Raw genomic sequence first — 51823 nt, forward strand, 5'->3', positions numbered from 1 at the left:
GCACATGAGCCCAAAACGAAGAAGGAGAAAGCCAAGAACTTGACCGAACCCACAGACCCGTAACATACCTAAAAGGAGGGTCAATTCTCGGTGGAAATGCCGGGTTACTTCTCAATGGAAATCAACATACACGTTGTCCCGAGTCGCATAGGATGGCCAATTCAGGCCAATAAGTGGCGCAAGCGGCCCTGAAACAAAGAACCCGCCCATCGGAGACGATCGGGCGGGTTTTCTTTGTGTCTGTCATCAAGGTCTCCTTCAGCGGAACAAAAAAACGGGAAGGAAGGCGCAACACAAACGCCGGTGTTGCCCGGCCCTTGGACGGTGGCGAGGATTCCCGGCGGCATCAGCAAGCCCGTCTCAACGCGTTATTCTCCTTGCGGGTGCTGGGGAAGACTGCTTGCGCTCTGTCTCCTGGCTGACGGCAAACCGGGCGGATCCCGGGACCGTTTCTCCGCTAAAAGGATGCATTGAGGGAGCGATTGGGCGCACGGTATGATGGCATCATGGAAGCGATCCGTATTCTCCTGGCCGATGACCATCCCATTGTGCGCGAGGGCTATCTCCGTCTGCTGGAACGTCAGCCGGGGCTCTCTGTCATTGCCGAGGCTTGCGATGGCGAGGCGGCGGTGGAGGCGTTCGTTGCCCATGCGCCCGATATCGTCCTGATGGATCTCTCCATGCCGGGCGCTGGCGGTCTGGCTGCGGTGGAGGCCATTCTGGCCCGTGACCCGCGTGCACGGGTCATTGTCGTGTCGATGCATCAGGGGGCGGTCTTTGCGCAAAAGGCCATGGCGGCCGGCGCGCGCGGGTTTGTCTCCAAAAGCAGTCCGCCGGAAGAGCTGATCAGTGTCATCTCGAGGGTCATGTCCGGCCGCCGCGCCTTGTCTTCGGACATGGCGCAGGAGCTGGCCCAGACGTCCCTCGGACAAGGCGATATCGGCGCATTAACCCGGCGGGAGCTGGAGATCCTGCAGCTTCTGGCACGAGGCATGAGCGGCAGGGCCATCGCGAGAAACCTCGGCCTTTCTGCCAAGACCATTCAGAACAATCTCTCTCTTGTGCGGGCCAAGCTTGAGGCCTCTTGCGACGCCGACCTGGTGCTGAAGGCGCAGCGGGCCGGCCTGACGCAAGCCGGCTGATGCGGGGGCTTCTGCCCCAGCTTGTCATGCGGGTGCTCGCTGCCGGGCTGGTCTCGGTTGTTCTGGGGGCGGCCTGGGTGCTCTGGGTGACCGCAGATGCTGCCCGCGAGGACGCCCGCATCACTGCCGAGCGCGTCGCCGACGCGATTGCGGCAAGGCCCGATTTCATGGGGCTTGCCTTTGGCGGTGTCGCTCCGGTTCCCGCGTTCCGGGACTGGCAGGACTTTCCGAGGTGGACACTGATCGCTCCCGGCATTTGCGTCGAGTTCGGGGCTGATGAGCGTCCGGACCACCGCCGCTGCGGCTCCTATGTCGCGGCGGATACCGGGCCTCCACACTGGTTCGCGCTCATTGCTGACAGGATCGGGCTGGTTCCGGCGCCTGTCACCCGTCCGGTGCGCACACGCTACGCCACCAACGCCCATGTCACTGCCTTTGCCGATCCGAAAGTCATCGTTGCCGGTGCTTGGGACCGGACCTCAGACCTGATGCGGATGGCATTGGGGATGGCACTCGGCGGGGCGCTTCTGACCGGTCTTCTGATGGCGCGGCTTCTCTCCCCATTTCAGGCGATCCTGCGCGGGATCGGGCGCTTGCAAAGCGGTGACTTCTCGGCACGGCAGCCGCGCCAGAAGGTGGCAGAATTTGACCGGCTGAGCCTTGCGCTCAACGACACGGCAAAGGCCCTGCAGGAAGCGCAGGATGCAAGAACCGAGCTGACCCGCCGGCTCTTCACGGTTCAGGAAAGCGAGCGCCGGGCTCTGGCGCGCGAGCTGCATGATGAGTTCGGTCAATGCCTGACCGCGGCGCGGGCTCTGGCAACCGCTGTGGCGCAGTCGGGGGAAACCACGGCGCAGGATGGTGCGCGGATTGCCGAAATCTCGGGTCAGATGATGAAGAGTCTGCGCGGGGAACTTTCCCGGCTGCGTCCTCCCGATCTGGATGAGCTCGGGCTCGACGCGGCCCTGCAGCGCCTCGTGGCCGGCTGGCGGGGCCGGCTGCCAAAGGTGCGTTTCGGTCTGGAGCTCAGTGGCGATCTGGACGCCATCACGGACGATCTCGCGCTCAGCCTTTACCGGATCAGCCAGGAATGCCTGACGAACGCGATCCGGCATGGCTCACCGGAAAACGTGACCGTCAGACTGGAGGCCTTGGAGAGGATTGCCTTGACGGTGTCCGACGATGGCGGTGTCCGCGAGGATCTTTCTGAAAGTGATGGCCATGGTCTTCTCGGCATTCGCGAGCGGGTCAATGCCCTGGGAGGCAGTTTCACCCTCGCCCCTTTTCAGGATGGCATGCGGGCCAGCGTCCAGCTCCCGCGCTGATCCGGGATATCTTCCCGGTGCTGCCGGGAAAACGTCTCTGGCGCGGCTGAACGGCCTGCGCCATCCTCCAAGGCGGGGAGGAAACGCATGGACGATATGAGTCACCCAATCTCGCGGCTGAAGGCCGAGGTTTCCGCGGGCCTGATCGGGCATCAGGACATGGTCGAGCGGCTGCTGACCGCCTTGCTGGCCGGTGGCCATGTGCTGATCGAGGGGCCTCCCGGCGTCGCCAAGACGCGAACGGTCAAGCTTCTGGCTGCCCATCTGCCCGGAAGCCAGGGCCGCATTCAGTGCACGCCCGATCTTCTTCCCTCCGACCTGACCGGCACCCAGGTCTTCCAGCCGGAGACCGGCAACTTTGCGTTTTTGCCGGGACCGCTTTTTCACTCCCTGGTTCTGGTCGATGAGATCAACCGGGCGCCGCCCAAGGTGCAGTCGGCCCTGCTGGAGGCAATGGCAGAGCGGCAAGTGACAACGTCGGGCGTCACCCGCCCCCTGCCCGATCCCTTCATGGTCGTTGCCACGCAGAATCCCATCGAGCATGAGGGAACCTTTCCCTTGCCCGAGGCGCAGATGGACCGTTTCCTGCTGCATCTGTCGCTGGGCCTGCCGGAGGCCGAACAGGAGCGCAAGATCCTTGATCTGGTCGAGGCAGAGGATATCGCACGGGTGGTGACACCGGCTCTGCCGATGACGTCCGGGGAATTGCAGGCCGCGCAGGCGGAGGCCGCCCGGGTACATCTCTCCCCGGCGCTGAAGGATTTCATCGTGCGCCTGGTCATGGCAACCCGCCCGGGCGGAGCTGTCGCCGAATGGGTCGAGCATCCAGTGTCGCCGCGTGGCACTCTGGCGCTGGCGGCATCCGTACGCGCCAGAGCCTGGCTCCATGGCCGCGACTACGGTTTGCCGGAGGATGCGCAGGCGCTGGCTCCGGATGTTCTGGCCCACCGTCTCATCCCGAGCTGGGCCGCGGTCAGCGAGGGCCGCACCGGCCGCAGTCTGGTCGGCGATATCATGCGGCAGGTCGAGCCATGGTGAGTGCCGTTTTGGACCACCCCGGCATCCGGTTCAGCGCGGGCGATTTGCTGGCCCTGCGCCAGCCGGAAAATGCGCGGGAAAGGCACCGCCCGGCAACACGCCGCCCCGGCGCCGTTCCGGCCAAATTGCCGGGCTCGGGGATGGATCTGCGCGAGATACGGGCCTATTTTGAAGGCGATGACACCCGCCGGATCGACCCGGCGGCGACTGCCCGCACCGGGCGTCCGCATGTTCGGAGTTTCCATGAGGACAGAGACAATACGGCGCTTCTGATTGCCGATTTCAGGCCCGCAATGCTTTGGGGAACTTCCTCATCCCTGCGCTCCGTCCGGGCAGCACGGCTTCTGGCCCGCCGCGGCTGGGACGCTATCGATCAGGGCGCTTCTGTTGGCGTTCTGGCAATGACGTCCTCTGGCATATCCTCCCTTCCGGCCCGCGGCGGGGTACGGCAGATGAGCGCCATCGCGCAGTTGCTGGCACATGAACATGACAAGGCACTGGAAAGGCGCGAGGGATCCTGCCCCCTGTCCGCCGCGCTTGTCCATGCCGGAAAGCTGGCACCCGCGGGTGCCAGGGTTTGGCTCGCGACCGGCACGCAAGGCATTGCGGAGGAAGACGAAGCGGCGCTCAGGCGCCTATCCCGCCGCAGACAGGTGATCCTCTTGTGCCCGCTCGATCTGGCCGAGACAGCTCCCCCTTCGCGGGCTTTGCCGGTCCAATGCGGACCCTCGCGCCGGTTTGCCCGGCTGCGTCCGCTTGAAACCGCGCCGCTGGAGGCGCGGATGCGGGCCTTGAACGTGACATTGGAGGCTCTTGAAGATGACGCAGGCTGACTTGATCGCAGCCTTGCCTGAAGGGAGGCTGCCACCTGAACTGATGACGCTGCACGCCGCCGATCTGCTGGCTTTGTTCGGTCTGGGTCTGATCTTTTCCGCCGTCATGTCACTTCTCTTCATGCCCTTCCTGGCCCGGCGTCCGTCCAGAAAGTCGATGATCCGGCAGACCCGTGGCCTTCCTCCTGAAGAGCGCCTGCTGGCGATTGCCCGGATTCTCGGACATTTGCCGGAGGGACTCCGCCCAGCCGCCTATGGTCTTGAGCCCCTTCCGGGAGATGATGTCATTGAGCGTGAGGCCCTCAAAGCCACCAGCGTGTTCAAAGCAGCCAAGGTTTCCCGTGCTGCCAGGGTGCCGCGCCAAGCGGCCCGGGCGGCTGCCTCATGAGCTTCGCCTTTCCCGCCGCATTGCTGCTGTTGCCCCTGCCCTGGCTGGTCTGCAGGTTTTTGACGAGAACCGGCGTCCCCGGTGCTGCGCTGAACGTGCCGCAAAGCATTTTCACTCAGGCAGATCCCTCAGACGATCAAGGGGATCGCAGCGGCAGACTGCTGCTGATCCTGGCGTGGAGCTCTCTTGTCATCGCGCTGGCCGGGCCACGCATTTCCCAGAAGACGGATCTCCTGCCGTTCTCTGGACGGGAGATCATGCTGATCCTCGATCTCTCCGGCAGCATGGTCAAGGAAGACTTCGTGCTCGACGGCAAGCCGTTATCGCGGCTGGACGCCGTCAAGAAAGTTGCCTCCGGCTTCGTCGCAGCCCGCAGGGGGGACCGGATCGGTCTCGTGATCTTCGGGGAGCGCCCCTATGTCGCGCAGCCCGCGACCTTTGACGTTGCGTCAGTCGCCCGGTCCATCGAAACGGCGCAGATCGGGATCTCCGGCCGGGCCACAGCCATTGCGGATGGCCTGGGACTTGCCGTCAACAGGCTGAAGGACAGCACTGCAACCACCAAGGTTGCGGTGCTTCTGTCCGATGGGGTCGACACATCCGGCAAGGTGCGGGCCACTGATGTTGCGCGGCTGGCCGTGCAGCACGGCATCCGGGTTCACACCATTGCGCTCGGTCCGGAGGACCTTGAAACCCAGCCCCATTCCCGCGATGCCGTGGACGCTGCGGCACTCAGAGCCATGGCCGGGACCGGTGGCGGCACCAGTTTCCGCATCCGGACGATGGCTGACCTTCAGGACATGGCCGCCACGCTGGACACGCTGGAACCAAGTCCGATGAGCCGCCCGCCCCTGCACTATTGGCGGTCCTTGTGGATGTGGCCTGCGGGTGTTTCCTTCGTCCTGGTGGTTCTCTTCACCATGAGGAGGCCCGCATGACGGACATAGTCCTGCTGCGGCCTTGGTGGCTGGCCGCTCTGCCGCTTCTCCTCCTGCTGGGACTGTGGTCCTGGCGGCGCGGTCCCCATGCGGGAGCGTGGCGGCAGGTCATGCCGGCCCCGATGCTGGCGGCCATGCAGGAACTCGGACATCTGCAGGCCGGAAAAAGGCAAGCCGGATTGTCCTGTCTTCTGGCGGCAGCCACGCTGGCCGCTGGTCTTGCCGGGCCGGCCGTGCCCCGTGGCGATGCGCCCGTTCTGGCCGGAAGCGGCGCTGTTCTGATTGCCATGGACATGTCTCGCTCTGTCGCGGGAAGCCCGGCCCTGAACGATGCCCAGACTGCCGCGGCTCAGATTTTGACGACCGTCAATGGGCGTGCGGTTGGCCTTATCCTTTACAATGGAGAGGCCTATGACATTGCGGCGCCAACCTCCGACCCGTCCACGCTCGAAACCCAGATCGCGGTGCTTGGCCCGGAAACCATGCCGGGAGACGGCAGCCGCCCGGCGGCGGCACTCGCTCTTGCCCGGCAAATGCTTTCGCAAGTCCCGGATGGGGACCTGATCCTGATCACCGACGGCGGCGGGATCGGCGCCGCTGCGGTCACCGAAGCCGAGCGGCTCACCAGCAGCGGCATCCGCCTGTCGGTGCTGGCCCTTTCAGATGCAGCAGGCCCGGCCGTTCCCCCAGAGGTCTTTGACAAGCTTCCGAATATCTCCGCACTCGCGCCCGCCCGTAGCCCCGGACCAGTGCTGCGGCTAATATCAACCGCGGATTCCTGGCGTGGGGACCAGACAATCGCATCCCTGCGGTTCCTGGACCTCGGGCCCTTCGTCGCCATCCTCTCGCTGTTTCCCCTGCTCGGCCTGTTCCGGAGGACGATATGAAGCGCCTGGTGATTGGCTTTGTAATCGGCATCGCCTGCGTTGCCCTCTCCGGTCCCGCAGCCTGGGGACGTCTGACGTTCTGGTCCGGACTTCCAGATGCCAGCCTTCTTCTGGACACCAATGCGGCCAAGGGGCTGGCGCTCTACAGGGATGGTGAGTTTGAAGCCGCGGACCAGCTTCTGGCGGACGCCGGGCGCAGCCAGACATTCAACCGGGCACTGACACTGGCCGCAACGGATAACTATGCGCTGTCAAAAGCCTATTTCGACGCCGTCCTGTTTGCCAATCCAGCTGATGAGGAGGCCAGGCGCCTGCGGGATCTTGTCGGCGCGATGGCGCCGAAGACACGCGGGGACAGTGTTGCTCCGGGACGCCTGGCTGGGCGTGGAGGTCTTTCCTCTGGGCAAGAGCAGAAACCCCAATGGGGCTGGCCAGGAACACCGGACCCCGAGTGGCAGCGCAAGGTGACGGCGCGGGGCTTTGCCGCATCCGAGGAATGGCTCGACACTCTCCCGGACGATCCGGGCGAGTTCCTGCGTCTGCGCCTTGAAAAGGAATATGAACGCCGCGCGGGTCTCGGCCTGATACGGCCAGGTGAAGGAGACATATGGTGATCCGTCTCGCACTCCTGTTCTTCTTGATAATCGTCGGCTGTGCGCGGGCGGAAACCCTGCGTGTGCTCGTACCGGACAGCCATCCTGTCGCAGGGGAAATGGTCGGGGTGACCATTCGCGGCGAATACACGCAGAGGATTGCCCTGGAGACGCTGACATTTCCCGGTTCCGATGACTATGACTGGGTGCAGCTTGCCCGGGACAGCTGGCGTGACGAACGGGTCGACGGACGCACCATGAAGGTGTTCGAACGGCGTATCGCCCTGTTTCCGCGCAGCTCTGGCACCCTTACGGTCGGACCGCTCGTGCATCACCTGACGATCGCCGGGCGGAACGGTGGGCGTGAGGTTCTGGATGTGAGGGCCGAGCCGGTGACGATCCAGGTGGCGCCTTTTCCTGCCGCAAGCGCCCCACTGGCAGCCCGGATGCTGACCGTCGAGGATCAGCTCTCCGTACCGCCAGGCGAGCTCCGCGATGGCGAAACCCTGATCCGTCGCGTCACCCTGCGTGCTGCCGGTACATTGGCGCATTTCATGCCACCGCGCCCGGAGATCCGGCAGCCCTGGCTCGTCAGCTTCACCGCGCCGGAAGCGCGCGGGACGAAGCTGGCGCCAGAAGGCCCGGTGACGACCGTCATCTGGGAATGGCACCTGCACCCGAAAACAGGAGAGCCTGGCGTTCTGCCGCCGGTTGCCATTCCCTGGTTCGACACGGTGTCCCGGCAGATGAAAACAGCCGAAATCCCGGCGATCCCCTTTGGCTATGCCAGTTTCGCGGCAAACCGGACCGGCTCCGGCGAGTTCCCGGCATCTGAGGTTGCCACGGCAGCCGGTGTCTTCTCGGCAGGACTGGTGACAGGGCTTCTGGCCATCTTTTCCGCCGCGACCCTGCGCCGGGGCCGGGAACTGAAGCAGGTCCTGAAACGCTCATTGCTACTCGATCCGTCCCGGAAAGCCCTGAGAGCCGCCGCCAGACAAGATGACCTGATGGCCCTGCGGTCCGCAACTGAGGACTATCTTTTACGACGGCGGACACTGGGCCTGCCGGTCGCGGAAGGCGCAACAGCCGACCTCGACCGCGCGATCTACGCGGCCCATCCCGGATCGCAGCCCTTCGATCCCGGCTCGTTCGTGCGGGACCTTTTGCGGAGGAAGAGGAGAAGATCCAGTAAGCAGACGATCAGCTGACCTATTGCGGACATCAGAGGCCGCATTCGTTCATAAAGACATCAAGACCTTGCCTCCCCATTTTCCGGCTCACCCGGCAGGCCACGCCCCGGGCTTCGTCTCGTCCATCGCGGGCCGGATGCGGCGCAGACGCAAGGCATTGGTCAAAACGAAGACCGATGACAAGGCCATGGCTCCGGCGGCCAGGACCGGCGACAGCAGAATCCCGGAGAGTGGATAGAGCACGCCCGCGGCAACCGGGATCAGGGCAGCATTGTAGGCGAAGGCCCAGAACAGGTTCTCCTTGATGTTGCGCATGGTCCGGCGGGAGACCTCATAGGCGTTCACGACACCGCGCAGATCCCCCGACATCAGCACCACATCCGCAGATTCGATGGCCACATCCGTGCCGGTTCCGATCGCGATCCCCACGTCGGAATGAGCCAGCGCCGGGGCATCATTGATGCCGTCGCCAACAAAGGCGATCCGGCCGCTGCCCCTGAGCTCATTCAGAGCGGCCACCTTGCCATCCGGCAGGACGCCCGCGATCACCGTGTCGATGCCGGTTTCAGCGGCAATCACCTCAGCTGTTTCCCGCTTGTCCCCGGTGATCATCGCCACCTTGAGACCCTGCGCATGCAGAGCGGCGATCGCCGCCTTGCTGGACGCCTTGACCGGATCTGCAACGCCGATGACGGCTGCGATCTTGCCATCGATGGCGGCATAAAGCGCGGTCCGGCCACGCTTGGCCAGGGCTGTTTCCTCGCCGGACAAAGCCACCGTCGCAATGCCTTTCTGTTCCATGAGCCTGTCCGCGCCGACCAGAACTTCCTGTCCCTCGACGAGCGCCCGGACGCCATGCCCGGTGATCGAGGAAAAATCACGCGCCTCAAGCCCTGCCAGTCCCTCATTTCCGGCAGCCCTCACAATGGCCTCGGCCACCGGATGTTCAGAGCGGGCCTCAACCGCCGCGATGCGGGAGAGAACGAACGACCGTTCAAAGCCCTCGGCCAGCACCAGGTCGGTCAGTTCCGGCCGCCCCTCGGTGACCGTGCCGGTTTTGTCGAGCGCAACGATGCTGACTTCGGCAAGCTGCTGAAGCGCATCGCCTTTGCGGAACAGAACGCCCATTTCAGCCGCCCGGCCAGTGCCCACCATGATCGATGTCGGCGTTGCGAGACCCATCGCACAGGGACAGGCAATGATCAGGACCGAGACACCCGCCACAAGAGCCAGGGTGAGCGCAGGATCCGGCCCGAGGATCAGCCAGACAAGCACAGTGAGGGCAGCTACTGCCATCACAGCCGGGACAAACCACAGCGTGATATGGTCAACGAGGCCCTGTATCGGCAGCTTCGCCCCTTGCGCCTCTTCAACCATGCGGATGATCTGGGACAGGGTCGTGTCCGCACCGACACGTGTTGCCCTGAATTGCAATCCGCCCGCGCCATTGACCGTCCCGCCGGTCACCGGGCTTCCGGAGGATTTCGCGACCGGGACCGGCTCTCCGGTGATCATGCTCTCGTCAACGTGAGAGGATCCCTCGACCACTTCGCCATCCACCGCGATCCGCTCGCCGGGGCGCACCACAACGACATCCCCGAGGGCGAGAGCCTCTATCGGTACTTCGATCATCTGGTTATCCCGCAGAACCCTTGCGGTCTTGACCTGAAGGCCGAGCAGTTTCTGAATGGCGGCGCCAGTCCGCCCCTTAGCTCTCGCTTCCATAAAACGCCCGAGCAGGATCAGCACCACGATCACCGCCGCCGCCTCGAAATAGACCGCGCGGACTCCGGCAGGCACAAGACCCGGGAGGAAGGTGACGACAACCGAATAGAGATAGGCTGCCCCAGTCCCGACGGCCACAAGGCTGTTCATATCCGGCGCCCTCTTGATCAGGGCCGGGAACCCTTTGAGATAAAAGACACGGCCTGGACCGAAAAGGACCACGCTCGTCAGGACGAATTGCAGGATCCAGCTGTTCTGCTGTCCTATGGCCGCCGTGACCCAATGATGAAGAGACGGGATCAGGTGCCCGCCCATTTCGATCAGAAACACCGGAAGCGTGAAAACAGCGGCAAGAGCCATCTTGCGCGCCAGCTCGCGTGCTTCCTCCGCCTTGCGCTCGCTGCGGTCCTGCGTGGCACCGGCCTCGGCAACACTTGCCGGATAGCCAATATCCGTACTGGCCTTTATCAGATCCTGAAGCGTCGTGGCCCCTTCTGCGTAGACGACGGTTGCCGTCTCGGCAGCCAGATTGACGCTCACGCTCAGAACGCCCGGCACCTCTTCAAGCGCCCTATCGACACGGCCAACACAGGATGCGCAGGACATGGATTCGATATTGAGTGTCACCGTTTGCGTGCGCGCCGGGTACCCAAGATCGTCAAGCTTAGCGACGGCTCCGGCGATCCCTGCCGCGGTTGCCGTGAACTGTGCGGTTTCGCTCGCCAGATTGACACCGACGTCTTCGACACCACCGACGGTCATAAGGCCGCGTTCGACGCGCCCGACACAGGACGCACATGACATGCCCTGAACAGACAGGGTGACTTTCTGAGGGATAGACATAGACCCAACTCCGTCATGGACCGGTTGTTTCCCCACAGATGGTCCTTCCAGCTACGGGAAGGTCAAGGCCGGACCGTCAACTTTTTTGCGGCCAATTTTCCCCTTGACCTTCCCGTAGCCGGAAGGTGCAAAACAAGAAAACCCAACGATGGAGTCTATCATGAAGTTCAGCATTCCAGATATGAGCTGCGGCCACTGCAAGGCCGCCATCGGCGACGCAGTCAAAAAGACGGACGGATCAGCCCAGATCGAATTCGACATGGAGAACCGGGTCGTCACCATCAGCAGCGTCAAGACCCCGGGCGAGATTGCCCAGGCTGTCAAAGAGGCCGGATATGGGTCCGAACTGCTTCAGCAGGGCTGATCACCCGCGCGGGCCAGAGCTGCACGCATAGTCGTGAGCAAATACTTCCGTGAGAGCGACTGGCGGGCAGAAGAAACGCCAGCCCCTCTCATGGGGTCCCGGCCGTATCGCCGAACCACACCGTCAGTGAGGCGAATGACCGGCTGCAATGGCGAGATGATGCTCCTGATGATGAGCGCCCAGCGTCATCAAACCGATAAACCCGAGCCCGGTGAGCATCGTTTGTCCTTCCGGACTTGAGGCGTGAACCGTCAGTTGGGCTCCATCCGGTATTTCCTCCACTTCGTAGGTAAACCCGCGGGCACCTTGCATTACTCTGCCATGCGCGGTCAGCATGCGGCGGATGGAACCGCCCACACTCCCCTCTCCGGTGACGCGAAACCGCAAACCGTCCTCCACCGGAAGGGTTTCGGCCTGCGCGTAGAGCGTGACATTGTTCATGTCGATCAGATGCCTTTGAAGCGCGGGAATATCGACCTTGCTCCAGTCTGTTTCAGGATCGGCCACCAAAATCGCCACGATCTCCTGAATGGCGGCAAAGGCGCTTTGCCCTGCCTCTCGGGGTATTGCGCTTTGCAGGTCCGCTCCGGCCGCATGCATCTCATGATTCATGCCGGAATGGCCGTGCTGTTCGGTGCCTTGCGCCATCAGGGGCAAAAGAACTGCGGGAAAGGCCAAGGCAAGAACATACCGGATCATCCGTTTTTCCTCCGTCATTTCCTCTCGGCAGCACAGAACACTGCTTCCACGAAAGAGCAGCCTAACACGCCCAGCGCCCTCTCCGGGATTAGGATTCCGCAGGGTCTTGCGGAACAACCAGGCATTGTCTTTCCGTGAGGCAACCTGCTACCGTTCTGATCTCAGGTTCGCCGTGTTCCGCTCCAGACCAGGGCACGGCGCAGAACCGGCGGGCTTGAACCGGTCGTTCCGATCATCAAGGCCCATGCACCGATCAAGAGGTTTCCGTGTCGTCATTCAAATTCTCGCGCCGCCGGTTTCTGGCCTCTGCATCTTTGGCTTCAGCATCGCTGGCCGCTCTCCAGCTCCCCGTCCGCGCACAGGAACTCCCCCCGTCCCGGACACCGGGGGCAGAGGTGCCACCTGGCCAGATCGAGGAGGCTCTTGCCGCCCTCGACGGCATCGTTCAGGAGCTCAAGGAGCGGAGCGGTGTGCCCGGCCTTGCGGTGGGCGTTGTCCACAAGGGCGAGACGGTCTACGCGAAGGGCTTCGGAGCGCGTGGCGGAGAGGACAGCCAGACCGTCGATCCCGACACAGTCTTCCAGCTCGCCTCGCTGTCCAAGCCGGTTGGCGCCACTGTGGTCGCGAGGCAGGTCGCGCGCGGGGTTGTGACGTGGGACAGCAGAATGCGCGATCTCCTGCCGTGGTTCTCCCTCTCCGACCCGGCCATCACGGAGCTGCTGACCATTGGTGATCTCTACAGCCATCGTTCGGGTCTGCCGGACCACGCCGGTGATGATCTGGAAGACCTTGGCCTTGACAGGCAGTCTGTTCTGGAACGGTTGCGCCTGCTGCCGCTGAAGCCTTTCCGCACCAGCTATGCCTATACGAATTTCGGCCTGACCGCCGCCGCCGAGGCGGTCTCCAGAGCTTCGGGTGCCGAGTGGAGCGATCTGTCGGAAGAAGCCCTCTACAGCCCGCTTGGCATGTCGCGGTCCAGCTCCCGGTTCGACGATTACATGGCACGGGACAACCGGGTGGTTCCCCATGCCAAATCTGGAGACGGCTTCAAGGCTCTTTATCAGCGCCAGCCGGATGCCCAGTCACCAGCCGGCGGGGTCAGCTCGTCCGTCAACGACATGATCAAGTGGATGAAGATGGTTCTGGCTGATGGCGGAGGGCTTATCCCGCCGAGAGCCCTGCAGCCCGCTCTCAGCCCGCAAAGTGTTTCCAGCCGTCCGCAGACGGCGGATGAGCGCGCCGGGTTCTACGGCTATGGCTTCAATGTGGGGACGGACCCGTCAGGCCGCGTGGTGCTCAGCCATTCCGGCGCCTTCCTTCTGGGGGCAGCCACCTGTTTCTCGCTGATCCCCTCCCTCGACATAGGGATCGTCGTCCTGTCCAACGCAGCGCCCGTCGGGGCTGTGGAGGCAATTAGCGCCTCCTTCAACGATATGGTTCAGACCGGACGGATCACCCGCGACTGGTATGCCGGATATTCATCTCGGTTTGCGGCCTTCTTCGTGCCAGAGGGCTTCACTTCGGGACAGCCTTTCCCGGTGGCGGCGGCCCCCGCCCCTGCGCCCAGCTATTGCACCGGGCGCTACGGCCATCCCTATTTCGGCACTGCCGAAGTCCGTCAGGACCGAGACGGTCTCGTCCTCTATGCCGGTCCGGCGCCGCTAAAGCTGCCCCTTCAACATTGGGACGGCGCCATGTGGGTGTTCGACTTAAGCAACGAGAACGCGCCCTCTGGCACACGATCAGCAGCCACCTTCTCCGGCGAAGGTGCTCAGGCAGAGACCCTGGAGATCGAACTCTTCGTCCTGAACGGCCCCGCCCGCTTCAAAAGGTTCTGAAGGGTCTTATCCCTTTCCAGTCTTATACCCATAGGTCCGGGACGAGAGAAATCCATGGCCCTGCATACAGAAATCGATGGTCCCGCCCGCCTCACTGACTAGTATCACTAACCTGTGCAATCCTCAGGCATATGGCGCCGGAAATGCCTTTCCTGTTCCCAGGATCGGATAGGCATGGCCATTGCCGATTGTCACGGATCATCCGTGAGGGCTAATAAAGCCCAGCCACGTTTCAAATGCGTGGCTTACCGGAGGAGGAAAGAATGGAATTCAAGATCAACCGCCGTCAGGCTCTGTGCGGCATGGGAGCATTGAGCGCATCCGCCGCTTTCGGGCTGCCCGCCTTCGCTGCGATGCGCAACCTTGCGGTCCTGCATCTCGCCAGCCACTCCCCGAGCTTCATTGCCTATGAGCGCGGCTACTTCAAGGAAGCCGGTCTGGACATCGAGCTGAAGTTCTTCGAAGCGGCACAGCCAATGGCCGTTGCCATTGCTTCCGGCGATGCGGATTTCGGCGTGACCGCAATGAGCGGCGGCTTGATCAGCCTGGCGCAAAAGGATGCCGTCAAGGTCATCGGCGGCGCGCTGCGCGAGGAAAAGGGCGTTCCGGGCGCTGTCGTCCTGGCTTCGAACAATGCCTATGACGCTGGCCTGACCGACCCGTCAAAGCTGGCAGGCAAGACATTCGGCATTACCACCGCCGGTTCGTCCTTCCACTTCATGGCGCACAAGATTGCCGAAGCGAACAACATCAAGCTGCAGGACATCGAGCTGCGCCCGCTGCAGAAGCTCGGCGCCATCATCGGCGCGCTCTCCACCGGTCAGATCGACGCCTGGGCCATCCAGCCGAGTGTTGCCAAGAAGCTCATCCGCGAAGGCGCGGCCAAACAGATCGGTCTCGTTGCCGACTATGCTCCCAACTACCAGGTCACGACTGCCTTCACCTCGACGAAGAACGCGAAGAACGAGCGCGCCCTGACGGAATCCTTCGTGTCCGCCTATTCCAAGGCGATCGCCGACTACAACGCCGCTTTCGTCGACAAGACAGCAGACAGTGCTGAGATCGACGCTTTGGCTGCTATCGTTCACAAATACGTCCAAACCGATACTGCAGCAGATGTTGCCAAGCAGAACCTGATTGATGGCGCCATGCGCATCAACCAGGGCCTGGCCCTGGCGCTCGACAGCTGCGTTGAACAGCTCGAGTGGTTCAAGTCCGAGGGCATGGTCAAGGACTCCATCACCAACGACCAGCTGTTCGACACGTCCTACGTGGAGACAATCTGATCACGCTGTGATCGGCATGCGGAGGCTCACGAGCCTCCGCCAGGAGGGCAAATGGATCTGAAGCTCAACACTGTCAGCCATTGTTATGGCTCCGTCGAAGTCCTCAAGGACATCTCCCTCGAGATCCCGAAGGGACAGATCGTCTGCCTGATCGGACCGTCCGGTTGCGGAAAGTCCACCTTGCTGCGGTTTCTCGGCGGCCTTGAACGCCCGTCCAGTGGCGAGGTCCTTCAGATCGGCGAGCCGCCTGCAGGCTCGCTCAATCCCCTGACCTATGTCTTTCAGCATTTCGCACTGCTGCCGTGGCGTACCGTCGAGGGCAACATCAAGCTTGTCCTTGAGGACCACGGCCTCAGCCAGCGCGATATGAATGACATCGTGACGGATGTGCTGGAGCGCACGAAGCTCTCGGACTTCCGCAACGCCCTTCCCAAACAACTGTCGGGCGGCATGCGCCAGCGCGTTGCCATCAGCCGGGCGCTGGCCGTGAAACCTGCGGTGATGCTGATGGATGAGCCCCTGTCTGCGCTCGACAGCCAGACCCGCGAACTTCTGATGGACGACCTGGTGTCTCTTTGGACCCGCCAGCCGTTCACCTCCGTCTACGTCACCCACAATCTCAACGAAGCCGTCCGGCTCGGGCACCGGGTGGTGGTCTTGTCCCGCCGCCCCGGCCGCATCCGCGATATCGTCGAGATCGGCATTCCCCTTGCTGACCGTCATCTGGGCGACCCGCTTCTGGATGAAAAGCAGGCCCAGCTCTGGGAACTGATGAGAGAAGAGGCCAAGGCCGCAGACGAGGAACTGGTGAATGTCTGATCTCGCAAGCTCACCCGAAAGCCTCGACCGGTCTTTGACCGCCAGGCCGGTCGCCTTCCGCGGTGGCGGCTTTGCCCCGGTACCGGTGCGCGGCGTCAGCCTGGTTCTGTTTGCAGCGCTGATTGCGCTGGCAGAAACCGGCACGCGCACGGGCTTCATCTCCAGCCTGACCCTGCCCCGCCCTTCCGCTGTTCTGGAAACCTTTGTCCAGCTCTGGCAGACGGGACTTCTCTGGAAGCACCTCCTCCCCTCGCTCCAGCGTCTCCTCGTTGGTGCCTTCCTGGGCATTTCCGCCGGTATTTCCCTGGGTGTCGTGATCGGCCTCTTCAGCTACGCCCGTGCTGGCCTTGTGCCCCTGGTCGCAGCCCTCTTCCCGATCCCGAAGATCGCGCTTCTGCCGATCTTCGTCATCTGGTTCGGCATCGATGAGATGTCCAAATACATGCTGATCGCCTTCGGCACCTTCACGCCAACTGTCGTTGCCACCTATGGCGCCGTCGACAACGTCGACCGAACCCTGATCCGCATGGGCCAGAGCTTCGGGCTCAGCTGGTGGTCGATCGTGCGCAAGATCGTACTTCCGGGCGCCTTTCCGGCAATCCTGTCCGGTCTGCGGGTCTCGATCTCCATCGCGATTATTCTGCTGGTTGCCGCCGAAATGCTCGGCGCCCAATACGGCATCGGCTCCTACATCCTGGAAGCCGGATCCCTCTATGATCTGGAAAAGCTGTTTGCGGGCGTGACCATTCTGTCGGTCATGGGCCTTATCGTGAGCTTCCTGATCGGCCGCATCGAAAAACACTTCCTTGGCTGGCGGAGCTGATCACCGGCCATAACCTTCAGCCATTCTCAAAAGGTTGGAGAATTCCTTCAAGAATTTTCTATTTCCCAGAGGGAACCTGCAAGAGGTGATCTTACAACAATCACATTTGCTCGGAACCGGCTAATATAGCCAGCTACTCTCCACTTAACGCTGGAGAAAGACCCATGAGCAATGCCCATCTGAAGACCATCGAGCAGCGCCTGCTTTGGCTCTCGCACTGGATGATCCACAATGCCAATCACCTGCGGCCGAAGGTCGATGGCATTAAGGTGGGCGGCCACCAGGCCTCTTCCGCCTCCATGGTCTCTATCATGACGGCGCTCTATTTCTCCGCCCTGAAGCCGGAGGACAGGGTCGCGGTCAAACCGCATGCGTCCCCTATCTATCACGCCATGCACTATCTCATGGGCAGCCAGACCCGCGAGAAGATGGAGAACTTCCGCGGCTTTGGCGGGGTGCAGAGCTATCCGAGCCGCACCAAGGACATCGACGACGTCGATTTCTCCACCGGCTCTGTTGGCCTCGGCGTCGGCATAACCGCCATGGCCTCCATGGTGCAGGACTTCATCACCGCCAAGACCTGGGGCAAGGACGCTCCCTTCGGTCGCATGGTGGCTCTCGCAGGTGACGCGGAGCTGGACGAGGGCAATATCTACGAGGTGCTGCAGGAGGGCTGGAAGAACGACCTGCGCAACACCTGGTGGATCATCGACTATAACCGCCAGTCCCTGGATGGCATCGTGCGCGAAGGACTTTTCGGCAGGGTCGAGAAAATCTTCGAAGCCTTCGGCTGGGACGTGGTCAAGGTCAAATATGGCGTGCTGCAACGCGCGGCCTTCGAGGAGCCCGGCGGCGGGAAGCTGCGCGCCTGGATCGATGACTGCCCGAATGCGCAATATTCCGCGCTGACCTATATGGGCGGCGCTGTCTGGCGCAAGCGGCTGATGGACGACCTGGGTGATCAGGGCGATGTGACCGCCCTGATCGAGCGCCGCTCGGATTCGGAACTGGCCGCCCTGATGGAGAACCTTGGCGGCAACTGCGTCGAGACCATGGCGGAAGTCTTCGCCTCGATCACCCATGACCGACCCGTCTGTTTCCTTGCCTACACCATCAAGGGCTGGGGCACGCCGATTGCGGGCCACAAGGACAACCATGGTGGCCTGATGACCAAGGCCCAGATGGCCGACTGGCAAAAGCACATGGGCGTTCCGGAAGGCCAGGAATGGGAGCCTTTCGCCACGGTGAAGGACGTCTCCGGCCTCAAGTCCTTCCTGAAGACCGTTCCTTTCTTTGCGAAGGGCCCGAGACGCTATTCGGATGACCAGCTGTCCGTTCCGGCGATTGCCATCGACACGGAGCGGGATATTTCCACGCAGACCGCCTTCGGCAAGATCCTCGATGATCTCGCCAAGGGCAGCAGCGAGCTGGCCTCCCGCATCATGACCACCTCACCGGATGTGACCGGCACCACCAGCCTTGGCCCCTGGGTCAACCGGCGCAAGCTCTTTGCCCGCAGCGAAGTCAAGGACGCCTTCATCGAGCACCGCATCCCCTCCACCGCCAAGTGGAACTTCGCGCCCGAAGGCCAGCATATCGAGCTGGGCATTGCGGAGATGAACCTGTTCCTGCTTCTGGGCGCGGCAGGTCTCTCCCACAGCATCTGGGGCAAGCGGCTCATTCCCATCGGCACGGTCTATGACCCCTTCGTCTGCCGCGGCCTCGATGCGCTGAATTACGCCTGTTACCAAAACGCCCGCTTCATCATCGTTGGAACGCCATCGGGCGTGACGCTGGCCCCAGAGGGTGGCGCTCACCAGTCCATCGGCACGCCCTTGATCGGCATGAGCCAGGATGGCATTGCCGCCTTTGAACCTGCCTTCGCGGATGAACTTGCGGTGATCATGGAATGGGCCTTTGACTATATGCAGCGCGACGGCGAAGGCGATCCGGATGAGCGCACCTGGCTGCGCGACGACACCGGCGGATCGGTCTATCTGCGCCTGACCACCAAGCCGATCGAACAACCCGTCAGCCGCAGCGACGACGCCTTCCGCCAGGGGGCCGTAGACGGGGCTTACTGGCTGCGCAAGCCTGGCCCGAATTGCTCTGTCGTGATCGCCTATCAAGGCGCGGTCGCGGATGAAGCCATCGCGGCTGCCGGCATGATCGGCGAGACCCGGCGCGACATCGGCGTTCTGGCCGTCACCTCCGCCGACCGGCTCAATGCCGGCTGGACGGCCGCGCAGCGGGAGCGTGCCCGTGGCAACCCGAATGCCAGGAGCCATGTAGAAACGCTGCTCGATCCGCTTCCAAGCCACTGCGCCCTCGTGACCGTCATCGACGGTCACCCGGCGACGCTGTCCTGGCTCGGGGCAGTCGCTGGTCACAAGACCATTCCACACGGGGTGGAGCATTTCGGCCAGACCGGAACCATCGGCGACCTCTACCGCCACTTCCGGATCGACCGCACCGCCCTCGCCGCCTCTATCAGCCAGCTGACCAGCGGCAAGAAGGCCTTTGCCTGAGGGGGAGAGGTCTCGTTCCCTCTCCGCAACCCTCGTCAACTCCGTTCTGAAGGGGGCTGGATAGAAAACCCAGCCTCTCCTCGCGTCGTCATTCCGGGCTTGACCCGGAATCCATGCCGCTTCGCCTCCTTAATGCACTGCTTTTCCATGAGGCGAGGTTACGGCATGGGTGCCATGGTCAAGCCATGGCAGGACGGCGGAGAGGTATTCTCCCCCTACCCCAGCCGCGACATCTGGCCTTTGACCCGGCGGACAGCCAGGGAAGACTCAATGGAGGCGACGCCGGGGACTTTGGTGAGGCGGCCGGTCAGGAAGCGCTCGAACTCCTCCATGCTGGAAACGGCAACGCGCAGGAGATAGTCCCGCGTTCCCGTCATCAGCCAGCAATCCACTACCTCGGGACAGGCCGCCAGCGCCTTTTCGAAACTCACCAGCCGGTCATCGATCTGCTGATCCAGCTTGACCGACAGGAAAGCCGTCAGGCCGAAGCCCATCTTTTCCTCGTCAATGCGGGCCGAGTACCCATTGATGTAGCCTGCAGTCTCCAGATTGTGGACCCGCCTTGCACAAGGGGTCGGCGACAGGCCCACCCGTTCGCTGAGCTCCTGATGGGTCAGGCGCCCGTTGCGTTGCAATTCGGCCAATATCCGCCGGTCGGTTTGATCAAGATCGCGCTTCATCCCGAAAACATGGATGATTCAGCTCAGTTTCTCAACAAAATGAGCTGATTTCATCTGCCGCACATGACGGAACGGCTGCCGGACATAAAAAGCCTCATCCGCCAGCGCTGCCTCTCCAGACCCTTGAAGAGACAAGCGCGGGCGGGTTTGCTTTATTCGGCCACGCAGTCAGCGAAGTAATGGATGTGGCCATCCTCGCCGGTTTCCTGCACCAGACCATGAATGTCCGTTTCAAAGCCGGGGCATTTGCGGGCAAATTCCCGGTTGAACTGAAGATATTCCACGATCTTCCTGTTGAAGACCTCACCCGGAATGAGCAGCGGAATGCCCGGCGGATAGGGTGTCACGAGGCTGGTGGTGATCCGGCCTTCCAGTTCATCGATCGGCACGCGCTGGGTGGTGCGGGCCGCGATATTGGCGAAGGCGTCGCTTGGCTTCATCGCAGGCAGATGGTCGCTGAGGTAGATCTCCGTCGTCAGGCGGGCCACATCGTGCTTTGCATAGAGCGCATGGACATGCTGGCACAGGTCTCTGAGGCCCATCTTCTCGTAGCGCGGCTGCTTGGCGCAGAATTCCGGCATGGTGCGCCACAGGGGCTGGTTCTTGGCGTAATCGTCCTTGAACTGCTGCAGGGCGGCCAGAAGCGTATTCCACCGGCCCTTGGTGATGCCAATGGTGAACATGATGAAGAAGCTGTAGAGGCCGGTCTTTTCCACCACGACCCCATGCTCGACCAGATATTTGGTCACGATGGACGCGGGAATGCCCGTCTCCTCGAAGCGGCCATCGATGTTCAGGCCTGGCGTGATGATGGTCGCCTTGATCGGGTCCAGCATGTTGAAGCCTGGCGCCATGTCGCCAAAGCCGTGCCATGCATCCTCGCCATCGCGCTGAACGCCTTCGCTATCGGTACGCCGCAGAACCCAGTCCTTGGTCCGGCCGATGCCTTCCTCTTCCAGCTCTTCCGGTCCCCAGACCTGGAACCACCAGTCGTCCTCGCCGAACTCCTCATCCACCTTGCGCATGGCCCGGCGGAAATCGAGCGCCTCGAGAATGCTTTCCTCGACCAGCGCCGTGCCGCCCGGCGGCTCCATCATGGCAGCGGCCACATCGCAGCTGGCGATGATGGAATACTGCGGACTGGTGGAGGTGTGCATCAGGTAGGATTCGTTGAAGAGATGCCGATCCAGCTTGGTGTCTTCGGAATCCTGCACCAGCACATGGCTGGCCTGGCTGATGCCGGCCAGCAGCTTGTGGATCGACTGGGTCGCGTAGGTGACCGAGTGCTTTGTCCTGCCGCGCTTGCGGCCCATGGCATGGAACGAGCCGTAGAACGGATGGAAGGCCGCGTGCGGCAGCCAGGCCTCGTCGAAATGCAGGTTCTCGACATAGCCGTCCAGCATGCCCTTGATGGTCTCGGTGTTGTAGAGCACCCCATCATAGGTCGACTGGGTCAGGGTCATGATGCGCGGCTTGACCGTGTCCGCATCAACGCCTTCCAGCAGCGGATTGGCGCGGATCTTTTCCTTGATCGAGCTGATTTCGAATTCGGAATGGGGGATCGGGCCGATGATGCCGTAATGGTTGCGGGTCGGCTTCAGGAACACCGGCACCGCGCCGGTCATGATGATCGAATGCAGGATCGACTTGTGGCAGTTGCGGTCCACCACCACCACGTCGCCCGGTGCTACCGTGTGGTGCCAGACCATCTTGTTGGACGTGGAGGTGCCATTGGTCACGAAGAAGCAGTGATCGGCATTGAAGATCCGCGCCGCATTGCGCTCGGACGCGCCAATAGCGCCATTGTGGTCCAGCAACTGGCCCAGCTCTTCCACCGCATTGCAGACGTCCGCGCGCAGCATGTTTTCACCATAGAACTGGTGATACATCTGACCGATCGGGCTCTTCAGGAAGGCAACGCCGCCGGAGTGACCCGGGCAGTGCCAGGAGTATGACCCGTCTTCCGCATAATCGAGCAGCGCCTTGAAGAACGGCGGCTGGATGCTCTCCAGATAGCTCTTGGCCTCGCGGATGATGTGCCGGGCGACGAACTCCGGCGTGTCCTCGAACATATGGATGAAGCCGTGCAGCTCGCGCAGGATGTCATTTGGCAGGTGCCGGCTGGTCTTGGTCTCGCCATAGACATAGATTGGCACTTCCGCGTTTTTCCAGCGCACTTCCTCAATGAAGTTGCGCAGGTTCAGGACAGCCGGATCCAGATCCGGGCCGGGGCTGAACTCCTCGTCATCGATCGACAGCACGAAGGCGCTTGCCCGTGATTGCTGCTGGGCGAACTGGGACAGGTCGCCATAGCTGGTCACGCCCAGAACCTCGAACCCTTCATTCTCAATGGCCTGGGCCATGGCCCGGATTCCCAGGCCTGAAGCGTTTTCAGAGCGGAAGTCTTCGTCGATGATGACAATCGGGAAGCGGAACTTCATGTAATTTTCCTAACGGGAAAACAGGGAGTTGGTAGAGCACTGGCTGGCAGTTCGAGCCGGACTTTTGGACACACTCGTCCTCAATCTGCTCAAGCCATACACCTTCGCATTTCATTCTTCATGTCAGACCGCTTCAGCATCCGAAATCTCCTTTGGAGAACACCGGATTTTCATCCTCCCGGTCCGTTCATCAGACTGCATAGCGTTCTTTGCCCCCTTCTGCAAAAGGAGTGTCAGGCCGTTCAAACAAGGCGGAACAATGACGCGGTCATTTGGCTTGAGGCTTCTTGCCTGCCCTGACATCCGCTGCCACCGCAGGCGTCCGCAAGAAGTCAATCTGGCCCACATTTGGGCCGGGACAAGGGGCGCATGGGCTTGAGCGCATCAATACGCACAATTTTTGACGAAACGTCACATCAGTCTCCATTCGACCCAAGCAACTGAAATGAAAGTCTCTTTCAGATCAGAAAAACCGCAGCGCCGCACCCGTCCATCAGAACCAATGATCTTGCCACTTTCTCGCCATTAACCCTCAGTAATCGCCATTGAATGCGCTCGTCTTTGCTGTTCCGGAAGTTGCAATTATTGCAGCAAATCTGCACCCGGGCAGTGCAGGATCACGGCTCTTCTGCCCTGTCCTGAAATGCGCCTGTTTCCAAGCCTTTAGGGCACATTGAGGGATAGACATGAACGTGAGAACGTTTCTCGCTGCAGGCCTTCTTCTGGCAGCGGCGCCTGGCGCAGCTTTTGCCGCAGATACCTGCGGCAAGGCATCCTGGTACGCGCTTCATTCAAGAACAGCCTCCGGTGAAATGATGAAGCCGTCCGAACTGACCGCTGCGCACCGGAGCCTGCCGTTTGGAACCCGGGTGAAAGTAACGAATGTCAATAACGGGCGTTCGGTCATCGTGCGGATCAACGATCGCGGACCGTTTGTGAAAGGCCGCATCATCGATCTGTCGAAAGGGGCCGCCCAGCATCTGCAATTCGTTGGCAAAGGCGTTTCCAAAGTCTGCATCCTCACCAATCCGGTGACGGCCTCTCCGGCAAGCGCCCCGGCCCGGAAGCCATTCCTGATCGCGACAGACGACAAGGTCTGATCCTGCAAGGCCTATCTCGAGACGGCGTCATCGCAGGGGCGATTTTTCAATCAAGCCAGTGCCTTGGCCTGCACGGTTTGAGCGGCTTGTGATCAGGCTCACAAGTTGAGTCAATCGATGCTCTTCAACCGGCCCGTCACGCCGCAGCACTGCAATTCCCCCGTCTGATGACGTTCCGGCGCTATCAGGACGCCAGCTTTAGCAGTGCCTTTGCTGCCGCTTCGGAGCTGGCCGGATTCTGACCGGTAATGAGCTTGCCGTCCTGAACGACGAATTCACCCCAATCCGCTCCCTTCTGATAGTCCCCGCCCTTGGCCTTTAGTTCCTCCTCGACCAGGAACGGAACAATGCTGGTCAGCTGGACGCCGTCTTCCTCGCTGTTGGTGAAGCCGGTCACACGGCGGCCCTTGACCAGAGGCTCACCATTGGCCGCCTTGGCGTGACGCAGCACACCCGGTGCATGGCAGACAAAACCGAGCGGCTTTCCCGCCTCGGCGAAGCCCTCGATCAGCGAAATGGAGGTTTTGGACTCTGCAAGATCCCATAACGGGCCGTGACCGCCTGGATAGAAGACCGTGTCGAAGTCCTCAGCCTTGACGCTGTCGAGCGGAACTGTATTTGCCAGTACATTTTGAGCATCCTGATCCGCCTTGAACCGGCGCGTGGCATCCGTCTGTGCCTCCTCATCGTCGCTCTTTGGATCAAGCGGCGGCTGTCCTCCCGCGGGAGACGCAAGAGTGACGTCCGCACCCGCATCCTTGAAGACGTAATAGGGCGCAGCGAACTCCTCGAGCCAGAAGCCGGTTTTCTTGCCGGTGTCACCAAGTTTGTCATGGGATGTCAGGACCATTAGGATCTTCATGTCTGCTCCTTGTTTCTTTTTTTCTGCGGGCCCTGAGGTGCTTTTCATCCCTTTTGAGGCCACACAAGCCAAGGCCTGGCTCGTTTAGATAACGCCTCCGCCGGGCATCGGTTCCAAATGCCCTCACTCACGCCTTGCGGTTGCCCGGAATGCTGGCAGGTTGCGCAAAAAACATACTTGGAGAGACGGGCCGGACTCTCTAATCTGGTCTGACCAGACGCCGGATCCGGCGCTCCAGTCAACTCACGCTCACGGCCAACCCGCCACTGCCCAAGGTCAACCTCAAGGGACATCTTATGACGACCGGCTCCTATTATGCCGCCCCGGGCGGACATCCGCCCCAGACCCAGCTTCTGACAGACCGGGCCATGTTCACCGAAGCCTATGCGGTGATCACCAAGGGAACCCTGCGCGATATCACCACCAGCCGCCTTCCCTTCTGGGACAAGACCCGCCTCTGGGTTATCGCCCGCCCGCTGTCCGGCTTTGCGGAGACCTTCTCCCAATATGTGATGGAAGTGGAAGCAGGCGGCGGCAGCCAGAAGCCGGAGACCGATCCGGACGCTCAAGGAGTGCTGTTCGTCGTGGAAGGCGAAATGCGCCTGACCATCGAAGGCGTGGAGCATATTCTCACCGAAGGCGGCTATGCCTATCTGCCACCGTCCGCCGTCTGGACGCTGCACAATCAGTCCGGCAAGCCTTTGCGCTTCCATTGGGTCCGCAAGGCCTATGAGCGCGTCGGGGGCCTCGACGTGCCCCCCGCCTTTGTCACCAATGAAAAGACGATCGCCCCGATCGAAATGCCCGGCACAAATGGCGCCTGGGCCACGACCCGCTTTGTCGAGCCGGATGACCTTCGCCATGACATGCATGTCAACATCGTCACCCTGAAGCCGGGCGGCGTGATCCCCTTCCCGGAAACCCATGTCATGGAGCATGGCCTCTATGTGCTGGAGGGCAAGGCAGTCTATAGGCTCAACCAGGACTGGGTGGAAGTGGAAGCGGGCGACTTCATGTGGCTGCGCGCCTTCTGCCCCCAGGCGTGCTACGCAGGCGGTCCGGAGACTTTCCGCTATCTGCTCTACAAGGACGTCAACCGCCACATGAAGCTGCGCTGAGACCGGACTGATGACGACCCGCACACTTGCCACCGAACCGCTGACGGTAGAGGCCTTTGCGCCCTTTGGCGACGTTCTGGAAGCCACTGGCATACCGGACAAGCTGATCAACCAGGGCCTGTGCGGGCGTTATCATGACCGCGCCCGGCTGGAGACGGACACGGAGGGCGGCAAGGCGGGCATCAGCCTGTTCCTGTCGCAGAAACGCTCCTTCCCCTACCGGCTGGAGATGGTCGAGCGGCATCCGCTCGGCTCCCAGGCCTTCCTGCCCATGAGCCTTGCGCCGTTTCTCGTCATCGTCTGTCCGGATGACAACGGAAAACCCGGAAGGCCCCGCGCCTTCCTGACCAGTCCCGGCCAGGGCATCAACCTTCACCGCGGCACCTGGCACGGTGTGCTGACGCCACTGGCAGACCCAGGCCTTTTCGGCGTCGTCGACCGTATCGGCCCTGGCGGCAATCTGGAAGAGGTCTGGTTCGACGAGCCCTGGACTGTGGTCGGGAGAATTGAAGAGGCGAACTAGGCTGGCACTTATGCCGCCTCGTCGTCTTCCTCGCTCTCGGCTTCCTGCTCATCCTGGAGGTCCCGTTCGACCTTCTCGGCATATTCGATGAACTCGTTGGCCGGCATGGGTTTGGCGAAGTAATAGCCTTGGGCAGCTGTGACGCCCAGTTCGCGCAGACGCTCCACCTGCTCCGGAGTTTCAACGCCTTCGGCGATGATGCCCATGCCCAGATTATCGGCCAGTTCCACCATGGAATCCACGATGGTCGTCGAGCTGTCGTCATCGCCGATGCTGTCGATGAACATCTTGTCGATCTTGATGATGTCGATGCCGAGCTTCTGCAGATAGGCCATGCCGCCATGGCCCGTACCCACGTCATCCAGCGCCACACGCACGCCCATTGCCTGCATTTCGGCGATGATCTTGCGGGCCAGACTCATGTCTTCCATGGGATAGCGCTCTGTCACCTCCACCACGATCTGCTGGAACGAGATATCCGAATTCCCGTATATCGCCTTGATATCATTGATGATATCCCGATTCATAAAATGTCCAGCAAAGAGGTTGATGGAGAGCTTGAAATCCGGGTTCTCCTTATAGAGCGTCCCGACTTCGTCCACCGTCTGAACCATCAGGCTGCGGGTCATGGCGAAGATATGGCCGTTGGCTTCCGCATAGGCCATGAACTGGCCCGGAGACACCATCTGGCCATTGGCCCGGCGCCAGCGCATCAACACTTCACAGCCGCGCAGGCGGCCGGTCTCAATGTCCATGACCGGCTGATAGAACGGTATGAACTCGCCGTCACGGATCGCGCGGAGGAACTCATCATTGGCTTCGCTTTCCGGCCTCCAGGAGAACCAGACACCGATGGCCACAAACAGAAGCGCCAGCCCGGCGCAGGCCGTGACAGCAATAATCTTGAGGTCATGCACCATCTGGAGGGCGGCCGACTTGGGCGCGACGACCGTCACTTCCAGCGGATAACGGGAAGAGCGAACAGTCGCGACAATGGCATTTTCCGGATCCGAACCTTCCGAATTATATCCGCCTGTCGCGTACCAGAGCAGATCGTCGCCAAGGCGCAACTCGACCCGCCGGTAGGACCTCAGGTATTCCGGCCCCGGATCGCTGGCAATGACGGCCGGTGTCATCTCGGCAAAAAGACGGGTCCCATTGCGCAAGTCCCAGCTTACGACCGCGACATAGGCACCCATAAAGCTCTTGTCGAGCATCCCGATCCCGACCAGGGGACCATCCTTGCGCAGCTTTGGCAAAATAGCCTCTCCCGTGAGAGGCATGTCTGGGGTAACGCACATGCGTTTACCGCCCTCGTCCGCCAGACCAATGGCGTCGATGGTGCCAGTGTCGGAAATCACCTGCCGGAACAGCTGCTTGTCACCAGCCGTACAGGTCTGCACATCATCCCGGTCCAGCCTCTGCAGGGCAGAAACCGTCGTGCTGATTGCCATTTCGGCGCGCTGGATATAGCGCTCGCCCATGGCGACCATTTCGTCGCGCGCCTGACTCTGGGCATATTGATTGAGGATGATATTGGCAGCGAACAGAGGCGCGGTCGCCAAGACGAGCGCGAGAATAACTGCCCTGACGAATATCATATACCGGTCGGACACCGCATCGCCTGTTCGTATAGAATCTCTTTAGCGATGTTAACCCTAGAGGCGTAAACAAGCACTGAACAGTGGACGGCTTGAAACAAATCAAAGCTTTCCACGCCAGATCAAGATCTCCTATCAATTCGGTATTTCCACGAGGGAATCATCCACCGAAGCCGGCTTCTTCAGGAGCAGAAAATGCAGGCACTCTTCGTCGGACAGGCCTATATCGACGTCACGTTTCTGACCGATCACTTGCCAACCGGCGATGAAAAGACCATCGCCCGGGACTATGCCGTCAGCTTCGGCGGCAACGCGGTCACAGCCGCGTTCTGCTGCGCCAAGCTGGGCGGACGGCCCGAACTGCTCTGCTCTCAGGCCGATGACTGGCTTGCCCGCATGTTCCTGGATATGGCCGCCCAATACGGCATCTCCGTGCATGGACGGAAAGTGCGGGAAAGCTCCCTCTCCTTCATCATGCCCAAGGACGGAAAACGCGCCATCGTCCGCTGCCGGGACGATGACTATCTCCACCCCTTCCCGCCCCTGACCCTGACTGGCCTGAAGGCTCTGCATCTGGACGGGCATATGGGCGATGCTGCCCTTCATTATGCCCGCGCCTGCCGTGAGCTTGGCGTGCTGACCTCGCTTGACGGCGGTGCCGTTCGGGAGACAACCGACGCGCTTCTGGCCTCCATAGACGTCGCTGTGGTCTCCGAGCGGTTCTGCCAGCAGCTCGGCAAGCCGGTTGGCGGCACGCTGGACTATCTGCGCAGCAAGGGCTGCCCGGTCGGCGCTGTCACCCTCGGCGAGCGGGGAATGGTCTGGTATGAGGGCGGTGGTACGGACCAGGTGCTGCCCTCGCTGGATGTGCCGCAGGACAAGGTCATCGATTCCAACGGCGCGGGTGACATTTTCCACGGCGCTTATGTGACATCCTACATGCGCAATCCCACCGGCAACTGGCTGGATCACTTCACCTTTGCCCGCGGCGCTTCGACCCATGCCATCCAGCATCTTGGAAATGAGGCAAGCCTTCCGTCCCTCGGCGATATTGATGCCGCAATTGCCGCTTACCGGGAAAAGACCGCCTGATCAGGCAAGGGGTTACGCGATCCGGACAATGGTCTGCTCTCAAAGCCGGAGCGCTTCGTTCCATGAGTTCCCGGTAAGTTGATCTTGCGCAGCGAGATGAGTTGACCCATCGTGCCCGGCGGCAGGGTTCGCGCCTATTAATTTCGGAGATACAGAATGAATTTCTTTGCCCCTTCATCCGCAAAAAGCCGCAGGCTTCCGGCGTTCACCCTTTCCGCCCTGATGGCAACTTCGGTTCTTGCCGGTTCCGCCTCTGCTCCTGCCTGGGCCTATGAGCCGACTGGCAATGATGTGGCCGATGCATTCCTCGATCTGCTGGAAGTTCAGGAAGGCTCTGTGAAGTCCTATGAAAGCGTCGAGGAAGATGGCGAGACAGTACGCATCAAGGGCATCGAACTTGCCAACGAGAAGGACGAGAACGCTCTCATCACGATTGAGACCATCGATCTGACCGGCGGCGAAGTGGCAGAGGGCGGCGCTCTGAGCCTTGGGGAAATGGCGCTGGAAGGCGTCAAGATGGACTCAAAGGACGGTTCCTTCGCCATCGACAGCCTGACGGTCAGTGACGTGGATCTGCCCTCTGCGGAGGAAATCGAAAGCGGCAGCGAAAATGCCGCCCCGTCCTATGGCTCTTTGGAGGCCGAGGGGCTCAAGGTGGATGCGGGCAGCGAAGGCGCTTTCTCGGTTGAGCGCCTCCAGACGTCGATCGACAGCTTTGAGGATGACATCCCGACCGCCGGCACCTTCGCGATCACCAATGTGGAGATCAAGGCAGAAGATCTGGATGAGGAAGGCCGCACGACCCTGACTGACCTCGGCTATGAAAAGCTGAACATCTCCATTAATGGCAAGGGCAGCTGGGATCCGGCCACCCAGGTCGCCAGCTTCGATGATGTCACCGTGGACATGCAGAACGCAGCCGCTCTGAAAGTGTCGGCCACACTTGGCGGCGTCACCAAGGAACTGATGCAGGAGCTGACGTCAGGTTCGGGAGATCAGGAGCAGATCGGCACCATGCTGCAGTCCACCTCCCTTGCTGGTCTGAACATCCGTCTCGACAACGGCAGCCTGGTCGAGCGTGTTCTGGACAAGCAGGCCAAGGACAGCGGAACCGACCGCGCCGGGCTGGTCAGCCAGCTGAAGATGGGCCTGCCTCTGATGCTCAGCATTCTCCAGAACGCCGAGTTCGAGAAATCCGTGAGCACGGCTGTTGGCGACTTCCTTGGCGATCCGAAGTCCCTGACGGTCACCGCCCAGCCCTCCGCTCCGGTTCCGGTCATGCAGATCATGGGAACGGCCATGATGGCGCCCCAGGCCCTGCCGCAAATCCTCGGCGTGACTATTGCGGCCAACACCGCGAAGTAATCCGAACCGCCTTGCCGGGCAGATTGTCCGGCAAGGTTTTTTCATCCGGACACGGGTGTCCGTTGAGTATGTCCCGCAGTCTTGCGGGCACTGTGGAGTAGAGAAAATGGCCATTCCAGCCTGGTCCGGCACCGCAGACGCGCGTTTCCCATGTTTGATCCGCTACGGGGCGCCTTTCACGGCCCTTGCCCTGTTCTTCACATTCACCCCGGCGGCCTACGCCCAAGACACAGACCGGCCGGCGGCGGGCAACGGCGCCACGGCCATCCTCCAGGGCTGGACCCAGGAACTCAACGCCATCGACGGGATCACCGCCTCCTTCAAGGCCGTGACGCCAGGCGACCTCAACCGGTCAGCCTCTCTGCAGGGCGGCAAGATATCCTTCAACTTTTCTGATTTTCCCTGGATAGCCGACCATGGCGGCGCCACGCTGGGCAAACTTTCCGTCAGCATCAGCTTCGACGAGATCGATTTCGCCGGTCTCCGGCAGTCGGGCGGCATGATCGAGGCCGATACGATCGCCATTCCGGGCTCGTTCGACATCAGCATGAGGGTCGAGACGGCCTCTGAAGCGCCTAAAAAGATCTCGGCAGACAGCAAGGACGTCGCAGGCACCGGCAAACAGCCTGAGCCAGACGCAGGTTCTCCCATCTCCGGCAAGACCCCGTCCCTGAGTGCGGAGGCCCGCGTTCTAGTCCCCAGCACGATGGAAGCCTCCTATCAGGACGTCTTGATCGAGGACTTCTCCATTCCCGCAGCGCTTCCGGCAAAGCCGGAGGGAGAGAGCAGCGCGATTGCCACCGCCCGCCAGTGGCTGGCGGCCTTCCGGCAAGTTCAGGTCGCACGCGCCTTTATTTCCGAAGTGACAAGCAACAGCACCACCAGGGATGCGGGCTCATCGTCCTCGGTCTACAACGACATCCTCCTGCTGGATCTGAAAGATGGCCGGATCGCCGAGGAGGCGGTGTCCAATTTCCGGGTTATACAAGAAAATCCGGATCAGGACGGCCAGCCGCAAAGGGTTGATCTGAACGGCGGCACCGCCACCGTGCGCGGCCTGGATATTGCTCCGCTCGCCATGCTTCTGGGCGGTCCTGAAGAACCTGGCAGAACCACATTGCTTGACCGCGAGGAGCTGCTCGACCTGACCTTCTCCGCCGACGGCACGACGGGCAGTATCGACAGTGTCATGCTGGAAGACATTTCTCTGACGGATACGTCGAAGGCCAATCTCGTGCAGATTGCCAGCCGGGCGGAAAAGGGCGAAGATCTCACCGAGGATGAAATCGGCACCGCAGTGCTTTTGGATCTGGGCAAGTTCGCCTTGGGCCGGATGGAGATGAACGGCCTTTCCGCGGACAGTGAGGAAGGCACCGCACAGCTGCGCCGGTTTCTGCTCAAGGGTTTGAGCGGCAGCGGGCTGGCTGAAGTTTCCATCGACGGCTTGCAGGTGCAGGCCAAGGACGGCGCTTCGCCTGCGCCTGCCCCTGACGCAAAAGATACGGATGCCGCCCCCTCTGCTGCCGGCGTCTTCCTGGATCATGCCGGCATTTTCCGGATCGGCTTCCCCTCCTCCACGGCCCTGTCGGTTCTTGGCACTGTGGATGAGCCAACCCCCAGCCAGATCCGCGATGCAATGCCGACAATCGGCAAGATAATTGTCAGCGCCCTGGAAGTGACGGTTCCGGAGACGGAAGGCGATGCGGCAAAGTCGACGATCCGCCTCAATCTGGCGGAACTGCTGCAGGGCGGCTTCACCAGCAAGATCCCGACCCGGAGCTCCTTCGTCATCGACGGCCTTTCGGTTCCCGCCACACAGGTCACAGACCCGGGCCTGCGCAAAATTCTGGATGACCTCGGCATCGAGGAGCTGGAGTTCAACCAGGCATTCTCGGCGGCCTGGAACCCCTCCACGGAAGATCTGACCCTATCGAATCTCACGGTGGAACTGCGCGGCGGCGGCAAGGCAACCCTGTCCCTGGAGCTCGGCAAGGTACCTGCGCTATTGTTCACATCTCCCGAACTGGCACAGGTTGCTCTTGCGGGCGCCACGATCAAGTCGGGGCGCCTGCGGGTTACGGGCGAGGAACTGATCTCGGCGCTTTTGTCCGATCAGGCGCAGGAAACACAACTGACCGAAGACCAGCTGGCAGACGGCTTTGCCGAGGCCCTGCGCGGTGAGATCGGCCCGCTGGCGGGCACACGCTTTGGCGAGGATCTGATCAAAGGCTTCCGCAGCTTCCTGACCAATCCGGACGAGCTCTCCGTGGTTATGGAGCCGAAGACGCCGGTGGGTGTGGCCGAACTCCTGGCCCTCGCCGTCACCAGCCCCGCCTCCATTCCCGACCGGCTGGAAGCCAAGGTCGTCAGCGGTGCCGCGAAGTAAATATTCTGCCGGGAAGAGGCCTGGATAAACAGAAAGCCCGGAGCGGTAACGCTCCGGGCTGAGATTGATGACAAACCTAAGGCTCCAGGATTTTTCTCCGCGCCGTCCCGGCCTTGAGCCGGGACCAACGTGGGGAGCCGTCAGCTTTCCTCGCATTCCCGGATCTTCGCTTCGCTTCGTCCGGGAATGCGCGGAAGAAAGGATCGGCTCCCCCCCATAGGTTCTCAGCGCCCGGCCTCTTGCGGCTTCAAACCGCCTCTCAGCTCCCAGCAACCGGTCTGATCCACACAGCCGTGTCATGGAAGGCTGCGCCGCCGTAGGGGGCGACGGGATCGGCGCTGGTCAGGGTGTTGATGCCCCGGCCATCCGGGAAAGCTTCATTCGGCCAGATGCCTTCCGAAATGACCGTTCCCGGCACCAGATCGGCATAGAAACGGGCATGTAGCGTGACCGTGCCGCGGCCGTTGCCCATCTGAACCAGAGCGCCGTCTTCAATCCCGTAGGCAGCCGCATTTTCCGCCCGCAGCCAGACCTCGGGACGGCCCTCTTTCTTCAAAGATCCCGGCGTCTCATTGAAGGTGCTGTTGAGGAACGAGCGCGCAGGCGACGTGACAAGTCGGAAGGGCGTGCGCTCGTCTGCCGCCTCGATGCTGTCCCACTGGTCCGGAAGCTCCGGCATGACGGTCCAGGGCCCCATCGGGCTGCCAGCCGGCTTGTTGGGCGCCGCAGAACGGCCCCAGTCCGGACGGAAATGGAATTTGCCGTCCGCGTGGCCAAAGCCTTTGATGAAATGCGCTTCGTCAAAACCGGGCTGAACATCCAGCCAGCGCTTTTCCATCAGCTCGTCATAGCCCCCATAGCCGGAGGCCTTCAGCATCCAGTCGATGTGCTCGCGGGCGCTCATGTGGAAGCCCGGATGATCCTTCGCGCCAACACGGCGGGCGATCTCGTTGATAACGAAGAGGTTTTCCTTCGGCCCTTCCGGCGCCTCGATCACCTTCGGCCCCAGCATGATGTGCTGATGGCCGCCGCCCCGGTAAAGATCATCATGCTCGAGAAACTGGGTCGCCGGCAGCACGATATCCGCCATCAGCGCCGTCTCGGTCATGAACTGTTCATGGACGACGGTGAAGAGATCCTCGCGGGCAAAGCCCTTCTTGATCAGGTCCTGCTCGGGAGCAACCGATGCCGGGTTGGTGTTCTGGATCAGCATCGCCTTCACCGGCCCGCCGCCGCACAGCGACGCTTCGTCCCCGGTCAGGATCCGGCCGATCAGGCTCTGGTCGAGCGCCCGGACGGACAGGTCACGCAGCGAATGGGCCTCGACCATGGACTTGTCGAGCTGGAAGATCGCGCCGTTGTTGTGGAATACGCCGCCGCCCTCATATTGCCAGCAGCCGGAGACAGCCCCGATGGAAGCCGCCGCATGCATGGCGACCGCGCCGTTGCGGGTCCGGGTGAAGCCGTAGCCGAGCCGGAAATAGGTGCGCTTGACCGTCCCGATCAGGCGGGCCACCTCTTCGATGGCCTCTTTCGTCAGCCCAGTGATCTCCGCCGCCCATTCCGGCGTGCGCGTCTGAAGATGGGCTTCCAGCTCCGCCGGGCAGTCGGTGTACTTCTCCAGATAATCCCGGTCGGCAAGATCATCGCGGAACAGCACATGCATGATCGCGCAAGCAAGGGCTGCATCCGTCCCCGGACGGATCACAAGGCCAATGTCGGCCTGTTTCATGGTCTCGGTCTTATAGACGTCCACGACGATGATCTTGGCATTCCGGCTCTTGCGGGCGGAAATGGCGTGGGTCATGACATTGATCTGGGTGGCCACCGGATTGGTGCCCCAGATCACGATCTGGTCGGAGACCGCCATCTCGCGCGGATCGGGCCCTGCCAGCTTGCCTGTGCCAGCCACATAGCCCGTCCAGGCCATATTGGTGCAGAAACTGTCGAACTGGCGGGAATAGCCCTTTGCGTGGCGGAAGCGGTGAATGCTGTCGCGCTGCACCTGCCCCATGGTGCCGGCATAGTGATAGGGCCAGATGCTCTCGGCGCCGAATTCGGCCTCGATGGCCAGAAACCGCTCACCGATCTCATCCAGCGCCTCGTCCCAGGAGATTTCCTCGAACTGGCCTGATCCCTTGGGGCCGGTGCGGCGCAAAGGCTTCATGAGCCTGTCCGGATGATGGATGCGTTCGGCGTAGCGGGCGACCTTGGCGCAGATCACGCCCGCGGTGTAGCTGTTGTCCGAGGAGCCGCGCACACGGCCGATCTTGCCAGTTTCCAGCACCTCCACATCCAGAGCGCAGGTCGAAGGGCAGTCATGCGGGCATGCGGAAAAGGCAGTCTTCGGGACAGGCTTGTTCATTTTGCTTGGGTTTTCTTAGATGAGACGACACTTGGCGATGGGCGCAAGGTCGGGGGGAACTGCCCGCCTGTCAAGGCGCAACAGCCCTCCCCATCGCCATCAAGTTGCCTGCCCCTACCGCGCATCAGCGGCCGCGGCCGAAATCCTCCAGCCCAACCCGGCCATCTCCCGTCCGGTCGAGACGTGTCATCCAGAGTTTGGTGTTGCCGACGAACTCGTCTTTGGACACCTTGCCGTCGCCGTCCGCGTCATTGGCCTGAAGCCGCATACCGTTCGCCGGGTTCATGCCCATGCCATTCTGATGACCGCCGTTTTCGCGCATGTCGGTCTCGCGCGCCTCGTCGAAGAGCACATATTCCTCAGCGTCCAGATAGCCATCGTCATTGGCGTCAAAGGCGGCGAACACATCGGAACGGCGGCTTTCTGCCTCGGTCAAAGTCACATAGCCATCGCCATCCTGATCCCAGCTCTCGATGAAATGTTCCCCCATCCGCCCCTGCGCCAGGGAGCTTGCAACAGTCAGAGGCAGGGCTGCCCCGAGAACAAGGATGCGGAGGAGAGAGGGAAAGACAATCTTGGACATTGTGGTCTCCATGAGGGTGCCATTTGAAGGTCCTCCGCCTTAGCTGCGGAGCACCTTTAAAATGGTGGTTCCCCTGGGGAAATGCTGTCTACTTCCCGTCTCAAAGGGTAACCGATTGTATCGGCCTGCCGCTTTTTACTACCTTAAAAACCACGGGCCAGCGTCTGACGGCGCCGGCCCTTCCTTCACGTTTCCAAATCCAAGAGCAGGTTTGCTATTTTCCGGAACACGGGGAATGCGCGCCAGATCTTTGCGGCGGCTCGCCCCTCCCTGGAATTTGCCCATCAGGCCGTTGCCCGCCAGATCCTTGTCCGGGCCGCCCGCCACCAAGGAATGGTGGCAGCCAGTCCCCGCCCCGGACCTCCACAAGATTTTCTGACGAGGTCTGATCACCCTGCAAGTCCATCACGGCCTGCTCGACGTCCGCGGTCTGTTCCGGACCGCCCTGCTCCAGGCTGCCCCAGCGCGGGCCGCCCTTCAGCCGCGCAAAGCTCTTGTCGGGCGTGCCCATCCAGCAGCGCGGGATGAAGGGGAAACTGTCCGTCAGAACGTATTGATAGGTGCCTTCCGGATATTCCCGGGTGACGGCAAAGCGGCCATTGCACTGGTCCAGATCACCGCTTCCCGCTGCATAGGTCCAGTCCTGGGTGAACTTGCCATTGTAGCGTCCGCCTGGCCCGCTGGGCCGGGTTCCCTGTTTCAGCCGGTAGCTGCTCTTCAGCTTGACGAACCCGCCCGAACCGGAGGGACTGGCGTAACCGTAAGGGCCATAGATGGGAAAGCCGTCTGCGGCATAGCCCAGCAGCGCAGGCGCTCCGTCCTGTCCCTTGCTGCTCATGAGGCCTTGCGGGATGCCATGGTAGTGATAGGTGCCGTCCGGCTGGACATGGGCATTATATTGATCAAGGCCCAGTTCGCAGGCACCGCCCAGCGCCTCGTAGTTCCATCCCGAGCGCCGGTCGTTCTGCCAGAACTCCGCCGTAGCCGGATCAAGCAGGACGCCGTTGAGGGCAATGCCGAAGGGCGTGCCATGGTCAGGCGTGGCGCTGGAACCTTTCACCGGATCCAGGGGAACCCGCAGCTCATAGTTCTTTTTCGAGATCCGGTTGGGATTGCCGGAATTGGGGAACTGGCCGGGCGCCTTGTAGGGATAGCCGTCAGCATGAATATAGCGGTAGGCGCCCTTCACTTCGAAACTCAGAGCAGCCTCCGCCTCCGGAACCAGCAGCTCAAACAGCTCATCGGTCAGCGTTGCATGCTCCTGTTCATGCTCTCCTTCCAATGCACCAGTAGAATCGTGAGCAAACGCAGGAACAGAAAAAACAACAACAGATAGTAAAAGTATTGATCTCATTGGATCCTCCTCAATCATTCCGCCCACTGTAAAAATCTAGCGGAGATGGAGGTGAATACCTATCTTCACAATGTATTGTTTTGTACCCAAACGTAACAAGACCGGGGCCTTCCGGTCCCGGTCTTGAATATTCACTAAACTGAATTTAGCGGAAGCTATTAGCCAACCAGCTCAACGCCGGAGAACCAGAAAGCGATTTCTTCAGCAGCAGTTTCCGGCGCATCGGACCCGTGAACGGAGTTTTCGCCGATGGAGAGAGCAAATTCCTTGCGGATGGTGCCTTCGTCAGCCTGGGCCGGGTTGGTTGCACCCATGACTTCACGGTTCTTGGCAATGGCGTTTTCGCCTTCCAGAACCTGAACAACGGTCGGGCCGGAGGACATGAACTCGGTCAGTTCGCCAAAGAACGGACGGTCCTTGTGAACCGCGTAGAAAGCTTCAGCTTCACGCAGGGACATCCAAACGCGCTTGGAAGCAACGACGCGCAGGCCCGCATCTTCGAGCTTCTTGGTGATGGCGCCGGTCAGGTTGCGCTTGGTTGCGTCCGGCTTGATCATGGAAAAGGTGCGTTCGATCGCCATGGGTCTCAATCTCTCTACAAACTTTGGCCTTCCGGCCGGATGAATGCCGGGCGAAGGAGAACTCCACACCAGCCTGAATTTCGCGCCTCCTATAGCTTTGACAGCCCCTAACCGCAAGGGGCGGCTGTGATTGCGCGGTGGCGCAATCCCTTTCCTGCACAGCTGCAATTGCCGCGAAGGCAAAACCCCGCTGCACAACAGGCCGCAGCCCGTGGAGTTGGCCCAGCGGCCCTGCCTGGTCCCGTTTTCCAGGCGGAACGGGTCTTGCCAGATTTTTTCCAGCGCAATTTCTGCAGTCCTGAGCAAAACTGCATTGTGAAAAAAGCCAAGCCTGAGGAAAAGTCTTTCCCGTTGCCTTTGCAGTAGCCAACGTAAACAAGGCATGACTTTTTCTTAAGATATTTCAATACCGTGGAATTTTTATCTCCGGGAGAGCCGTGTTGAAAGTTTTTATCTGTATCCTGAGTGAGCATAATAAATGGGCAAACGAGCGGCTTCTTTCTGATTGCGCCTGTGTGAGCGATCAAGACTATTTCCGGAACGTTCATCCTTCGCTTGGATCCATTCACACAACGCTGGTTTCCGGGCTGAAAACCGATGGGCTGTGGCTGTCACGCGTCACCGGGGAGCCGGAAAACTCTTTCTTCGCATTGGGCTCACCGGCGAATTCAATTGAAGACATGATTGAAAAGCGCGTTTCTCTTGATGAAACGCTTTGCCAATTTGCAAATTCCCTAACCGAGTCCCGCCTGTCAAAGACCATTTCCCTGCACGACCCGGAAGCGCATGAAGATCTTCATCAGCCGCTCTGCATGACCATGCTGCACATGTTCCAGCAGCAGACCCAATACCGGTCACAGGTGCAGGTCCTGCTCGCCCAGGCTGGTATGTCCGTGACGAATCTGGATCTTCACCTCTTTCAGAACCTGACCGGCCGGGGCACCCTAAAGGTGCTTGAAAGGCGGAAGACCGCCGTCTAAGGACTGAGTTGCTGCGGCTCAGTTCCGTGGCAACAGGAAAACCTCTTTCCTTGTCTCAAAAGAGAAGTAGTCTGTCCAGAGCGGGTGGAACTCACGGAGACAAGCAAAAATTGCTCATCGTGAAATGGTTTGGCGTTCTGGACCGCCCTCACTGGACGCGTCTTGCTATCCCCTGGGGAAACACCGCCTGGGAAACGGTCTTTAGGGCCACGCTGGACGGTTTTCACGCGGCATGTCCTGCCGGGCATAAAGCCAGACCACGCTTCGCGCAGGTCTTCAAGACCGTGCATCCCCTTCTGCCAATTTGCCTGGCTCTTTCCCTTTTTCTGCAGAGCGTGCCGGAAGCGCAGGCGCACAAGCAGCTCTCAAACCCTGGCTCTACCGATATGAACTCGGCCTTGCTGAGCATGACAGAAGAGGCAAGGGAAAGCCTGTTTGAGGACGTAACGGGCAGTATTCTGTTCGTCATCGCCCAGCAGTCGGGGCGGATGCTGATCTCTCAACTGCGCCTGCCGGTCCGGGGAGAACTGAACGCAACAATTGACGCGCTCTCGGCCCTCTATCTGCTTAACATCAGCGATAGTGCCCTTGGCGATCTCCGGGTGCCGGTGCTCAGAAGCGTTCTGGCGATTGCCAGATTACCTGCTAGCGAGCGTCCCAAATACTTCCACCACCAGAACATCGATCCGAAACGGGTGGACAGGATTGTCTGCCTGATCGTCGGCAGCAACCCTGCGTTCTTGACCTCATTGCAGGAAGAACATCTCATCGACGAAGCCCGGACCGAGGCCTGCACCCGTGACTTTGAGAGAACCAAGGCGGTCTGGGGGCAGATCCTGTCCAGCCATATGCGCCAGGAAAACGATCAGGTCAGGCGCATAGCTGTCAGCTACAACAAGGTGCCCCGGGGCGATGAAGTTCTGATGGGCATGCTGAAGGAAGCCAAGGTCCTGGAAACGGCTGCCAGGAAGCTTGATGATTTCTACCGCTTTCCGGCACCGGTGATCATGCGGGCGGCTGCCTGCGGAGAAGAGACTGCCACGTTCGATCCGCGCACCCGCGACTTTCTCATTTGCTACGACCTGATCCTGCGGTTTGCGAGAGATCACCTGGAACAAATGAAGCGCTGATGCGTTGTCCCACGGGAGCTGGTGTTTGAATGGGGATTCCAGCCGCGGGATATTTGCGTGGAAGGATGCCATTTGGACCGGACCAGATTGAAGAAACTGTTGAATCCGGTCCTTTCGGACCATGGCTTCATCACCGTTCCCGGCGCCGTGGCCCTGGTCATCTGGGCCTCCAGCGGCATTCCGCTCAGCATTGACTATTTCGGACTGCTGCCCTGGTTCGGTGTTCCGCCCTTCAGTGACTGGCTCTCCTACGACACAGCCACATCGATCCTGAGCACCATCGCCTCCGCGGCGATGACGACGCTCAGCCTTGTCTATTCCCTCGTGCTGGTGGTTTTCACCCTGGCAGCAGGCACCATCGCCCCACGCCTGTTGAAGCGCTTTACCAACGACCGGGTCAGCCAGATGACCGCAGGGCTCCTCGGCGGCTCCTTCCTGTTCTCCCTCACGATCCTGAGCTGCACCGGGCCGAAGTTCGTTCCCTATCACTCCATCGGCGCCGCCTTCGTGCTGGCGGCCATTTCGGTGCTGCAGCTCATCTATTTTGTCCACTCGGTCTCCGTCAGCGTGATGATTGACCAGGAGATCGCCGAAATTGGCGCGGAGCTGAAGACTCGGATGGCCCGCGTCGTGCGCTCTGACAAGACTTCTGATGATTGTGAGTGGCCGGATGAGAGGCAGTTCGATGTGGTGATCACGGCCGAGGAGACGGGTTTTATTTCCGTGCCGGATGTTCAGGAACTTGTCGCTTGCGCTCAAAAGCATGACATTCTGGTCGAACTCTGCATTCCCCCGGCAAACTTCGTCACCCAGGGCAGTGATATCCTGAGGATCCGCTATCAAGATCGCGACCTTGCCGAAACTGGCGAGGATGAAAAGCCCAAACGTGCCCTCGCGAAATCCGCCGAGAACGAGAAAGACGACGACATTCCCACGGATGCTGACGACGAGACGGCGGAAAGCCCCGAGGAAGAAGTATCCCCTCGCCAGAAGATCGAACGCTCCATTCGCGAGAAGATCCACCTGGACACTGTGGGCGGCAGCGAGAAGGACATCATCTTCGCCATCAATCTGCTTCTGGAAATTGCCCTTCGCGCCCTTTCCCCCGGCGTGAACGACACCTTTACAGCTATAGCATGCACCAACCGCCTTTCCGAAGTGCTGCGCGAGCCTGTGGCAAAGGGCCTGCGCGAGAACATTCATCTGGACAGCAATGACAGTCCGCGTCTTCGGATTCCAGGCCTGACCCTGGAAGAGCTGCTCAAGAAATCGCTTCAGCCCCTGCGCCTGGCAGCTGCCGATAACCATTTGATGCTGATGAATCTGGCCGGCATGATCCAGCGGCTTTATGCAGCCGCGCGCACGGACAGGGTCCGCCATCTTCTAGCCTGCCATGCAGAGGACGTGATTGCGACCTATGAAAAAACCAATCCGCTCAACACTGATATCGATGACCTGAAGAACCAGCTCTCCGGTGTGCGGATGAAACCGCAGAAAGATCAGGACGACGAGGAAAATTAGGATCTAGAGTGTGGACCCAAGCCAGAGATGGAAAACAGCCGCATTTGGCGCGAGGCCCATGTTCCCGCTTGCATCACCGCTGCGGCTCGTTCAAAACCTCGGCCATGTTACAGATTACCGACCTCACCTTCCGCATTGCCGGGCGTACCCTTATCGAGAACGCCAGCGTCACCCTGCCCGCCCGCACCAAGACCGGCCTGGTCGGCAGGAACGGCACGGGCAAATCGACCCTCTTCAAGATCATCACCGGAGATCTTGCGCCCGAAAGCGGAACCGTCCAGATCCCCAAGCAGTCGCGGATCGGACAGGTGGCTCAAGAGGCACCGGGCACCGAACAGACGCTGATGGAAGTGGTTCTGGCGGCCGACACGGAGCGCACCGCGCTTCTGGCAGAGGCGGAGACCGCAAAGGATCCCCAGCGCATCAGCGAGATCCACATGCGCCTTGCTGACATCAACAGCCACACGGCGGAAGCGCGCGCCGGCGCGATCCTGTCCGGTCTCGGTTTTGATGCGGAAGCCCAGCAGCGCCCCTGCTCCGCCTTTTCCGGCGGCTGGCGCATGCGCGTGGCACTGGCCGCTGTGCTTTTCTCCGAGCCGGATCTGCTGCTCCTCGACGAGCCGACCAACTACCTGGACCTTGAAGGCACCATGTGGCTGGAGACCTATGTCGCCCGCTATCCGCACCAAGTGCTGCTGATCTCCCACGACCGCGACCTTCTGAACAAGGCCGTGGACAGCATCGTGCATCTGGATCAGGGCAAGCTGACCTTCTACCGGGGCGGCTATGACAGTTTCGACCGTCAGCGCCGCGAGACCATGATTCTGCAGCAGAAGGCCAAGGAAAAGCAGGACGTGCAGCGCAAGCACATGCAGGCTTTCGTTGACCGGTTCCGCGCCAAGGCCTCCAAGGCCCGGCAGGCCCAGTCCCGCCTTAAGATGCTGGAAAAGCTGCAGCCGATTGCCGCCCTGACCGAGGAAAGCTCGACGCCGATCCATTTTCCGGATCCCAAGGGCCGTCTTGCGCCGCCCATCATCAAGCTTGAGGGCGTGTCTGTCGGCTACAATGGCAAGGCCATCCTGCGGAACCTGACCGTCAATGTGCAGCCGGATGACCGGATCGCGCTTCTGGGTGCCAACGGCAACGGCAAGTCGACCTTTGCCAAGCTTCTATCCAACCGTCTGGATGCCATGGGCGGCGAGATCACCAAGGCAACGAAGCTCAATATCGCCTTTTTCGCCCAGCATCAGATGGACGAGCTGCGCCCGGCGGAGAACGCCATCGACCACGTGCGCACCTTAATGCCAACCTCCTCGGAAGCGCAGGTGCGTGCCCGCGTCGCCCGTTTCGGTCTGCCGACGGAAAAGATGATGACCCCGGCCAAGGACCTCTCCGGTGGCGAGAAGGCGAGATTGCTTCTTGGTCTTGCCACGTTTGACGGCCCGAACCTGATCATCCTCGATGAGCCGACGAACCACCTGGACATCGACAGCCGCGAGGCGCTGGTGATGGCTCTGAATGAATATCAGGGCGCCGTGATCCTGATCAGCCACGACCGGCATCTGGTCGAGGCCTGCGCGGATCAGCTCTGGCTCGTTGGCAATGGCGGCGTCTCGGCCTATGACGGCGACATGGACGATTACCGCGACCTGATCCTGAAAGGGCCGGACGCGAAGAAGAAGTCCAGGGCCAGCGAAGAGGCCAAGCCTCAGGAAAAGGCTCCGGTCAAACCGACCGAAAAGCGCAAGGAAGCTGCCGTCAAGCGCACGGAGCTGAAGCCCCTGCGCAAGCGCATCGAGGACGCCGAGAAGGAAATCGCCCGGCTGCAGAAAAAGCTGGAGATGATCGACCAGGAACTCGCCGATCCGGGTTTCTATATCGCCGACCCGGCCCGCGCTGCGAAATTCGCCAAGGAACGTGCCTTCTGCGAAAAGAAGCTTAACAAGACTGAAGAGGAATGGCTGGAGCTCTCCGCCGAATATGAGAGCGCGAGCTGAGGCGCTTTCAAATGGGTGCCGCGGGGAGCGCCACGCCCGCCACCCCCGGCTTTCTGGAAATCAGCGCTCCCAGTTCGCCAAGGGGCATCGGCTTTCCGAACAGATAGCCCTGATAGTAGGCACAACCCGCCTCATCCAGTGCCTTCAGCTGCGCCTCCGTTTCGACGCCTTCCGCGATGATCGTAAGATTGAGGCTGCGTGCCAGACGGATGATCGTATCGACGATCGCCATATTGCGTCCGTCCGACAGCAGGTCCCGGATAAAGGATTGATCGATCTTGATCTGATCAAAAGGGAAACGTTTGAGCGAGCTGAGAGATGAGTAGCCCGTGCCGAAATCGTCCAGAGACCATTTAATGCCAAAGTCCCGCAGGGCCTGCATGCGCTCCAGCACCACGTCCGGATCTTCCGCCAAAGCGCTTTCTGTCAGTTCCAGCTTCAGCCCGCCGGCCTCAGCCCCGCTCAACCGGACGATTGCCTTGACGTGCTCGACGAAGTCCGGTTGCCGGAACTGAACGGCGCTCACATTGACCGCCAGGGTCAGGTCCGCCGTCTGCGGAGATCTGCTCCATTGCACCAGCTGGGCGCACGCCATGCGCAAAACCCAGTCGCCGATCGGAATGATAAGTCCCGTTTCCTCTGCAAGAGGGATGAACTCTTTTGGCGAGATGCCGCCTCGGGAGGAATGTTTCCAGCGCAACAGCGCCTCGAAGCCCAGAACCTGTCCATCACGGCCAGCCTGGGGCTGAAAGTGAAGCTCAAACTCGCCCCGCGCAACCGCACGGCGCATGTCTGCCTCAAGGGTTCGTCGGGCATTGATATTCGCCTGCATCAAAACAGCGACGACAGCCGTCACGCTCAACGCCGTAATATTGTTGACCCAGACTCCCGGAACGCCGAAAGCGGACGTGCCAATAAAATCAAACTGGCGGAGCAGAGGTATGTCGATCGAGAACGCCAAAAATATGAGAGCTGACGTCAATGGCAATATGATTCTGAGATAGATCCCTTCGCGGTTGAACAGAAAGAAAACCGCAGCAGAAAACGGCAACATATACATGTGAATGGAGCGGGGAACGCCATCTGCGGGAATATCGGCCAAGGACGATGCAGTAATCGTCACGATCAGCACGTGAGCCATGAAGATCCCCGCCAGACGGGTGTAGTTGCGGAAGGTCAGCAAGAGCACAAACAAGCCTGCTAAAGCCGTGACAACGCAAATCACCAACAGGCCCCACTGACCTTGGCTTGCATAATACACGCTCCATAGGGAACTGGCTGCGGTACTGACGAAACCGCCGAAAAGCATCAAGTTCTTCGCGCGGGAGTTCTGCACGCCAGATGCCGTCCAGCCGGAGAGCTCGTCCGGCCGGAAGAGTCCTTTAAGAGTTTTAAAACTTGTCACAATTGAAAAAAACCATTCTGCTGCTCAATACGCATTTATCAACGTCAAGACATAACATTAAAATATTACCCAATAACAACTCAACATTACTTTTATAAAAATGACAATAAGTGAATTATTTTCAACAAAGTATGCTTCAATCCAGCACCTGATCAGCCAGTGCAAGCCAAGGAAGATATCAGGTTCATTGCTCAGGTCAGACCGCACCGGCAAGATGTATCACCCCACCTCCACCGGATGCCTGGCCCTACCCGTGGATCTGTAGCTTGCGATATTGGCAACCGTTGTTCCGGCGATGGCGGCGAGAGCTTCCCGCGTGAAGAACCCCTGATGACCGGTGATCAGCACATTCGGAAATGTCAGGAGACGGGCAAAGAGATCGTCGGGAATGATAGTGTTGGACAAATCCTCGAAAAAGAGTTCGCTTTCCTCTTCATAGACGTCCAGTCCGAGCGACCCAATGCGGCTACTCTTCAGACCCTCGATCACAGCCGCAGTTTCGATCACCGCCCCGCGGGACGTATTGATCAGCATCACGCCCGGCTTCATGCGGGAAACGGCATCGGCATTGATCAGGTGGCGGGTTTGCGGCGTGAGCGGACATTGCAGGGAGATGATATCGGCCTCAGCGATCAGATCGTCAAAGGATACGTAGCGCGCTCCCATGGCGATGCAGGCCGGGTTCTCGGCCGGATCGCTTGCGATCACCTTGCAGCCGAAGCCGGTCAGGATCCCGGTCAGGATCTGGCCGATGAGACCTGTTCCGACGATGCCGACGGTCTTGCCGTGAAAGTCGAAACCCATCAGGCCATCCAGGGCGAAGTTGCCTTCCCGTACCCGGTTATAGGCCCGGTGTGTCTTGCGGTTCAGCGTCAGCATCAGGGCGACAGCGTGCTCGGCGACAGCGTGAGGCGAGTAGGCCGGCACACGGCATATGCTGACCCCCAATCCGGCGGCGGCCTCCAGATCCACATTGTTAAAGCCGGCAGAGCGAAGTGCAACCAGCTTGACACCCATAGTGTCCAGAGCCTCCAGAACCGGGGCAGACAGATCATCATTGACGAAAGCACAAACCGCCCCCGCTCCTTCGGCCAGTTTCACACTGTCCGCCGTCAGGTGCATGTCGTGGAACACAAACCCGATCTCCGCTCCTGCCGCCTTGCAGGCTTCTTGAAGAAAGTGGCGGTCATAGGGTTTTGCGCTGAAGACATCGACGCGGAACAGATCGGTCATGAAAAGCTTTCCAGACAACAACTTGGAGAGGTTTCCTTCAAGCTAAAAGCCCGAGCCCGCAGTTACAACTGCAAAGGTCGGGCCACCCCACTTGTGGAACCATCCCGGCGCTGGGACGTTGGTTTTCTGAAGTATTCGCGGACATCGCCGACAGGCGCCCGCCAATGGATGACCCTCAGTCAGGCAGCCGGGGAACCGACATGGATCTCAATATCCAGCCGCTTAGCATTCTCACCTCCCAGCTGACCGGCCTGATCGCAAGTCTGATCGCCCTGACGCCGAACCTGATCGCAGCCGTTCTTCTGATCCTGCTGATATGGGCCGCCTCTCACTTTTTCGGGCGGTTGATGAAATTGGTGTTCCGAAGATCGCATATGCGGCCTTCCCTAACCGTTGCCCTGACAAAATTGATCCGCATCGGAATCTGGACCTTCGGGCTTCTGATCGCGGCGACGCTGATCTTCCCGAACCTCACACCAACCAAACTGCTCACCGGCCTGGGCATCGGCTCCATTGCCGTCGGGCTTGCGTTCAAGGATATTTTTGAGAACTTTCTTGCCGGTTTTCTGATCCTCATCCGTAAGCCCATGCGGATTGGCGATGACATCGAATGCGAGAGTATTTCCGGTCAGGTGGAAGCCATCAACATACGGGACACCTTCATCCGGAAACGCTCAGGCGAACTTGTGCTGGTTCCCAACAGCTTCCTCTACAAGAATCCGCTGAAGGTTCTGACCGACCGGCATTTACGCCGGATTTCACTGGTTGTAGGGGTGGCTTATGGGGAGGATGTCGACAGGGCCCGCGAGGTGATTTCCAACGCCGTCGAGGATCTGAAGACACGTGACAAATCGAAGGCGCCGGATGTCTTTGCGCGGGAGTTCAATTCTTCCTCGATCGACTTTCTTGTCCGCTGGTGGACCAACAGCACGCCGAGCTCCGAGCACCGGTCCCGTGACGAAGCCGTCAGTGCGATCAAGATCGCTCTGGATAGTGCCGGGATCGAAATTCCTTTCCCTTACAGAACGCTCACCTTCAAGGAGCCGCTGCCAGTCTGGGATATGGCAGCAGGGGAAGATGGCGAGGAAAGGAAACAAGATCAGAAAACTGCAAGCTCATCGGACGAGTAAGATTCAGCCTCTAAGCCAGCGGGATGGTGTAGAGTTGGCAGCCCCTCACCTGCGGCCCAGCTCATCAGGCACCTTCTCGTCCAGAAGATCTTCCGCGCCGGTCGCATTGCGCTCCTGCTCAACTTTCTTTTCCACGTCCCTGTCAGCCGTTGTGTCCTGAGCCTTGTCCGCACTGCGCAGCGGACGCTGCGGGCGGCTTGGGGTTTCTTTCCGGGGAGGCAGCTGATCGCGAAGGGCTGCGCTTGCGCCTTCCCCCGCACCCGCCGGATCAAACCGCAACCGGTAGACAGGCTCCGGCAGAGCAATGCCCCCGGCTTCGAGTGCCCCTTTGACCAGGCGGATCGCTTCTGACCGCGCCTTCAAAAGATCGGTCTCGCGCTGATCGATCCAACCGGCGAATACCAAAAGGACATTGGAATCTCCAAGTTCACCAATCCAGGCATCTGCCTCCGGATCATCCAGAATGAAGGGCTGAGCCGACAGAGTATCCAGACCGATTTGCAAGGCATCGGCCAGATCACTGTCCGGGTCCACACCGAGCTCAAAGCTGAACCGGCGGTGCGGATTGGTGGAGTAGTTGATGATCGTGCTCTTGAAGACGGTCGCGTTGGGAATGCGAATGTGGTTGCCATCGGCCTCCATCAGGATCGTTGCCCGTGATGTGAGACTGATCACAAAGCCATCAAACTCGCCGATCTTGATGAAGTCCTTCGGCCGGAAAGGCTGGCGGATGCTGAGAAGAATACTGGCAATATAGTTCTCAACGGTGTCCCGGACGGCGAAGCCGACGGCCAGGCCGACAATCCCCGCCGCCCCCAGCAAGGTGCCGAGAAGTGCCGTCGCGCCCAGAATATCCAGAGCCAGAACCGCTCCGACTACGATGAACAGGATCCGGACAAACTGCCGCATCAGATCGGCGATAAAGGCGTTTGGCGCGAGCCTGGACCATGGCCATTCGCGGCCCGCGACGACATAGCCCGCAAAACCGACCAGTCCCCAGAAGAAAAGGGCGACAAGCAGGAGCGGCAGATAGCTAACGGCCTGCAAAAGGCGGTTCTGAAGCCTCTCATAAACCGGCACCAGCCGCTCTGAGACCGACGTTTCTTCGGTCAGCTCGTTGGTGACAGCCACGACACCATCCACGCGGATTGCCAGCTGCTCTGCCCGCTTCACCGCTGGCCCATCATTGACCACACCACGCAGGGTCACCACACCGGAGCGCACGGAGGCAGAAACGTCCTGAAGCCCCTCCAGTTCCTTGAAGATCTTTTCAAGCCTGGTCTGAATGGCCCTGTCGGACACACCTTCGCCGTCTGCCGCTATAGCGGGTTGCGCGTTAGGGGTTTGGGCCAGTGCTCCACCTGCAAAAGAAAAGACTGAAAGGGTCAGGCAGAAAAACAGCCCTGCGGCAAGGCCGCGCCAATTTTGTTTCACGTTTCCTGCCCCTTCAAACTCCGGTATCTCCGATAAGGTTTCCCCTTCTTCCGAAACATCAAGGGCGAAGGCTCAAAATACCAGTTTGTGGCGCATCGATGGGCGAAAACAAAAAACCCCGGCTTGCGCCGGGGCTTTCTTATCGGTTCTCGGCTCAGGTTCAGCCCTCGAAAGGCCGGATTCCGTTGGCGTCCTTGATTTCCGTCGGCAGGCCGATGCGGTTGAGGATCGACAGGAACGGCTTGGGATCCAGCTCCTCGACGTTCTTCATCGTGCCCACATCCCAGGTGCCGTCCGCGATCAGCATTGCGGCTGCAACCGGCGGAACACCGGCGGTGTAGCTGATGCCCTGGGAGCCGACTTCATTATAGGCGTCCTTGTGGTCAGCCACGTTGAAGATGAAGACTTCCGCATCCTTGCCGTCTGTCTTGCCCTTCACCAGCGTGCCGATGCAGGTCTTGCCCTCATAATCAGGCGCCAGAGAGGACGGGTCCGGCAGAACCGCCTTGACCACCTTCAGCGGCACGACTTCCAGGCCTTCGGCGGTCTTGACCGGCTTTTCGGACAGAAGGCCAAGGTTGTTCAGCACCGTGAAGACATTGATGTAGTGATCGCCAAAGCCCATCCAGAAGCGGACGTCCGCCTGCGGATAATTGGCGGACAGCGAATGCACTTCATCGTGGCCGGTCAGATAAGCCTTCTGGGTGCCAACGACCGGAAGATCCCACTCTTTGCCAACCTCGAACATCTTGTTCGACTGCCAGGCGCCCTGCTGCCAGGAATAGACCGTGCCGGTGAATTCGCGGAAGTTGATTTCCGGGTCGAAGTTGGTGGAGAACCAGCGGCCATGTGAGCCCGCATTGATGTCCACGATGTCGATGGACTCCGGCTCCTTGACGTAGTCGTCGATGGCCAGCTTGGCATAGGCGTTGACCACGCCGGGGTCAAAGCCGACGCCGAGGATCGCGGTCACGCCCTTCTCCGTGCAAGCGTCCCGGCGCTTCCACTCGTAGTTTGCGTACCACGGCGGGGTTTCGCAGATCTTGGCCGGATCCTCATGGATCGCCGTATCCATATAGGCGGCACCCGTTTCCAGGCAGGCATCCAGCACGTACATGTTCACGAAGGCGGAGCCGACGTTGATGACGATCTGGGCACCGGTCTGCCGGATGAGCGCGGCCACCGCCGCCGTGTCCATCGCGTCAAGGGCATGGGCTTCCAGAACGCCTTCTACCTTCAGGCTGCCTTTCCCGCGGATGCTTTCGATAATCCGCTCGCACTTCGCCTTTGTCCGCGAAGCAATGTGAATGTCGCCGAGCAGGTCGTTGTTCTGCGCACATTTATGCGCGACAACCTGCGCTACGCCACCGGCGCCGATGATGAGTATGTTGCGTTTCATTTCGCCCATAGTCCTCCTTAGGTCCAAAGGGTCTTCCATTTGCCCTGCCGGGACATGGCAGGGCCTCCCCGCGTCAGCTCAGGAGAGAGCTGTCACGAAATCGTCATAGGAGAAGCTGCGGGCGACATTCACCGTGCCGTCCAGTTCCTTCACCGCAATGGCCGGCATCTTGACGCCGTTGAACCAGTTCTTCTTCACCATCGTGTAACCGGCCGCATCCTGCATGGACAGGCGGTCACCAGCCTTCAGCGGCTGCTCAAACCGGAACTCTCCGAAGATGTCGCCTGCCAGGCACGATTTGCCGCAGATCATCCATTCTTCGGGTCCGGCATTGGGCTCCATCTTGGCTGTCTCCCGGTAGATCAGGAGGTCCAGCATATGTGCCTCAATCGAGCTGTCGACGATCGCCAGTTTCTTGCCGTTGTAGAGGGTGTCGAGCACGGTCACTTCCAGCGTCGTCGACTTGGTGATCGCTGCTTCTCCCGGCTCCAGATAGACCTGAACCTCGTTTTCTCCCGCAAAGCGCTTCAGTCGCTCGGCCAGCTTCTCCAGCGGATAGCCTTCGCCGGTGAAATGAATGCCGCCGCCCAGGCTGATCCATTTCATCTCACGGATCAGATGACCGAAGCGCTGCTCGATATGGCCAAGCATGCCGTCGAACCGGTCGAAATCCGCGTTCTCGCAGTTGTTGTGGAACATAAAGCCCGAGACGAGATCCGCAACCCCGGCAATCTTTTCCGGATCATGTTCGCCAAGACGCGAGAAGGGCCGCGCCGGGTCAGCAAGGTCGAAGCTTGAGGTGGAGACGCCCGGATTGACGCGCAATCCCCGCACATGGCCCGCAGACTGGCTCTCAAACCGGGTCAGCTGGCCGATGGTGTTGAAGAGGATCTTGTCTGAGGAGGCAATCACCTCATCGATCTCGTCATCCGCGTAAGCCACGGAATAGGCATGGGTTTCGCCCGGAAACTTTTCCCGGCCAAGCTTCACCTCGAACAGGGAAGACGAGGTCGTCCCGTCCATGTACTGGCTCATGAAATCGAACACGGACCAGGAGGCAAAGCACTTCAGCGCCAAAAGGGACTTGGCACCGGAATTCTCGCGCAGCCACGCGATCTTTTCCATATTCGGCAGCAGCCGCGCCTTGTCGATGAGATAATAGGGAGTGGGGATCATCTCCAGCCCTTCCGAACGCCAATGAGTGGGAACCAGCCAAGGGGGGCCGATTACCTGTTTTCCCCCCTTACCACAATGGGGAACATAGGTTTTGAGGCGATTTATCAAGACGGCGCATGACAGGAATGCGAAGGCGGCAGAGGAAACACACGTGTTTCTGACCTGCGCAGAGGCAGACAAAGCAGTTCTCCTCTTATTCCGCCAGATTTACAGATCCACCCCCTACCCCTTGCCTCTTGCCCTGATGCGCCGGACGGCGCAGTCTTCGCGGACCTGCCGGAGTTTCCCATGCGACGCCTCGTCCAGATCCAGTCCATCACCCGCCGGAACCGTCATGAGGTGAACCGGCTGATTTTCGACACGGTGGCGGGTCTTGGCGGCTGGATTGACGATGTGCAGATGTATTCCAACATTATGAGCACCATCCGGCTGACCCTTCCGCGCGGACGCTTTGCGGACCTCGCCGGAACACTGTCCGGAAACGGCGTCCCTGTCGATCTGCCCGCCAGTCTCAAGACAGATCCGGCCGAAACCAGCGAACAATCCGCCAGCCTGCAGATCACCTTCGTTCACAACGAACCGGACCTGAGACGGGAGATCCCCGCCGTGCCGGGCTAGAGATACGGCGAGGTCACGGCATGGACCCCATGGTCAAGCCATGGGGAAACGAATACGGAGAGGTGAATGCCGGGTGAGCGGCAGACACGCAGCAACCGCTGAATGCGCTTTGTTCTCCCCCCCCCTCTCCTCCGTCCTGCCATGGCTTGACCTTGGCATCCACGCAGTGACCTTTCCCAAGCTGAGGTTATGGTCGGAAGACCGGTCAAGACTCTCATCCCCTCGGCGTCATCCCGCGCTTGACGCGGGATCCAATCCACATTCAAGCAGCGTCCAGAAGGCTGTTATTCGTTTGGAGAGCGTTCCTCGAAACTTCTGCGGCCGTCGTCCTGCGGAGATCTGCATTGGATCCCCGATCAAGTCGGGGATTGTTTGTTCTTGCCGATGTTATGATGGGGTGCTCTCCCGGCCCCTAAACTGCCGGGAGAGCAGTGGCAGGCGACCGTGCGGGGATCGGGTTTTCACCCGCAGTCATCATGGCTCCCTGCCG

The 51823-nt window shown here is 60.6% G+C and carries 41 protein-coding genes and 1 pseudogene; 27 read left to right on the top strand and 15 right to left on the bottom strand.

Translation table 11 applies throughout. The features are described 5' to 3' along the window. Nucleotides 1-482: 482 nt before the first annotated feature. The 9 genes from IG616_RS21205 (at nucleotide 483) to IG616_RS21245 (ending at nucleotide 8352) form a co-directional block, all read left to right on the top strand. Complete coding sequence (locus IG616_RS21205; protein ID WP_343072411.1) at nucleotides 483-1142, top strand: response regulator; 660 nt, start codon at nucleotides 483-485, stop codon at nucleotides 1140-1142. Further along, on the top strand, nucleotides 1142-2467 hold the full coding sequence (locus tag IG616_RS21210) for a histidine kinase (RefSeq protein WP_192150676.1): 1326 nt from the start codon (nucleotides 1142-1144) through the stop codon (nucleotides 2465-2467). The genes IG616_RS21205 and IG616_RS21210 overlap by 1 nt, the downstream gene beginning before the upstream one ends. A gap of 87 nt (nucleotides 2468-2554) precedes the next feature. Next, on the top strand, nucleotides 2555-3505 hold the full coding sequence (locus tag IG616_RS21215) for an AAA family ATPase (RefSeq protein WP_192150678.1): 951 nt from the start codon (nucleotides 2555-2557) through the stop codon (nucleotides 3503-3505). After that, a complete protein-coding gene (locus IG616_RS21220) occupies nucleotides 3499-4338 on the top strand; it encodes a DUF58 domain-containing protein (RefSeq protein ID WP_192150680.1) in 840 nt (279 codons plus the stop codon). Before IG616_RS21215 ends, IG616_RS21220 begins: the two co-directional genes overlap by 7 nt. Continuing rightward, a complete protein-coding gene (locus IG616_RS21225) occupies nucleotides 4325-4726 on the top strand; it encodes a hypothetical protein (RefSeq protein WP_192150682.1) in 402 nt (133 codons plus the stop codon). Before IG616_RS21220 ends, IG616_RS21225 begins: the two co-directional genes overlap by 14 nt. Further along, nucleotides 4723-5664, top strand: a complete 942-nt coding sequence (locus tag IG616_RS21230; RefSeq protein WP_192150684.1) for a VWA domain-containing protein — start codon at nucleotides 4723-4725, stop codon at nucleotides 5662-5664. The genes IG616_RS21225 and IG616_RS21230 overlap by 4 nt, the downstream gene beginning before the upstream one ends. Then, nucleotides 5661-6551, top strand: coding sequence for a VWA domain-containing protein (locus IG616_RS21235; protein ID WP_192150686.1), 891 nt, complete (start codon nucleotides 5661-5663; stop codon nucleotides 6549-6551). The genes IG616_RS21230 and IG616_RS21235 overlap by 4 nt, the downstream gene beginning before the upstream one ends. Beyond that, nucleotides 6548-7165, top strand: a complete 618-nt coding sequence (locus tag IG616_RS21240) for a hypothetical protein (protein WP_192150688.1) — start codon at nucleotides 6548-6550, stop codon at nucleotides 7163-7165. Before IG616_RS21235 ends, IG616_RS21240 begins: the two co-directional genes overlap by 4 nt. After that, the gene (locus tag IG616_RS21245; RefSeq protein ID WP_192150690.1) at nucleotides 7162-8352 is read left to right on the top strand and encodes a BatD family protein; all 1191 of its coding nucleotides are present in this window, start codon (nucleotides 7162-7164) and stop codon (nucleotides 8350-8352) included. The genes IG616_RS21240 and IG616_RS21245 overlap by 4 nt, the downstream gene beginning before the upstream one ends. A gap of 69 nt (nucleotides 8353-8421) precedes the next feature. Here the strand turns inward: IG616_RS21245 and IG616_RS21250 are convergent, their stop codons facing one another. Beyond that, entirely contained in the window at nucleotides 8422-10902 is a 2481-nt protein-coding gene (locus IG616_RS21250; RefSeq protein WP_192150692.1) for a heavy metal translocating P-type ATPase, read from the bottom strand. A 160-nt stretch (nucleotides 10903-11062) separates the two neighbouring features. Here IG616_RS21250 and IG616_RS21255 point away from each other — a divergent pair, with 160 nt between their 5' ends. Further along, complete coding sequence (locus IG616_RS21255) at nucleotides 11063-11266, top strand: heavy-metal-associated domain-containing protein (RefSeq protein ID WP_209007940.1); 204 nt, start codon at nucleotides 11063-11065, stop codon at nucleotides 11264-11266. A 123-nt stretch (nucleotides 11267-11389) separates the two neighbouring features. Here IG616_RS21255 and IG616_RS21260 read toward each other — a convergent pair whose 3' ends face one another. After that, nucleotides 11390-11965 carry a hypothetical protein gene (locus tag IG616_RS21260; protein ID WP_192150694.1) on the bottom strand — a complete coding sequence of 192 codons (576 nt, stop codon included), beginning with the start codon at nucleotides 11963-11965 and terminating at the stop codon, nucleotides 11390-11392. A gap of 266 nt (nucleotides 11966-12231) precedes the next feature. On the opposite strand from IG616_RS21260, the gene IG616_RS21265 reads away from it, so the two are divergent. From IG616_RS21265 to IG616_RS21285, 5 genes are all read left to right on the top strand, one after another. Next, nucleotides 12232-13803, top strand: coding sequence for a serine hydrolase (locus tag IG616_RS21265; protein ID WP_192150697.1), 1572 nt, complete (start codon nucleotides 12232-12234; stop codon nucleotides 13801-13803). A gap of 263 nt (nucleotides 13804-14066) precedes the next feature. Then, nucleotides 14067-15089 carry an ABC transporter substrate-binding protein gene (locus IG616_RS21270; protein WP_192150699.1) on the top strand — a complete coding sequence of 341 codons (1023 nt, stop codon included), beginning with the start codon at nucleotides 14067-14069 and terminating at the stop codon, nucleotides 15087-15089. Between the two features lie 51 nt (nucleotides 15090-15140). Continuing rightward, nucleotides 15141-15908: an ABC transporter ATP-binding protein gene (locus IG616_RS21275; protein WP_192150701.1), complete on the top strand. Its 768-nt coding sequence runs from the start codon at nucleotides 15141-15143 to the stop codon at nucleotides 15906-15908. Beyond that, a complete protein-coding gene (locus IG616_RS21280) occupies nucleotides 15901-16731 on the top strand; it encodes an ABC transporter permease (RefSeq protein ID WP_192150702.1) in 831 nt (276 codons plus the stop codon). Before IG616_RS21275 ends, IG616_RS21280 begins: the two co-directional genes overlap by 8 nt. Before the next feature lie 164 nt (nucleotides 16732-16895). Next, nucleotides 16896-19259 (top strand): transketolase, encoded by a 2364-nt coding sequence (locus tag IG616_RS21285; protein WP_192150704.1) that lies wholly within the window; start codon nucleotides 16896-16898, stop codon nucleotides 19257-19259. A gap of 215 nt (nucleotides 19260-19474) precedes the next feature. Here the strand turns inward: IG616_RS21285 and IG616_RS21290 are convergent, their stop codons facing one another. Both IG616_RS21290 and IG616_RS21295 read right to left on the bottom strand, forming a co-directional pair. Beyond that, entirely contained in the window at nucleotides 19475-19939 is a 465-nt protein-coding gene (locus IG616_RS21290; protein ID WP_192150706.1) for an Lrp/AsnC family transcriptional regulator, read from the bottom strand. Nucleotides 19940-20091: 152 nt separating this feature from the next. Then, nucleotides 20092-22380: an arginine/lysine/ornithine decarboxylase gene (locus IG616_RS21295; RefSeq protein ID WP_192150708.1), complete on the bottom strand. Its 2289-nt coding sequence runs from the start codon at nucleotides 22378-22380 to the stop codon at nucleotides 20092-20094. 686 nt (nucleotides 22381-23066) lie between these two features. On the opposite strand from IG616_RS21295, the pseudogene IG616_RS21300 reads away from it, so the two are divergent. Further along, nucleotides 23067-23399, top strand: a pseudogene (locus IG616_RS21300) (septal ring lytic transglycosylase RlpA family protein); the annotation flags it as partial. Nucleotides 23400-23664: 265 nt separating this feature from the next. Here the strand turns inward: IG616_RS21300 and IG616_RS21305 are convergent. Continuing rightward, nucleotides 23665-24342: a type 1 glutamine amidotransferase domain-containing protein gene (locus IG616_RS21305; RefSeq protein WP_192150712.1), complete on the bottom strand. Its 678-nt coding sequence runs from the start codon at nucleotides 24340-24342 to the stop codon at nucleotides 23665-23667. Nucleotides 24343-24638: 296 nt separating this feature from the next. Between IG616_RS21305 and IG616_RS21310 the strand changes: the two genes are divergently transcribed. After that, complete coding sequence (locus IG616_RS21310) at nucleotides 24639-25460, top strand: bifunctional allantoicase/(S)-ureidoglycine aminohydrolase (protein ID WP_192150714.1); 822 nt, start codon at nucleotides 24639-24641, stop codon at nucleotides 25458-25460. 10 nt (nucleotides 25461-25470) lie between these two features. Continuing rightward, nucleotides 25471-25983 (top strand): ureidoglycolate lyase, encoded by a 513-nt coding sequence (locus tag IG616_RS21315; protein WP_192150716.1) that lies wholly within the window; start codon nucleotides 25471-25473, stop codon nucleotides 25981-25983. A gap of 8 nt (nucleotides 25984-25991) precedes the next feature. Here IG616_RS21315 and IG616_RS21320 read toward each other — a convergent pair whose 3' ends face one another. After that, nucleotides 25992-27599: an EAL domain-containing protein gene (locus tag IG616_RS21320; RefSeq protein WP_209007942.1), complete on the bottom strand. Its 1608-nt coding sequence runs from the start codon at nucleotides 27597-27599 to the stop codon at nucleotides 25992-25994. Between the two features lie 180 nt (nucleotides 27600-27779). Between IG616_RS21320 and IG616_RS21325 the strand changes: the two genes are divergently transcribed. The 3 genes from IG616_RS21325 to IG616_RS21335 all read left to right on the top strand — a co-directional run bounded on the left by IG616_RS21325 (nucleotide 27780) and on the right by IG616_RS21335 (nucleotide 32427). After that, nucleotides 27780-28676 carry a sugar kinase gene (locus IG616_RS21325; protein ID WP_192150718.1) on the top strand — a complete coding sequence of 299 codons (897 nt, stop codon included), beginning with the start codon at nucleotides 27780-27782 and terminating at the stop codon, nucleotides 28674-28676. 156 nt (nucleotides 28677-28832) lie between these two features. Then, a complete protein-coding gene (locus IG616_RS21330) occupies nucleotides 28833-30041 on the top strand; it encodes a hypothetical protein (RefSeq protein ID WP_192150720.1) in 1209 nt (402 codons plus the stop codon). A gap of 106 nt (nucleotides 30042-30147) precedes the next feature. Further along, nucleotides 30148-32427, top strand: coding sequence for a hypothetical protein (locus IG616_RS21335; RefSeq protein WP_192150722.1), 2280 nt, complete (start codon nucleotides 30148-30150; stop codon nucleotides 32425-32427). 259 nt (nucleotides 32428-32686) lie between these two features. On the opposite strand, the gene IG616_RS21340 is transcribed toward IG616_RS21335, so the two are convergent. The 4 genes from IG616_RS21340 to ndk form a co-directional block, all read right to left on the bottom strand. Then, nucleotides 32687-34792, bottom strand: a complete 2106-nt coding sequence (locus IG616_RS21340) for a molybdopterin-containing oxidoreductase family protein (protein WP_192150724.1) — start codon at nucleotides 34790-34792, stop codon at nucleotides 32687-32689. Between the two features lie 124 nt (nucleotides 34793-34916). Next, nucleotides 34917-35375: an EF-hand domain-containing protein gene (locus IG616_RS21345; RefSeq protein WP_209007952.1), complete on the bottom strand. Its 459-nt coding sequence runs from the start codon at nucleotides 35373-35375 to the stop codon at nucleotides 34917-34919. A 214-nt stretch (nucleotides 35376-35589) separates the two neighbouring features. Next, nucleotides 35590-36729 carry a YHYH protein gene (locus IG616_RS21350; protein WP_192150728.1) on the bottom strand — a complete coding sequence of 380 codons (1140 nt, stop codon included), beginning with the start codon at nucleotides 36727-36729 and terminating at the stop codon, nucleotides 35590-35592. A 158-nt stretch (nucleotides 36730-36887) separates the two neighbouring features. Next, the gene (ndk, locus tag IG616_RS21355; RefSeq protein WP_192150730.1) at nucleotides 36888-37310 is read right to left on the bottom strand and encodes a nucleoside-diphosphate kinase; all 423 of its coding nucleotides are present in this window, start codon (nucleotides 37308-37310) and stop codon (nucleotides 36888-36890) included. 440 nt (nucleotides 37311-37750) lie between these two features. Between ndk and IG616_RS21360 the strand changes: the two genes are divergently transcribed. From IG616_RS21360 to IG616_RS21375, 4 genes are all read left to right on the top strand, one after another. After that, nucleotides 37751-38290 carry a DinB family protein gene (locus IG616_RS21360; protein ID WP_192150732.1) on the top strand — a complete coding sequence of 180 codons (540 nt, stop codon included), beginning with the start codon at nucleotides 37751-37753 and terminating at the stop codon, nucleotides 38288-38290. 407 nt (nucleotides 38291-38697) lie between these two features. Beyond that, nucleotides 38698-39420: a DUF4344 domain-containing metallopeptidase gene (locus IG616_RS21365; RefSeq protein ID WP_246476354.1), complete on the top strand. Its 723-nt coding sequence runs from the start codon at nucleotides 38698-38700 to the stop codon at nucleotides 39418-39420. 87 nt (nucleotides 39421-39507) lie between these two features. Beyond that, on the top strand, nucleotides 39508-40941 hold the full coding sequence (locus IG616_RS21370) for a DUF2254 domain-containing protein (protein ID WP_192150736.1): 1434 nt from the start codon (nucleotides 39508-39510) through the stop codon (nucleotides 40939-40941). A gap of 104 nt (nucleotides 40942-41045) precedes the next feature. Next, a complete protein-coding gene (locus IG616_RS21375) occupies nucleotides 41046-42938 on the top strand; it encodes an ABC-F family ATP-binding cassette domain-containing protein (RefSeq protein WP_192150738.1) in 1893 nt (630 codons plus the stop codon). A gap of 7 nt (nucleotides 42939-42945) precedes the next feature. Here the strand turns inward: IG616_RS21375 and IG616_RS21380 are convergent, their stop codons facing one another. Together IG616_RS21380 and IG616_RS21385 are read right to left on the bottom strand one after the other, a co-directional pair. Then, on the bottom strand, nucleotides 42946-44127 hold the full coding sequence (locus tag IG616_RS21380) for an EAL domain-containing protein (RefSeq protein ID WP_192150740.1): 1182 nt from the start codon (nucleotides 44125-44127) through the stop codon (nucleotides 42946-42948). 435 nt (nucleotides 44128-44562) lie between these two features. Further along, nucleotides 44563-45576 (bottom strand): 2-hydroxyacid dehydrogenase, encoded by a 1014-nt coding sequence (locus IG616_RS21385; protein WP_192150742.1) that lies wholly within the window; start codon nucleotides 45574-45576, stop codon nucleotides 44563-44565. Nucleotides 45577-45740: 164 nt separating this feature from the next. Here IG616_RS21385 and IG616_RS21390 point away from each other — a divergent pair, with 164 nt between their 5' ends. Beyond that, nucleotides 45741-46706: a mechanosensitive ion channel family protein gene (locus tag IG616_RS21390; RefSeq protein WP_209007954.1), complete on the top strand. Its 966-nt coding sequence runs from the start codon at nucleotides 45741-45743 to the stop codon at nucleotides 46704-46706. A gap of 45 nt (nucleotides 46707-46751) precedes the next feature. Here the strand turns inward: IG616_RS21390 and IG616_RS21395 are convergent, their stop codons facing one another. The 3 genes from IG616_RS21395 to IG616_RS21405 all read right to left on the bottom strand — a co-directional run bounded on the left by IG616_RS21395 (nucleotide 46752) and on the right by IG616_RS21405 (nucleotide 50715). Continuing rightward, complete coding sequence (locus IG616_RS21395; RefSeq protein WP_192150744.1) at nucleotides 46752-48140, bottom strand: mechanosensitive ion channel domain-containing protein; 1389 nt, start codon at nucleotides 48138-48140, stop codon at nucleotides 46752-46754. Between the two features lie 160 nt (nucleotides 48141-48300). Then, the gene (locus IG616_RS21400; RefSeq protein ID WP_192150746.1) at nucleotides 48301-49539 is read right to left on the bottom strand and encodes a saccharopine dehydrogenase family protein; all 1239 of its coding nucleotides are present in this window, start codon (nucleotides 49537-49539) and stop codon (nucleotides 48301-48303) included. A gap of 78 nt (nucleotides 49540-49617) precedes the next feature. After that, a complete protein-coding gene (locus IG616_RS21405) occupies nucleotides 49618-50715 on the bottom strand; it encodes a carboxynorspermidine decarboxylase (RefSeq protein WP_192150749.1) in 1098 nt (365 codons plus the stop codon). Between the two features lie 288 nt (nucleotides 50716-51003). On the opposite strand from IG616_RS21405, the gene IG616_RS21410 reads away from it, so the two are divergent. Next, complete coding sequence (locus IG616_RS21410; RefSeq protein WP_192150751.1) at nucleotides 51004-51333, top strand: hypothetical protein; 330 nt, start codon at nucleotides 51004-51006, stop codon at nucleotides 51331-51333. Nucleotides 51334-51823 lie beyond the last annotated feature (490 nt).

This window comes from Roseibium litorale (assembly GCF_014842915.1).
GTDB classification, from domain to species: domain Bacteria; phylum Pseudomonadota; class Alphaproteobacteria; order Rhizobiales; family Stappiaceae; genus Roseibium; species Roseibium litorale.

Bases quoted from the DNA above. Each gene is read 5' to 3' on its own strand.
- IG616_RS21210 (WP_192150676.1), top strand. From the start codon at position 1,142: ATGCGGGGGCTTCTGCCCCAGCTTGTCATGCGGGTGCTCGCTGCCGGG.
- IG616_RS21215 (WP_192150678.1), top strand. From the start codon at position 2,555: ATGGACGATATGAGTCACCCAATCTCGCGGCTGAAGGCCGAGGTTTCC.
- IG616_RS21220 (WP_192150680.1), top strand. From the start codon at position 3,499: ATGGTGAGTGCCGTTTTGGACCACCCCGGCATCCGGTTCAGCGCGGGC.
- IG616_RS21225 (WP_192150682.1), top strand. From the start codon at position 4,325: ATGACGCAGGCTGACTTGATCGCAGCCTTGCCTGAAGGGAGGCTGCCA.
- IG616_RS21230 (WP_192150684.1), top strand. From the start codon at position 4,723: ATGAGCTTCGCCTTTCCCGCCGCATTGCTGCTGTTGCCCCTGCCCTGG.
- IG616_RS21235 (WP_192150686.1), top strand. From the start codon at position 5,661: ATGACGGACATAGTCCTGCTGCGGCCTTGGTGGCTGGCCGCTCTGCCG.
- IG616_RS21240 (WP_192150688.1), top strand. From the start codon at position 6,548: ATGAAGCGCCTGGTGATTGGCTTTGTAATCGGCATCGCCTGCGTTGCC.
- IG616_RS21250 (WP_192150692.1), bottom strand. From the start codon at position 10,902: ATGTCTATCCCTCAGAAAGTCACCCTGTCTGTTCAGGGCATGTCATGT.
- IG616_RS21255 (WP_209007940.1), top strand. From the start codon at position 11,063: ATGAAGTTCAGCATTCCAGATATGAGCTGCGGCCACTGCAAGGCCGCC.
- IG616_RS21260 (WP_192150694.1), bottom strand. From the start codon at position 11,965: ATGATCCGGTATGTTCTTGCCTTGGCCTTTCCCGCAGTTCTTTTGCCC.
- IG616_RS21270 (WP_192150699.1), top strand. From the start codon at position 14,067: ATGGAATTCAAGATCAACCGCCGTCAGGCTCTGTGCGGCATGGGAGCA.
- IG616_RS21275 (WP_192150701.1), top strand. From the start codon at position 15,141: ATGGATCTGAAGCTCAACACTGTCAGCCATTGTTATGGCTCCGTCGAA.
- IG616_RS21280 (WP_192150702.1), top strand. From the start codon at position 15,901: ATGTCTGATCTCGCAAGCTCACCCGAAAGCCTCGACCGGTCTTTGACC.
- IG616_RS21285 (WP_192150704.1), top strand. From the start codon at position 16,896: ATGAGCAATGCCCATCTGAAGACCATCGAGCAGCGCCTGCTTTGGCTC.
- IG616_RS21290 (WP_192150706.1), bottom strand. From the start codon at position 19,939: ATGAAGCGCGATCTTGATCAAACCGACCGGCGGATATTGGCCGAATTG.
- IG616_RS21295 (WP_192150708.1), bottom strand. From the start codon at position 22,380: ATGAAGTTCCGCTTCCCGATTGTCATCATCGACGAAGACTTCCGCTCT.
- IG616_RS21305 (WP_192150712.1), bottom strand. From the start codon at position 24,342: ATGAAGATCCTAATGGTCCTGACATCCCATGACAAACTTGGTGACACC.
- IG616_RS21310 (WP_192150714.1), top strand. From the start codon at position 24,639: ATGACGACCGGCTCCTATTATGCCGCCCCGGGCGGACATCCGCCCCAG.
- IG616_RS21315 (WP_192150716.1), top strand. From the start codon at position 25,471: ATGACGACCCGCACACTTGCCACCGAACCGCTGACGGTAGAGGCCTTT.
- IG616_RS21325 (WP_192150718.1), top strand. From the start codon at position 27,780: ATGCAGGCACTCTTCGTCGGACAGGCCTATATCGACGTCACGTTTCTG.
- IG616_RS21330 (WP_192150720.1), top strand. From the start codon at position 28,833: ATGAATTTCTTTGCCCCTTCATCCGCAAAAAGCCGCAGGCTTCCGGCG.
- IG616_RS21335 (WP_192150722.1), top strand. From the start codon at position 30,148: ATGGCCATTCCAGCCTGGTCCGGCACCGCAGACGCGCGTTTCCCATGT.
- IG616_RS21340 (WP_192150724.1), bottom strand. From the start codon at position 34,792: ATGAACAAGCCTGTCCCGAAGACTGCCTTTTCCGCATGCCCGCATGAC.
- IG616_RS21345 (WP_209007952.1), bottom strand. From the start codon at position 35,375: ATGTCCAAGATTGTCTTTCCCTCTCTCCTCCGCATCCTTGTTCTCGGG.
- IG616_RS21350 (WP_192150728.1), bottom strand. From the start codon at position 36,729: ATGAGATCAATACTTTTACTATCTGTTGTTGTTTTTTCTGTTCCTGCG.
- ndk (WP_192150730.1), bottom strand. From the start codon at position 37,310: ATGGCGATCGAACGCACCTTTTCCATGATCAAGCCGGACGCAACCAAG.
- IG616_RS21365 (WP_246476354.1), top strand. From the start codon at position 38,698: ATGACAGAAGAGGCAAGGGAAAGCCTGTTTGAGGACGTAACGGGCAGT.
- IG616_RS21375 (WP_192150738.1), top strand. From the start codon at position 41,046: ATGTTACAGATTACCGACCTCACCTTCCGCATTGCCGGGCGTACCCTT.
- IG616_RS21385 (WP_192150742.1), bottom strand. From the start codon at position 45,576: ATGACCGATCTGTTCCGCGTCGATGTCTTCAGCGCAAAACCCTATGAC.
- IG616_RS21390 (WP_209007954.1), top strand. From the start codon at position 45,741: ATGGATGACCCTCAGTCAGGCAGCCGGGGAACCGACATGGATCTCAAT.
- IG616_RS21400 (WP_192150746.1), bottom strand. From the start codon at position 49,539: ATGAAACGCAACATACTCATCATCGGCGCCGGTGGCGTAGCGCAGGTT.
- IG616_RS21405 (WP_192150749.1), bottom strand. From the start codon at position 50,715: ATGATCCCCACTCCCTATTATCTCATCGACAAGGCGCGGCTGCTGCCG.
- IG616_RS21410 (WP_192150751.1), top strand. From the start codon at position 51,004: ATGCGACGCCTCGTCCAGATCCAGTCCATCACCCGCCGGAACCGTCAT.